The sequence below is a fragment of the Vibrio sp. Makdt genome (genome assembly GCF_027587015.1).
Classification (GTDB): domain Bacteria; phylum Pseudomonadota; class Gammaproteobacteria; order Enterobacterales; family Vibrionaceae; genus Vibrio; species Vibrio chagasii_B.
The window spans coordinates 1-57,671 of the sequence record NZ_JAPPTH010000004.1; the positions used below are offsets into that span (position 1 = coordinate 1).

Here is a 57,671-nt window from a genome sequence, read left to right on the forward strand (position 1 = left end):
GATTTTAGAGCCAGAAGCTAGACGCTCCATTGATGTTTGTTGTGCGCTGTTTGCGTTGTTTAGGTAACGTTGCGCAGTCATCGCTGAAACGTTGGTATTTACATTCACTGCCATGGTGATTTCTCCAATTGATTTTCCGGTATTGCGGTTTCCGACGTCTCGGAAAACCAAGTAGTTCTCTCAAAGTTACTTTTAATAACGGCGTAATTGACGAAACCTTTAGGAAAAAAACAATAAAATTAAAGAAATAGAGATAAAGGAGAAGAAAGCGTGACTGGTAATAAATTTATCAAAAAAAGATAAGAAAAACGCTAAAGTTGTCGAGAAGTCCGTCGAGCGAGGTTTTGTGTTTTTATTAACCGAAGAAGCCAAATAAACTGAAATGGTGTTATGAGATTTAAAGTAATTGATTAACCTAACAAGGTTAAGGCAAGGTTAGGTGCTTGCTTCGCTTGAGCCAGAATAGTGGTGCTAACTTGCTGAAGAACTTGCTGCTTTAGCATCTGTGTCGTTTCCTTGGCGTAATCGGTATCTTTGATTCGACTGTTTGAGGTCGCCAAGTTTTCATGAACATTTTCAAGGTTGTTAATGGCGTGGTCGAAGCGGTTTTGCATTGCGCCTAATTCAGAGCGATGGCTATCCACGTACTTCATCGCGGTATCTAAAATAGAAACAGCACGCTGCGCCCCCCCCACATCCGTCACATTGATGTCATTCACCGACTCATAGTAACCCGCTGACATCGACAGTTCACTCGCGAGTGAACCAGAGAAAGAGATAGTGCCAGAGGTATCTTCACCAGACATGTAGATTTGAAGCTGCCCATCATCATTAACCGAAGCTGAGACCAGATCCGTTTGACCATTGATGTAGGTCGCCAACTCTTCAATGTCATCGCCGACTTTCGCATTAATGATGATCTCTTGAGGCTGGCCAAAACGATCGGTAAACGACATCGTCATATCATTCTGGTTTGATTTCACTTCCCATGAATCACTGGCCATGCCATTAGCAACGTAGCTAAAGCCTCCCATGTTGATGTCATCGGTACGCATACTTTTCAAACCAATCTGCACGGCTTCGCCCGAACTGCCACCAATCTGAAATGACGTACTACCAAAATTACCATTGAGAAGTTTTTTGCCACCAAAAGAAGTGGTCTCTGCAATACGATTCAGCTCATCGTTTAAGGCGGTAATCTCTTCTTGAATCGCCGTTCTTTCGGACTGGCTATTTGAACCGTTGCTTGCTTGTAGAGACAAGTCGCGCATACGCTGCATGATATTGGTGGTTTCATTCATCGCGCCTTCAGCGGTTTGCATGATAGATATACCATCATTCGCATTACGCACAGCGACATCAATACCACTCATCTGCGCTTCCAAGCGGTTCGAAATTTGTAGCCCTGCAGCATCGTCTTTAGCGCTGTTAATACGACTCCCTGAAGCCAAGCGCTCCAAAGATTGGTTAAGCATGTTATTGGCATTAGAGAGGTTTCTCTGGGCCACCAGCGCTGAGACATTGGTATTAACAGTTATAGCCATAGACCTTCGCTTACAAAAAGAGGAATAAAACTCACGATTGCTCTTATATCGACCTATTCATATAAAGCTTTAATAAAAAAGGAGCCCTGAGGCTCCCTTTGTTTATTCTTTTTGAGACGACTTACTTAATCATTAATGCACTCAACATCTCAGTTGAAGGAGCAAAGTAATACGCGCCAGTCACCGCTTTAGTAAAGCGAAGCAGTTGGTCTGTTTTGCCATCAGTTACGCCGTACATGCTCTCTAGCATCGCGTCGAAGTTATGGCGCACGTTACAGTAAGCAATAAACAGTAGGCCGTGATCACCCGTTGCTGTGCCGTAAGGTAAGCTGTGACGAACGATCTTAAGGCCTTTGCCTTCTTCTTTGATATCTACACGGCCGACGTGAGAAGCTGCTGGAACATCATCTAACTCGATTGAATCAGGCTTAGTACGACCAACCACTTTTTCCTGCGCCGATACATTCAATCGGTTCCAAGCAGGTAGGTTATGCACAAAGCGCTGCACCATCACGTAGCTACCACCCGCGAATTCACCTTCAGGAACAATCGCAACTTCCGCGCGTTGCGCGTCTTTCGGGTTTTCAGTACCGTCGACGAAATCCGTCATATCACGAGAATCTAGGAAGCGGTAACCGTAAGTTTCATCAACCACTTCAACGTCTGCTGCTACTTCAGATAGCAATTTACGTAAGATGAAGAAGTGCAGATCGTGTCGGTTTGAATGGCAGTGAATCAACACATCAGCTGGCGTGCTAGGTGCTGTAACATCACCTTCACCAAGCGCAGGGAAATCAATTAGATCAGAGGGAGCTGCTTGCTCGAACTTATCCCAAAACGCTTTAGAGAATGCAACCGAAGCCGTTAGGTTTGCATCTGGCTGAGTCTGATTCAGCTCTTCGATTAGCGCTGGAATCTTTTGAATTTCAGCTAGTACATTAGCAGTGTTAGCATTCACTTTAAGTTGAACGTAAAGAGCGAAAGGCCCAGCTTCAGGCAAAATAGCACTTTGAACGTTAGGCTGCTCATTTGAGACATTAAGCATAGATTATTCCTTCCAGTTTTAGCTTCTAAGTATAATGGTGAATGGGACAAATGTTTTGATGAGAATCAGTCTTCGTGCTCAACCACTTTAAAGCAATCCCGTGCTGTATGGCTATTGGTTAGATAAAGCGCAAACCACAGCAGCAACAATAGGGTGAGACCATTTGACCAACGGAACCAACCGTTATCCAAATAGATTAAATAAATTGTATGGGAGCCCTGCCCCACAATAGCAGCCATGGTGGCCCAACGCCCCCAAGACACCACTTTATTGAGGCGCTTTCTATCTGGAGATCTTAGCCCAAATAACCACATCAGTAACAAGCTAGGGACACTCAAGGCGATCCCTACATAAAACATATGATGATCTGGGTAGATGATCTCGAGAATATCAGTTCCCGATTCTCTACTTGCACCTGCAACGATGAAAACGACGAGAGCTTTCGCAAGAAACAGCCAACCTAACCATAATAAGATTGGTGCTTTTAAGAAGCCGTGCTTGTCGTATTGTTCTATGGAGTACCGCACAAATCTCACTTTCACTTGTTTTCAAACCAACACTTTAACGCAAATCATTCATACTTAACTAGGTTTGCGTTATCTTATTAGCTAATCCGTTTTAATTATCGAACTCAGCATGAAAAAGAAAACTAATACACCCTCTGTTGAATCACAACAAGAAGCACTGAAGATAGCCAAAGCGACTCAAAAGCCAGCCCAAACTAAAGAACAAACCAAATTAATTGCCCAAGGTATTGAGAAAGGCATCGCGCTTTACAAGAAGCAGCAAAAGGAACGCAACCGTCAAGCTGATAAAGCCAAAAAACGCGTACAAAAAGAGAAGCAAACTCAACAAGCGGCTACAGAGCAAGAGCACGATGCAAAGCCTAGTGTTGAAACAACATCAAATCACTCAAGTAAGTTACCGTGGATACTATTGTTCGCGAGCTGGGTAGGTTTTGCGATTTATTTGATGCAATAACAGGATAGACGTATGAAAAAGGAATGGATGGCATTAGCCGTGAGCGGCATGTTGTTGGGGTGTACCACACCAACTTCAGTACCTCACAATGAAGCCAACAGTGTGAGAATGGATTTTCACGGCATGATTGATATTGAACAGTGTGAGTACAAAGGGGAAGTCACTGGTAGCGAAGGCCATTGGTACAGCTACCTCTTCTACCCGAATGACACCTTGATTCAGGGTGCGATGAACGAACTCAAAACCAATACCATTGAGCTTGGTGCAAACACAGTCATCTTTACCTTACCTCAAGATTTTGCCACTTCGGTTACCATGCTTGGCACCACTTATCTTTGCGAGTAACCAACAGCTCTACTTAGCAGCATACAAAAAAGAAAGCCAGCTTTCGCTGGCTTATGCACTAAATCCAAGGCTTGTTGCTATATCGCCTTTACGTTCTAGAACCCACTGACTGTCAAATGGTCCCCAATCGGATAACTGGTAATAACCATCATTATGACGTCGCCCATCTTGAACAAACATAAGTTCGATACCGATCCCCGGTAACGCCTTGAGTACATCTTGAATAGTACGACGAGGCCAACCCGTTTTTTCGATGAGTTTAGGCACATTTGGCCTATCAAGGCTTTCAACTAACAATGCTAAATATAGCCGCCTTGCAAAAACAGGACTCAACTCCATTGACACCTCCTATATATGTGCAACTCAATTATTTCTTTTTTCGCTGACAACATGTTGAGGCTGATCAATAAGTCTCCAATAGTGACATTTTCTTACTGTTTTTTTTCGCTCAATGAAATATTCCTCACTCTATTTTGTCTGAATTGCCGCTTCCTGATAGGATTCAACTCATAACAATGAAAGAAAATCACCCAGAGGAAGAATAATGACTATCACAATGTTTGGTATCCCAAATTGCGACACGATTAAAAAAGCAAAGAAATGGCTTGAAGCTGAAGGTATCGAGTTCGAATTTCACGATTATCGCAAACAAGGCATCACTGAAGAGTTAGTAACAAACTTCTGTTCAGAGCTTGGCTGGGAGCTTGTACTAAACAAACGTGGCACGACTTATCGTCAGCTTTCTCAAGAGCAAAAAGACACGTTAACAGAACAAACGGCAATCACTCTGCTTGTTGAACAACCAGCGATGATCAAGCGCCCTATTTTGAAAGTCGATGGCAAACTTCACATTGGCTTTAAAGCTGACCAGTACGCGGCTATTTTTGCGTAATCAGCAATTTGCTTAATCAATAACTTGCGTAAACAGCAACATTAGAACAGATAACAAGGCGTTGAACGTGCCCTGTTCAACGCCTGAGATTAATGACTCGACGTTTTATTTAAACAAGGAATTCAAGGATGACAGATAGCCCAACTTTGGCTCTGGCAAAAGACCTCATTAGCCGTCAATCGGTAACCCCTGAAGACGCAGGCTGCCAAGAGCTGATGATTAATCGATTAAAAGCACTCGGATTTGAAATCGAAGTGATGGTATTTGAAGATACGACGAACTTCTGGGCTCGTCGTGGTACCGAAGCACCTCTATTTGCTTTCGCAGGTCACACAGACGTGGTTCCAGCTGGCCCAATCGAACAATGGAACACCAAACCATTTGAACCAACGATCGTTGATGGCTACTTACACGGCCGTGGTGCGGCAGACATGAAAGGTTCTCTGGCTTCAATGATTGTTGCCGTAGAGCAATTTATTGAAAAGTACCCAGACCACTCTGGTTCAATCGGCTTCCTTATCACCTCTGATGAAGAAGGCCCTTTCATCAACGGTACAGTACGTGTTGTTGAAGCTCTGATGGCACGTGGTGAGAACATTGATATGTGTATTGTTGGTGAGCCATCAAGCACTGAGTTTGTGGGCGATGTGGTGAAAAACGGCCGTCGCGGCTCTATCACTGGTGATCTAACGATCAAAGGTACACAAGGTCATGTTGCTTACCCTCACCTAGCAAATAACCCGGTACATAGCTCTCTGCTGGCAATTCACGAGCTAGCGACGACGGAATGGGACCAAGGTAATGACTACTTCCCACCAACCAGCTTCCAGATCCCGAATGTGAGTGCCGGTACTGGCGCGTCTAACGTGATTCCAGGTGAGTTTAATGTTCAGTTTAACCTTCGTTTTAGCACAGAGTTAAGCAATGACGTTATCGTTGAGCGCGTGACAACAACGCTCGATAAATACGATTTCGAATACGATCTTAAGTGGACCTTCAATGGCGACCCGTTCCTAACAGACGCAGGCTCACTGCTTGATGCGATTGTTGATGCTGTTGGTCACGTCAATGATGTAAAACCGGCACTACTGACAACTGGCGGTACGTCTGATGGTCGCTTCATTGCACGTATGGGCGGACAAGTGGTTGAACTTGGCCCAGTAAACGCGACCATTCACAAGGTTAACGAGTGCGTGAAAGTAGCAGATTTAGAGAAGCTAACCGACATGTACGAAAGAACGTTAGTGAACTTGTTCGCTAAATAGATCTTTCCTAGCGAAGTATCACTTCAAAACATTGAGAGACTCGTTATGACACCAGAGCAGCTTACCGGACAATCAGATTCTCACCTGGCACCGAGCCTAATTGGTACTAAGACATTCTTGGTACACAGTGACGTTATCGATGACTTAAACAGGTTGATTGAAGCTGCTCAGCTCGCTGGTTTTAAAATGGAGATCGCCAGTGGCTTTCGAGACTATGAAAGGCAATCTCTGATTTGGAATCGCAAGTTTTCTGGTGAAGCCCCAATCTTGGATTCAGATAGCCAACCACTTGATGCTTCAACACTGACTGAACATCAAAAGCTGTCGGCGATTCTGAGATGGTCTGCGCTTCCTGGAGCGAGTCGCCACCATTGGGGTTGTGACTTCGATGTCTTTGCTCGTAATCACCTCCCTGAAGACACACAGCTACAACTAGAGCCTTGGGAATACCTTACTGGTCACCAGCAAGCGTTTTATCAATGGCTCTCTGCTAATGCTTCACAATTTGGGTTCTTTTTTCCCTATAGCCGAGATCTTGGCGGTGTGGCGATAGAACCTTGGCATATTAGCCATCGTAACGTTTCGGAGCTGTGTTTATCACAGTTATCCCCGACTTTACTTGGCAAGCAGCTCAAATCTAAGCCAGTATTAGGGTATGAGATTATTATGGAGCAGCTAGACGATATCTATGCGCGCTTCGTAACGAACATCAGCCATTAGGAGCGCTTATGTTAGAGTGGCTTACAAACCCTTGGGTTATCATCATCATCGTGGTTAGCGTTGTGGTAGGTAACATCGCAGCTCTAAAACAGACCGCTAATATGGATCTCGGAAAAACAAGCCGTGGGAAAAGGGAGAGTGACTTGGACAAGCTCAATCGGCTAGATAAGCAGAACCAGGAAAAAGCTCAATCAAAAGAAACCAAAGATAGCTGATCTTGCGGTCAAACGAACACAAAAAAGAGGACACAATGTGTCCTCTTTTTATTTGTTTACGCTGAAACATTGGCTGAACTAAAAGGGCCTATTTTCCGAGGCCCTATAGCCGATTAAGCTTGGCTTACTCAGCTTCCGCCGCTTTGTCATCTTTGGTTTGGTCCGCAACGTGTGCGAGAACAGGAACCAGTGACTTAAGCAACTCTTCCTCTACTGGCTTACCTGATGCATCCGTCACGTTAATTGACGTACGGTTACCAAGATCACCGAATAGGAAGTTGTATGTACCTGGTGCTAAATCAACAGGTTGCAAGCCAACTTCTTCCCAGAACTCATCATCTGGCGCTGCGTACTTAGCTTTAACCGTACCCTGAGATTGGTTACGTTCTTCAAGTTCAAAGCCCATCGACGGTAATAAGGTCGGTAGACGCTGCCAGAACACGTTATATGGTGTACGAGCAATAATCACAGGGAAACCACTGCGGTCAGAGCCCATTGAGATAGGAATTCGTTTCACCAACTCTTGTGCTTTCAGAGCCGCTTCAGCACGAAGGTTTTCATCGTACTTAGCCATCACTAAATTGGTTAGGAAAGCGTTGTAACGCTCTTTGTTGGTTGCCGTAACTGGTTTCTCTTTGTTGCCTTCACGCCAATCAATAAGATTAATCTTGAAGCCATGACGGTTGTTCGCTTGGAAACGAGAGATAGAATAGCGGCTGCCGATCTCTACGTCTTCGTCTTCAGAAACCCAAGTAACCCAATCGGTCTCAATCTCGTTCTCAGACTGTTCACGAATACCAATACCACGTTGAGCCAACATGTCGACAGCCGTTTGCCATACACGGTCTGCTTCTTCTGCACGAAGCAACCATAACGTTACTTCACCGTTTTGACGCTCTGCACGAGCACCAGGGATCAACTCAAGAACCTGTTGTGGTGGACGAATATCCACGGCAGGGCCTACACCACCAGTGAAGTCACCGCTCGGGATGTCAAAATTTGGGTAGAACTGAGGCTGAGCATCTTCAGGCAACTGCCATTGTGAAAACTCAGGTGTTTCTAAGTATTCGAAATCATCTTTGGCTTGACGACGTTGAGTCGGGCTGCCAGAACATGCTGTAAGAACGAAAACAGCCAGTGACCCAATCACTAGCTGGTGAGAATACTTCATTTATACTCCTAAATGCCGAAGGTTCGCTTCGGCATCACTTCATACGTTTTTAGTAAATACACGCTTCAGTCATTGCTTGAGCAACAACAGGTTGAGCTGGTTCCGACAGTTCAGTCAGAGGTAAGCGTAAGCCACCTTCAGCAATCAGACCCATTTTATGAACCGCCCATTTTACGGGAATAGGGTTAGACTCAACGAACAAATTCTTATGTAGAGGCATTAAGCGCTCATTGATCGCTTCTGCTTCTTCAAACTTACCTTCTTTCGCAAGTTTGAACATAGTAGCCATATCAGCCGCTGCAACGTTATTCGTTACAGAAATCACACCATCGCCACCACGCTTAACAAATTCTAGGCCTGTTAAGTCATCACCACTTAGTAAGATAAAATCTTCGCCACAAAGTTCACGGTGAATTGCAATTCTGTCGAGATCACCCGTCGCATCTTTAAGTGCAACGATGTTTTCGATTTCAGAAAGGCGAGCAACCGTCTCTGGTAATAGGTCTACCGCAGTACGACCCGGTACATTGTATAGGATCTGAGGAACGTCACTTACTTCAGCAATCGCTTTGTAGTGTTGGTACAAACCTTCTTGAGTCGGTTTGTTGTAGTAAGGCGTTACGCTCAGGCAACCCGCAATACCAGAACCGTTCAATAAACGACTGAATAGCACTGACTCGTGCGTGGCATTTGCGCCTGTACCTGCGATAACTGGGATACGACCATCAGCAAATTCAACGATCTTATTGACGACTTTGACATGCTCTTCAATTGTGAGTGTTGAAGACTCACCTGTTGTGCCAACCGCAACCAGACCATCACTACCTGCAGCAACATGGTGATCAACCAACTTTTTAAGGCTGTCGAAATCCACTTCGCCATCTGCGTTAAATGGCGTAACTAGCGCAACGATACTTCCTGAAAACATGTCTATCTCCCTTAATTTATTCTTTTTGCATGTTACTGTAAGCCAATCAATAAACACAAGACATTAAAGTGGCTTAGCGGCAACATCGGTATGAAATATTGTCGTATGTTTGAGGTAAAACGGCTTATCGCCACGTTCAACCTAAAATTTGGATAACCTGAGCTCAATCTAACGGATAGAACATGGATAGATGTCAGTAACAGGTAAGCTGTGCTGTCACCCGACAAACTTGTGCTACGACGTTTTAGATATTCTTATCATTGGTTGCCTGTCAGACGCAAGATGAGTCATAAAAAGCCCCACTCGCACGCTTATTCCTCTTGCTAACTGTGCTAACATGCATGAATCAATGGAATATATAGAGACGTGATTTTATGACTCAACATCTAGTAATCACAGCTGTGGGCACAGATCGCCCAGGTGTATGCAACCAAGTGGTTCATTTGGTCACCCAATCAGGCTGTAACATTATTGATAGCCGTATTGCCCTGTTTGGCGAAGAATTTACGCTTATCATGCTACTGTCTGGTAAAGCAAACAACATCACCCGTGTTGAAACCACCCTGCCCTTGCTTGGTCAAGAGCACGACTTGATTACGATTATGAAGCGAACCTCTCCGCACGATGTGGTAGAGAACTCCTACACGTTAGAAGTGTTCGTTGAGTCAGATGACAAACTCGGCCTGACCGAGCAGTTCACACAGTTCTTTGCAGACCGAGACATCGGCCTCGACTCGCTGAGCGCACAAACGATCAATAAATCTAAGGTCCAGCTCGACAACGACCAATTCCATATCTCTATTACCGCTTCTGTACAGTCAGAATGTAATTTGATGCAGCTACAAGAAGAATTCAACTCGCTGTGTCAGAGCCTATCAGTCCAAGGCTCGCTCAACTTTATTAAAAACAGTCTTTAAAAAGGAAATATCATGAATACGCTAACGGCTGGTGTTCCAGCACCTGCTTTTTCTCTTCCAGATCAAGATGGCAATATCGTATCTCTTGGTGACTTCAAAGGTAAAAAAGTACTTTTCTACTTCTACCCAAAAGCAATGACTCCTGGTTGTATTGTACAAGCGGAAGGCCTGCGTGATATCAAAGCACAGCTGGATGAACTAAACGTGGTTGTTCTGGGTGTCAGCATCGACCCAGTGAAACGCCTGCCTAACTTCATTGAGAAGAAATCTCTAAACTTCACTCTGCTATCTGACGAAGACCACAGCGTTGCTGAGCAATTCGGTGTTTGGGGCGAGAAGAAGTTCATGGGCAAAGTTTACGATGGCCTGCACCGCATTAGCTTCCTAATTGACGAAGAAGGTCAAATTGAGCATGTCTTCAATAAATTCAAGACAAAAACTCACCACGAAGTGGTTCTAGAGTACTTCAATCAAGAAGCTTAATGTCTGTTGAGGTGACCTAGACTCACTACCAACTAAGATAAATTAAAAAGGCGACTATCATTGATAGTCGCCTTTTTTATCATTCATTTTTCGTTACTGATGATGCACAGGGTCATCATCTAATGCATGGCTAGGTAAGGCATTCCAAACCGCCTTCACTAAGGTCGCCAGTGGAATCGCGAAGAACACGCCCCAGAACCCCCAAAGTCCACCAAACACTAATACCGCCACAATAATCGCAACAGGGTGCAGATTCACTGCTTCAGAGAACAAAACGGGTACTAACACGTTGCCATCTAGGGCTTGAATGATGCCGTAAGCCAATAATAGCCAGTAGAATTGAGGCTCAAGCCCCCACTGGAACAAACCAACAATGGCAACTGGTACGGTTACCGCCGCTGCACCAATGTATGGAATCAATACCGAGAAGCCTACAGCAACCGCTAATAGCACTGAGTAGCGAAGGTCTAAAATCGCGAAAGTTACGTAGCTGACGCCACCTACGATTAAAATTTCTAGCACCTTACCGCGGATGTAGTTCGAGATTTGTTCGTTCATCTCTTCCCATACTTTGGTCGCCAAGCGACGGTTTCGAGGAAGCACACCACTTGCCATTCTGATCATCTCTTCTTTGTCTTTCAGTAAGAAGAAAATAAGCAATGGTACTAAGATAAGATAAACACCTAGCGTCGCTAAGCTAACCAAAGACGCTAACGAGCCTTTCACCACACTCTCACCCATGCCCAACGCCTTGTTCTTCGCGTTAGACATGACAGACTCAACGATCTGTAAGTTAGCAAGCTCTGGGTAACGCTCTGGAATCGTTGCAATGAACTTCTGCAAGCTACCGTACATACTAGGAATATCATTGATTAGGTTACCCACTTGCTCCCAAATGGTTGGCACTAATCCGAATATCGCTAGTAGCATTAAGCTAAAGAACATCAAGATCACCAACATCACCGATGGCGTTCTTGGAACACCGAGTCGTTGAAGTTGAGTCACTGGCCACTCAAGCAAATAAGCCAACACAATCGCCACCAACAGCGGTGCGATCAGGTGGCCAAAGAAGTAGATAGTAATAAAGCCGAATAGAATGATGGCAACCAAACTGACAGCGTGTGGATCAGAGAAACGTCGTTTATACCAACGACTGACCATTTCAAGCATCTGACTGCGATTCCTTTTTAGTGACGAGGAGATGGTGGTAATTAGAACAAGCCTCTGTCATGACAACATAAGCTTGCTTAGACAAAAAAGTAACAATATCTTTCATCGAACTGTTATCTGATACATAAATTGACAAAGATTGCCCTACTTCTAACTTTACACTGTGACGCTTGGCTAATAATAACGCCATTGGGCAGCGCTCTTGGCGTAAATCTAGAATATTAGGTGTCATTCTTGGGCTCGATGCTTATTATAAGGGGCATATTGTAATCTGTTTTTGAAAACGTGCCATCATTGATTCATCTTCCTTCAGGATAGCGCACGCACTTAACAAAGGTTAAACCAGATAAAGAACCAATTTGCATTGCCCTTGTCTTACTGTCAGAAGAAACGGAGTATTACTGACTAATATGTTTAAACGCGCTCGTTCAATTGCTTGCTTATGCATCGCAGCCACATTAAGCACCCCAACGTTGGCTAACACCAACAGCTTGGATTTACCGGACATCGGCACGGCGGCTGGCGGCACGCTCACTATCGATCAAGAACTCATCTATGGTGATGCCTACATGCGCATCATCAGAAGCAGCCAGCCTGTTATCAACGATCCAGTTCTCAACCTTTATATCGACACACTAGGCCATCGCCTTGTCGCGAATGCCAATGACGTAAAGACACCTTTCCAGTTCTTTATGATCCGTGACCGCAACATCAACGCTTTTGCTTTCTTTGGTGGTTATGTTGCACTGCACTCAGGTCTATTCCTGCACGCACAATCGGAAAGTGAACTTGCGTCTGTATTAGCGCACGAAATCGCACACGTTACGCAGCGTCACTTAGCGCGTAGTATGGAAGATCAAGCACGCCGTTCTCCTGCGACTATCGCAGCGCTTGCAGCGTCTGTATTGCTGGCTATTGCCGCTCCTGAGGCGGGTATTGCAGCCTTAACCGCAACCACCGCGGGTAACATGCAGAGCCAAATTAACTACACCCGTAGTAATGAAAAAGAAGCCGACCGCTTTGGTATCAACACGCTAGCAAAAGCTGGATTTGACGTGAACGCAATGCCACGCTTCTTTGGCCGTTTAGCGGATGAATACCGCTACGCAAGCACACCACCTCCAATGTTGCTCACTCACCCGTTGCCAGAAGATCGTATTACCGATTCGCGCGCACGTGCTCGTAGCTACCCACCGCTGAAACTTGCGCCATCGCTGGATTACCACTTGGCAAGAGCTCGCATCGTGGCACGCTATGCCGGTATCAATAATGAGGCGTCGCTCGATTGGTTCTCACGCCAATTGAAAAAGGCACCAAAAGAGATTGTTCCATCGTTAGAGTATGGACAAGCACTGGTTTACCTCGATTCGAAAAAGTTAGATAAAGCAGAACCGATTCTAACCAAACTGATTACCAGCGACCCGACCAACCTGTTCTACTTAGATGCGATTTCCGATCTGCACATCGAGCAGAAAAAGCCTGAGCTTGCCATTAAAGAGCTGAAATCGGCATTAGTTCGTCAGCCAAACAACCCGGTACTCACAATCAACTACGCAAATGCCTTGATTGAAAAAGAAGACTTTGCAGAGGCTGTTCGCGTATTACAACGTTATACGCATGACAATCCGAATGACACCAATGGCTGGCACCTGCTTTCAAAAGCGAATACTAGCCTTGGCAATAGTGATGAAGACCTTGCCGCACGAGCTGAAATTTTGGCATTGCAAGCCAACTGGAACAAAGCGATTCAGTACTACACGCAAGCAAGTCAAATCGCAGAACTCGGTAGCTTGAAGCAAGCCCGCTACGATGCTCGAATTGATCAGCTGATGATTCAGCGCGAGCGCTTCTTAGCACTGCAATAAGGCGTTCAATACTCGGCTAGTCGCCAAAAGAAAAAAGCTCAACGTATACAGTGAAGAGGCCAATTAGCTGGCCTCTGCTGAAAATTAAATAAAAGATAATAATGAGGAAGAACCATGTCTGTCGTGATTTATCATAACCCACGCTGCTCAAAGAGCCGTCAAACGCTTGAATTACTTGAAACAAACGGTGTACAACCTGAAGTGATCAAGTACCTAGACACACCTCTAACTGTTGAACAGCTAAAAGTACTGTTCACTCAGCTAGGTTTTAGCAGCGTTCGCGAAATGATGCGCACCAAAGAGGCAGACTACAAAGAAGCAAACCTTGGCGATGCTTCTGTATCTGATGAAGACCTATTTTCTGCAATGGCTACTAATCCAAAATTATTTGAGCGCCCAGTGGTTGTTGCGAACAATAAAGCCAAGATTGGTCGTCCACCAGAGCAAGTACTAGAGATTCTGTAAGCGGCTATGAGCATCAACATCCTTGTTCTCTACTACAGTCGTCACGGCAACACACAAGCTCTAGCAAGGCAGATAGCACGAGGGGTGGAGTCCATTCCTGAGTGTGAAGCCATGCTAAGAACGGTTAACGATGTATATACAGTAGAAGAGCAGCCAGACTCTCGCTATCAACCCACGGATCCAATTGCCACGCTTCAAGATCTCCGTTCTTGCGATGGCTTGGCGCTTGGCAGCCCGGTTTGGTTCGGCAACATGGCTGGGCCGATGAAGCACTTTTGGGACAGCACTACATCATTGTGGATCAATGGCGATCTAATCGATAAGCCAGCTTGTGTATTTACCTCTTCTTCATCACTGCATGGTGGGCAAGAAACAACACAGCAAAGCATGATGTTGCCACTGCTTCACCATGGAATGTTAGTGGTCGGCATCCCCTACTCAGAGCCTGCACTGCATACCACTCAAACGGGTGGCACGCCCTATGGCGCAAGCAGCACAGGCGAGAGTGCTTCACTAAGCAAAGAAGAAATTGAGTTGGCGCAGAACCTAGGTAAACGCCTCGCGCGCATCGCGATAAATCAGAAGGGAATCTCTCAATGATGTACATGTCAGAGAAGGCGATGTCTCCTAAGACAAAGCTATTTCGCTATCTCGCATTAGCAGGCAACCTATTGCTGTTAGGTTGGGTTGTCGCTTGGCAGATGACGCTTTCACCGCATCCTCACCTAGATAATGTCACGCTCGCTATCGTTTGGGCTGTACCGCTACTGTTGCCATTACCTGGTATTTTAATCGGCAAGCCTTATACGCACGCTTGGGCGAACTTCATCTTAATGCTCTACTTCCTACACGCATTAACCATTCTATACGTAGATGGTGGTGAACGCTTATTGGCTGCTGTTGAGCTACTGCTGACCACGATGGGCTTCGCCGGAAATATCCTATTTACCCGTTTCCGCGCTAAAGAGTTAGGCATCAAGCTTAAACGTCTTTCTGAAGTAGAAAAGAACGAGAAAGCAAAGTTCGAGTAATAAGATTCAGTTCGATATTTCTGAGTAACTAGCTAACCAAGCAACACAAACAAAAAGCCCTGCCAGGTTTCTCTAGCAGGGCTTTCTTTTTATTTCTCTTCGCTACTTACATTTTCGTATTAGCGATAAGCACAAGCAATGGCTTAACTGCGACTCCACTCGTATACCAAGCTTGGCTTTGCATGCAGCGGTGCAGTTGCTTCTAACTCTTCGGCACCTGTATCTTCAGAGTTAGCCTCCGAGCCAGCCAATGAATCATCACTTGATACTTCATTGCCTTTAATTACTTGAACGTCAGTATCTGCGTCAGTTGCTGTCGCTTCAGTATCAAGAGCAGCTGTTGAATCATCGCCTACAGACATGGTGTTGTCTTGTGTTTCGAATTCAGGGCTTACTTCTGGTTCAATGTAAGACTCTTCAACCTTCGCAACTTGGCGAATACTTGCCACCTCTTGTTCAAACTCTTGTTGAGTCGACAACAAATGAATACGGAACGTCACTTCGTTGTTTTGAATCTTAAGAATATCTAGGCTAGCAACCGAGTTTAGACGCTTAAGTGCATTCTCTAACTGGAAGAAGTCTTGAGCATTATTCAGGCTAATAAACTGAGTTAAAATCGACTCTGATGATTCACTCGCCACCGTCACCGCGCTTTTACCTGCGTAGTAGTTACTGATTTGGTCAACGAGCTTCTTAGAAGCCGTCGCGCTGTTACCCGACACAGAACCTGTAATTGGTGCCGTTGGCGCGCTAGTCAATTGACTTGGTTTTTGGTCGTACAGCGTCCAACGCAATCCTGAAGATTGAGCTTTAATCACTAACACCGCATCTACTGGGTAGCGTTGACTTGCTCTGCTAATTGGTGAAACAAAGCTGCCCCACAAATCTGAGGTCGCGATACCAGTGATATCGTCGAAATCACCGACAGGCAAAGTCAGAGGTAAACCACGATCTTTTGCACTTGCTTGCATTTGAGCAGCAAGCTGTGAGTTCGAGTGCTCCCAAACAATGTTCTTATCGAAGCTGTCTTCCTCCACTAGCCAAACCAAGATGTTTGAGCGAGTTTCAGGCCAGTACGGCAGTTGTGCTTGAGTCAGTAGAGAACGGATTTGAGCGCCATTAAAACGCATACGCAATGTTGATTGGTCATTGCTCTCACCAAAACTCATTTGAGACATGTACTGCGCACTCTTACGCATCGCCTTTTGGATGGTCTCATTTGAAGCAACATCAGTTTGACCAGTCGCACGTATCAATACCTGCTCCATACCGGTATTTCGTGCCACTTGTTCTGGTTGTTTGTCTTCGGCGTTAATCGCAACTTCAGCACTAAAGATATCTACTTGAGTTAAGGCGTAACTCGGGAAGGCTAATAGTCCCATCAACAACAATGCTATGTAGCGCATATTGATCCTAATATTCAAAGCTTGTGCCTTGATGATAAGCAACTATGGATTGAGGGGCAAGGTCGTTAGCGCCCACTGTGTTTAATAACCACAAAATATCACCTGACCATGATAAAGCGCTAACTTATAAACTGCATTTTCGGACCATGTTCGATATAAAACATCACTATGATAAATAAATTTGATCTATTTTGTGTAGCAATCGATTGCTAAGTGATAGAATCGCGCGAATTTTATTTTTCACTTTTCATATAACGACCAATCTAAGGACATATCATGAAAAATGCATTGCAAGGTGCACAAATGCTGTTTGTGGCTTTTGGTGCGCTTGTACTCGTGCCGCTACTGACAGGACTTGATCCCAACGTTGCACTCTTTGGCGCAGGTATCGGTACCCTTTTATTCCAACTTATTACACGCCGTTCAGTGCCAATCTTCTTAGCGTCTTCTTTCGCATTCATCGCTCCTATCATGTTTGGTATCCAAACTTGGGGGATTGGTGCAACCATGGGTGGCCTAATGGCAGCAGGTGTTGTGTATGTTTTAATGGGCGCTCTGATCAAAGTGAGAGGCGTTGGCTTTATCCATAAGCTGCTTCCACCTGTGGTTGTTGGTCCTGTAATCATGGTGATTGGTTTAGGTCTAGCACCTGTTGCGGTAAACATGGCTTTAGGTAAGACCGGCGATGGCGCCGTTCAACTGGTTGATGCAGACGCAGCACTGTGGATTTCATCAATCTCACTGCTCGTAACCATCATCATCAGTGTATTTTCGAAAGGCTTCCTAAAGCTACTGCCTATCTTCGGCGGTATTATCGCAGGTTACATTACGAGCCTGGTTTATGGCGCAGTCGACTTCACACCAGTTGCTCAAGCATCGTGGTTGGCACTACCAAACTTCACCATGCCTGAATTCAACATCAACGCTATCTTCTTCATGGTGTTTGTTGCGATTGCACCTGCCGTTGAGCACGTAGGTGACATGCTGGCGATTTCCAACGTGACGGGTAAAGACTACCTTAAGAAACCTGGCCTGCACCGCACAATCACAGGTGACGGCGTGGCAACAATAGCTGCTTCTATGTTGGGCGCTCCACCAAACACAACTTACAGTGAAGTAACTGGCGCGGTGATGCTAACGAAAGCATTTAACCCGGTGATCATGACTTGGGCTGCAGTCACCGCTATCGTTCTTGCATTGGTTGGTAAGCTAGGCGCATTACTGCAAACCATTCCGGTTCCAGTGATGGGCGGTATCATGATTCTTCTGTTTGGCTCTATCGCAACCGTAGGTCTTAACACGTTAATCAAGAACAACGTTGACCTGCACAAATCACGTAACCTTGTCATTGTTGGCATTACCCTAGTATTCGGTATTGGCGGCATGGCTTTTGGTATCGGCGACTTCAGCCTACAGGGCGTAAGCTTATGCGGTATCGTGGCGATTCTACTTAACCTAGTACTTCCTGAAGAGCTAGGTGACAACACTGTGGTAGACAAGGCTCAAATCGACTAACAGTTGAGTCTGGTTAGATGCCGACAAACTGGAAGATCAAAAAAGGGAGAGCATCGAATGCTCTCCCTTTTTATTAATACGGGTAATTAAGTGAATTCAGTAAATTAAAACAACGGAACCCACTTAATCTAAAAACCGAATTACTTAGTACCGAAGATCTTATCACCAGCATCGCCAAGACCAGGAACAATGTAGCCCTTGTCGTTTAGCTTTTCATCGATTGCTGCAGTGTAAAGTTCAACATCTGGGTGCGCTTTTTCTAGAGCTGCAATACCTTCAGGAGCCGCTACAAGAACAAGAATCTTGAAGTGCTTACAACCTTTCTCTTTCATTAGGTCGATAGTTGCGATCATAGAACCACCCGTTGCAAGCATTGGGTCTACCACTAGAGCGATACGCTCATCGATGTTAGATGCAAGCTTGTTGAAGTATGGTACTGGCTCAAGCGTTTCTTCGTCACGGTAGATACCAACAACGCTGATACGTGCGCTTGGGATATGCTCAAGAACACCGTCCATCATGCCTAGACCAGCACGTAGGATTGGCACTACTGTTACTTTTTTACCTTTAATTTGGTCAACTTCAACTGGGCCGTCCCAACCATTAATAGTTACACGTTCAGTTTCAAAGTCTGATGTCGCTTCGTATGTTAGAAGGCTACCCACTTCTGTCGCTAGCTCACGAAAACGCTTAGTGCTAATCTCACCTTCACGCATCAGGCCAATTTTATGTTTTACTAGCGGGTGTTTCACTTCAACAACTTTCATTTCCAACTCCGGCAATATTTAAACAAACCTGTAGATTATACACGAACTCTAAGGTTATTTCAGAATCTTTATTCTAATAAAAAAAACCGCGCAAACGTTTGCTCTTCATATTCAAGCCCTGTTAGAATAGCGCCGTTTTCACATCCAACTTAAGTTCGAGGACTATCCCGTGAGTGGTAATACTTCTTCTCTAAGCTACAAAGACGCTGGTGTTGATATCGACGCAGGTAATGCACTAGTAGACCGTATTAAAGGTGCTGTTAAACGCACTCGTCGCCCTGAAGTAATGGGCGGTATTGGTGGCTTTGGCGCCCTATGTGAACTTCCAACGAAATACAAAGAGCCAGTACTTGTTTCAGGTACTGATGGTGTTGGTACTAAACTTCGCCTTGCTTTGGATCTGAAAAAACACGACACCATTGGTATCGACCTAGTGGCAATGTGTGTGAACGACCTAATCGTTCAAGGTGGTGAGCCTCTATTCTTCCTAGACTACTACGCAACAGGTAAGCTAGATGTAGACACAGCAGCAGACGTTGTTTCTGGCATCGCTGAAGGTTGTGTGCAAGCTGGTTGTGCACTTATCGGTGGTGAAACCGCTGAAATGCCGGGCATGTACGAAGGCGACGACTACGATGTTGCTGGCTTCTGTGTTGGCGTTGTAGAAAAAGCTGACATCATCGACGGCACTAAAGTAGCTGCAGGCGACGCACTTATCGCTGTTGGCTCAAGTGGTCCACACTCAAACGGTTATTCTCTAATTCGTAAAGTTCTAGAAGTTTCTGGTGCTGATAAGAGTGAAGAGCTAGAAGGTCGCACTATCGGTGAACACCTACTAGAACCAACTAAGATTTACATCAAATCAGCACTTAAGATGATCGCTGAGCATGACATTCATGCTATCTCGCACATCACTGGTGGTGGTTTCTGGGAAAACATCCCTCGCGTACTTCCTGAAGGTACTAAAGCTGTGATTGATGGTAAGAGCTGGGAATGGCCTGCTATCTTCAACTGGCTACAAGAGAAAGGTAACGTGGAAACATTTGAAATGTACCGCACTTTCAACTGTGGTGTTGGCCTAGTTGTAGCTCTACCTAAAGACCAAGCAGACGCTGCTGTTGAACTACTGAAAGCTGAAGGCGAAAACGCTTGGGTTATCGGTGAGATCGCAAACGCTGAAGCAGGCGAAGAGCAAGTTGAAATCAAATAAGTGATACGTTCACTTACTTAGTTAATCAATGAGGACCTAATGGTCCTCATTTTGCTATTTGGCCCGCAGAAAACCTTAGTTTATGTAGGTAATATAGATACCAATCGTAGTAAGTAACTGGTCATCCTAGCTTGTTAAAACGCTCGATCACGTCGTTAGAAATTTTGATTGTAGGATAACTACTTATCTAAAATCTCTGCCTTGTTCTCAAGCCTTTTTCCTGCGCTATTTATGAGCACTTACTTACTGTGATTGGTATAAACTCCAGTTAATCAATCGTATGACCCACTTTATGAAAAACAATCACTCTCAGAAAACCACTCACTCTCAGAAAAACATCGTTGTGTTAGTTTCAGGAAGCGGAAGCAACTTACAGGCGATCTTAGATGCCTGCGATAGCAATATGATTGATGCTTCAGTTAAAGCTGTCTTCTCAAATAAGGCAGAGGCCTTTGGCTTAGAGCGAGCGAAGACCGCTGGTGTCGATGCACACTCAGTAAATCCAAAAGATTTCGGCTCTCGTGAAGAGTTTGACCATGAACTAATGATACAAATCGATGCATACCAACCAGACTTGATCGTACTGGCAGGCTACATGCGCATTTTGAGTTCGGAATTTGTTCGACACTACGCAGGAAAAATGGTCAATATCCACCCTTCTCTATTACCGAAATACCCAGGTTTACATACCCACCAGCGAGCGATTGATGCTAAAGACAAAGAACATGGAACTAGTGTGCACTTTGTTACCGAAGAGCTAGACGGTGGTCCTGTGATCTTACAAGCCAAAGTGCCTGTGTTTGAGGACGATGATGCCGACCTGCTAGCGGGGCGAGTACTCACTCAAGAGCACGCAATCTATCCGATGGTTTGTAAGTGGTTTGCAGAAGGTCGTTTATCAATGGTAAATGGACAAGCGGTGCTAGACGGAAAAGTACTAGGTAAACACGGTTACGCAGAAGAGTAATTCCAAGAATACAAAAAGGCCATTAACTGACGAGTGCAGTTAACGGCCTTTTTTATCGAATCAAGTAACGAGACGTTTAGCTCAATGGTTCAGTAGGCGCTTGGCTCGCGACCTTTTTAGGCGCATAAGCAACATCTTCCAACTCTTTGTGATTGTTGCCAATCAGTTCACCGGAATGAAACAGCGCGTATTCACCAGGCTTCATTCTAAACCACTCTTCGTTGGCGGTAAGCGGTTGAGTCGCCACCACCGTCACCACATCATTCGGTGTGGTTTCTTCTTGGAAGTTAATCTCAACATCTTCGTCGATTAAGCTTGCATTACCAAAAGGCGCACGTCTCGTTATCCAATATAAATGGTTAGTACAGTATGTCATTACGTACTCACCATCGCTCAGCAACATATTGAAAACGCCTTTCTCTCTCAGCTTATCGCAACACTCAGCAACGAAGCGGAACATCCCTTCCATATCTTGTGGCGGCTCAGGAAAACGCTCTTCAAGTTGCTTCAGCAGCCAACAGAACGAAAGCTCGCTATCTGTTTCACCAACAGGTCTAAAGCGGCCGCTAACAAGATCATCGTAATCAGATAACTGGCCGTTATGAGCAAAGGTCCAATACCTTCCCCAGAGCTCACGAGTAAAAGGGTGTGTATTTTCTAGATTCACACCACCACGGTTGGCTTGACGAATATGGCTGACAACAGCTTGGCTTTTAATGGGGTAGTTTTGAACCAACTCTGCGATCTTAGATTCACAGCTAGGGTTAGGATCTTTAAAAGTACGAAAACCCTTACCCTCATAGAAGGTAATTCCCCAGCCATCGCGGTGTGGGCCAGTGTTGCCCCCACGCTGCATAAGACCAGTAAAACTAAAACAAATATCCGTTGGCACATTCGCGCTCATACCGAGCAATTCACACATGGTTTAATCTACTCCCTATTAAAACCAACAGAGCCAAAAACCTAGGCTCCAAATGTCTGTAAAACTGTTATTCCATCTCTTTTTCGACAAGCTGAATCACAATATGGATGATCTTAATGTGAATCTCTTGGATACGGTCTGCGTAACCAAAGTGTGGTACTCGGATTTCGATATCCGCACAGCCTGCCATTTTACCGCCGTCTTTACCGGTCAGTGCGATGGTTTTCATGCCTTTCGCTTGAGCTGCTTCAATGGCTTTTAGGATGTTGCCTGAGTTACCTGAAGTTGATAAACCAAACAACACATCGCCTTTACGGCCTACCGCTTCTACATAACGAGAAAATACGTGGTCGTAGCCGAAGTCATTACTTACACAAGATAAGTGGCTAGGGTCTGAAATCGCAATACCTGCGTAGCCTGGGCGGTTTTCACGGTATCGGCCTGTCAGCTCTTCTGCGAAGTGCATTGCATCACAGTGTGATCCACCGTTACCACAAGAAAGCACTTTACCTTCCTGTTTGAATGAGTCAGCAATCAATTTTGCCGCTGCTTCAATTTGAGCAATATTATGGTCGTCACTCAAGAACTTGTTAAGAACCTCAGCAGCTTCGTTCAATTCACTTTTGATTAGGTCTTGGTACATAAGGCTTATCTCTTATTTTTATGTCGCGACTTAGCGTGCGCGAAATGAGAATTGAGGGTTTCACCCTCTTTATAACTGAGTTTACCCACAAACATGAAATAGTGTCGACACTTAAGCCCAAAGATTGCCACCTTAATTAGTCAGTCATCGCCGATTCGTCCAAATAATCGCCACCAACCTCTCACAATTAGAACTTTAACTCTACTCAGATCACTTTTTACCCAACTTTGAGTTTTACAAATATTTAATATTTTGTTTACACTTGACTGGTTAGACCTCTTACCTAAAACTTAATAACAATAAGTGATCTCTGAAAAGGAAATCGATCATGAACATATTGCTCTCCCTACTCGGCATGACAGCTATCTTAGGTGTCTGTCTCTACCACAGAGTTAGCTTGGTACGCGCATTAATCGCATTAACTGGAACGATGGTGGCTTTAACGCTATTCGGCGACGTAGCGGTTACTGGCTGGCTTTGTTACCTATTAGCGGTTGCTATTTTTGCTGTGCCAGCCATTCGTCAAACTCTCATCAGCCAAAAAGCGCTTTCTGTATTTAAGAAAGTACTACCGGCAATGTCTCAGACAGAAAAAGAAGCACTGGAAGCCGGCACCGTTTGGTGGGAAGCAGAGTTATTTAAAGGCAAGCCTGAATGGAAAAAGCTACAAAACATCGCTGATCCAAAACTGTCTGAAGCAGAACAAGCGTTCCTAGACGGCCCGGTAAACACAGTGTGTGAAATGGTCAATGATTACCAAGTCACCCATGAGCTTGCAGATTTACCGCCCGAAGTGTGGCAATACCTGAAAGACCATAAGTTCTTCGCCATGATCATCAAGAAAAAATACGGCGGTTTAGAATTCTCAGCTTACGCTCAATCTCTCGTTCTACAGAAGCTAACGGGCGTTTCCAGCGTGCTGTCATCAACGGTTGGTGTACCTAACTCGTTAGGCCCAGGTGAGCTGTTGCAACACTACGGTACAGAAGAACAAAGAAACCACTACCTTCCACGCTTGGCAGAAGGTAAAGAGATCCCTTGTTTTGCCCTAACTAGCCCAGAGGCAGGCTCTGATGCTGGCTCTATCCCAGACTACGGTGTGGTATGTAAAGGCGAATGGCAAGGTGAAGAAGTTCTAGGGATGCGCCTAACTTGGAACAAGCGCTACATCACTCTCGCACCAGTTGCGACCGTACTTGGCTTAGCCTTTAAACTACGTGACCCAGACGGCTTACTGGGTGACCAACAAGACCTTGGCATCACATGTGCCCTTATCCCAACCGATTTGAAAGGTGTGGAGATTGGTAACCGCCACTTCCCGCTTAACGTTCCTTTCCAAAATGGTCCAACTCAAGGTAACGATATTTTCGTTCCTATTGATTTCATTATTGGTGGTCAGAAAATGGCAGGCCAAGGTTGGAGAATGCTGGTTGAATGTCTGTCAGTTGGCCGTGGTATCACCCTGCCATCAAACTCAACGGGTGGTATCAAAACAGCGGCACTTGCGACGGGCGCTTACGCTCGTATCCGTCGCCAATTCAAACAACCAATTGGTCGCATGGAAGGGGTTGAAGAGCCACTAGCACGACTAGGTGGTAATGCTTATGTCATGGATGCAGCAAGTAACCTGACCGTTGCTGGTATTGACCTTGGTGAAAAACCTTCGGTTATCTCTGCAATCGTTAAGTATCACTGTACGCACCGTGGTCAACGCAGCATCATCGATGCAATGGACATCGTAGGTGGTAAAGGTATTTGCTTAGGTCCATCGAACTTCCTAGCTCGTGGCTACCAAGGCTCTCCGATTGCGATTACCGTTGAGGGTGCAAATATTCTGACTCGTTCGATGATCATCTATGGTCAAGGTGCAATTCGTTGTCACCCTTACGTACTTAATGAAATGGAAGCGGCTTACTCTGAAAGCAGCGATGCTCTTGATAAGTTTGACTCAGCATTAGCGGGCCATGTTAGCTTTACGCTAAGTAACCTAGTTCGTAGTTTGTGGTTTGGTTTAACTGATGGCCGAGGTTCGGACACACCAACACCAGAAAATAGCACAGATAAGCAGACAAAACGCTATTACCAACAACTGAACCGTTACAGTGCTAACCTAGCGCTACTGTCTGACATCTCAATGGCAGTGCTAGGCGGCTCACTAAAACGCAGAGAGCGTCTATCTGCTCGTCTAGGTGATATCCTGAGTCAACTTTACCTTGGCTCTGCAACACTAAAACGCTTTGAAAGCGAAGGTAGCAACGTAGAAGATCTACCGCTAGTACACTGGGGTATGCAAGACTGCTTACGTCAAACTGAAGTGGCAATTGATGAGTTCTTAGCTAACTTCCCTAACCCTGTAGTTGGTCGCCTGCTGCGCGTTGTGTTGATGCCATTTGGCCGCATTCGCCGCGCACCAAACGACAAACTGGATAGCCAAGTAGCACACATTCTACAAACACCGAGTGAAACACGCTCACGTATCGGCCGTGGCCAATACTTAGCGGACACTCAATACAACGCGGTAGGTAAGATTGAAAAAGCACTGGAAGTCATTCTTCAAGCTGAGCCGCTGTTCGACAAAGTCTGCAAAGAGACGCATCAAAAACGTGCCTTCCTACGACTTGATTTGGTCGCTCAATTAGGCCTTGAGAAAGGCATTTTGACTGAGCAAGAAGCAGCATTGTTGGAAAGTGCAGAGCAACATCGACTGTACACCATCAACGTTGATGACTTCTCGCCAGAGGAACTAGCAGCAAAGCCCCAGTATCCAGGCCAATCGATTGATAACGTAGCCTAGATTTAGCTATAAAAACAAAACGGGACTCCTATGAGTCCCGTTTTTTAATTCTAGATATGATGAACTGTCACATGTTCCGAGTGCGAGATTGAATAGCTCTCTCAAAATAACTCAATCATGCAGATGGTTACTTAGGAGCCTTAAGTTGCATCTCTGGTTGAGCTCTCTTCTTGGCAGTCACTTTACGAACCACAAACCAAATCAGTAGCCCCAATAGAATAGCAACCACGTTACCTACCCCAATAATAATCATACTGCGTTGTCTGTCTTCTTCTCGCTTCTTGAGTATCATCATCTCAGTAGCGATACGCTTTTGCTCGGCTAACGCTTCTTCTTGCAGGCGGCGGGATTCGGCTAAATCAATATCTTGAACCACACTGTAAGAGTGCTCTGAAATAGGGAACGTCAATGGTCGCTGGCTAGAAGCATCGGTGGCATAAACCATTCCAGACCAGTTATAAATCCCAAGTTCACCATTATAAGGGATCTCCAAAGGCACCTTCATCGCATCGACATCCGCTTGCCCTTGCTTATACATCACGTATTCATCTGGTGCTTTATGCTCAACGTGCACCGCTAACGAACTCGGCTCTATCATTCCCTGCTCGCCAGAGACCACGATAGTATGAGGTAAGCCATCTTTGCGAGACTGGATAAAGGTGGTGGTGATAGGTGTCGGATAAACCAAAACTTCTTGTTCTTGCGCTCGTAAAAACACGCCATTGCCGGAAGTGATGCGCGCGCGGTATTTGCCCGGCTCTATATCGATAGGTAACGATACAGTGAAGACGCCGTCCCCTGCTTTTTCATCAAGATCAACACCATCGTCAGCAAATTCACCCATCACAACTGGGACTGGGCGCGCTTCTCTCACTAAAGATTCTTCGTTTTCGACAAATTTAGTAAACGTCACCTTGAGCTTCACACGATCAAGGAAATCACGCAGCACCAAGGGCTTACCATCAGAGGTGAGACGGGCAGTGAATTTAATACGCTCTGTCTGGTACAGCTTGTCTGGGAATTCATTCGCATCCAAAACAAGATGAGACAGTAGCTTAATATTGTTCTTAGGAGAGACCTTGCCAACCGCTTGCCATGGACCTGGCATCGGCTTATCAATAGAGACAATGTCCATTGAGGATTCTTCATACCAACGGACATTATCAGCGTTACGCCAAGAGTAGTATTTCTTGCCGTCAGGGCGAACTAAGACGACAGGTTTAGAGTTATCGGCTCGATAAATTATAAAGGTAATTTGTTCTATGCTGGGATCAACTCGGAATCGGTTGTCCAATAAACTCATTACGGATTCTGTTGCCGCGTGCAAGCTAAAGCTTAACAGCAGCAAACAACCGGTGGCCAATACCCTTAACATACTTTCTCCCTACTGACGCCAGAGGCAGCTTCCGCTTTTCTCGACGAGATCTAAACGACTTTGATGCGCTTCTACTTCATCGGCCGTTGCTCGTAAAACCTTTAGGGATTTTCGACCACTTTCTACTCTTCGGATACTTTCTATACCGCCTTCTTGCTGACCAGCATTAAATTGCAGTGACGTTTGTCCACCCGTCATCAATAAGTAGACGTCGGCTAGGATCTCCGCATCGAGCAAAGCGCCGTGAAGGGTACGGTGCGAGTTATCGATGCCATAACGTTCACATAAGATATCTAGGTTGTTTCTTTTACCCGGGAATATCTTTTTCGCCATGTCCAGGGTATCGGTAACTTTACAGTAATCGTCTGTCTTACCGATAGTAGGGTCCAGTTTCTCAAACTCGTAGTCCATGAAGCCGGTATCGAAGGGCGCGTTGTGAGCCACCAGCTCAGCGCCTTTGATGAAGTCGAGAAACTCTTTGTGGATGTCTTGATATTCCGGCTTATCAACCAAGAATTCATCAGTAATACCGTGAACGCCAATCGCCTCTTCTTGAATCGCACGATCTGGCTTGATGTAAACGTGGAAGTGGCGTCCAGTTAACTTACGGTTGATGATCTCTACGGCACCGATCTCAACGATGCGGTGACCCATGTAGTGAGGACCACCTTCGGTATTCATACCGGTTGTTTCGGTATCGAGTACGACGATACGCTTGTTTTCATTCGAACTGTTTTTTTCGTTCGCGGTTTGTTCTGGAGTGCTACTGGTATTCATAAGGATAACTGTGTCAGACTATGCCGATAATGTGCTTGAGGTAATAGTATCAAATCATGACGAAACAAGTTGAAATTTTCACTGATGGTTCTTGTTTAGGCAATCCAGGGCCTGGCGGCTACGGCATCGTACTTCGCTACAAGAAAGTAGAGAAGACGCTCGCGCAAGGCTACACCCTAACGACCAACAACCGCATGGAAATGCTCGCTGCTGTTGTTGCACTGCAAACCCTAAAAGAGCCGTGTTCTGTGATTCTCACTACCGACAGCCAATACGTTCGTCAAGGCATCACTCAGTGGATACATAACTGGAAAAAGCGTGACTGGAAAACCGCGGACAAAAAACCGGTAAAAAACGCTGATCTTTGGCAAAAACTCGATAAAGAGACAGCACGCCACACTGTCGATTGGCGCTGGGTGAAAGGACACGCAGGTCACCGAGAAAATGAAATGTGTGATGAGCTGGCGCGTACCGCTGCCGAAAACCCAACCCAAGAAGACACAGGCTATCAGCCAAGCTAATATTGGGAACGGATAAAGATATCCGATAGCAAAAAGCCGACTACGAGTCGGCTTTTTCTGTTTTTAGCGGGCGCAGCGCACGAATGGAATGCAACGTACAGCGAGTATCTGTTCTAAAGCTTGCACCGACTGGAGAGAAGCGTCGTTTAAGGTGCCAGTGTGGCTTAATCGGTTTCAATGGATAGGTGCGCTTGCGAGCGACAATAAAGTATTGGCTTCCAGCAAATGAGGCACAGCCGCCTAACGCGTTCTCAAGCCAGGTCCACATCGCTTGATACTTACTCATCGGGAACAATGCATAGGTATCACAATGAATCACTTCATAATTCAATACACCCAACCAGTCTTTTACACGACTTGGCGTATACATTCGCCCACTCCACGGTAAACTGTTCTTACGCCAAGGCATCAAACTGGCAAGCCCTGTGACACTGAATGGGTTAAAGCCGGTGATTATAATGTAGCCATCGTCCATCATCACTCGGTCGACTTCTCTTAATAACCGATGTGGGTCATTGCTATAATCTAATTGATGACTCAGTACCACAACATCAAAACTTTTCTCCAAAAAGGGTAAATTATAGCCATCCGCTATCACATTATGTAATGGGTTCTGGATATCTAGGTTTACTTGATGTTGAATGTTGCATGTGCAGCTAGAAATCTCACAGCTGAGACCGCCGAGCTTGAGCATATGGTAACCAAATAACTTTGGGCACCACTCATCTAGTCGAGTTTGAATTGATTCTCTCAACCAGTCCCCATTGTGCAATTGTGCCCAAGTGTAAGGACGCTCAAACTTCTTTCTGCTACGTGCTGGCTTCATCAATAATCTGTCTCACTTATTCTGTCGCACTGAAAGTGACTGGAGAACCAATAATGTTACATATCAAAAGCATACCTGCATTTAACGACAATTACATCTGGCTGATTGAAAATAGCGATCGCCGTTGTGCTGTCGTCGACCCCGGCGATGCAGCTCCAGTATTAGAGTACTTAGCACACCATGAGCTAACTTTAGATGCAATCTTGATTACGCACCACCACCACGATCACATTGGTGGCGTTCCAGAGTTAGTTAGACAATTTCCAGGTGTTGATGTTGTAGGCCCTAAGAATGAGCCTATCCCAACATTGACACACCCAGTGGATGATGGAGACCAACTGGAGCTATTCGGCGAAGTATTCTTAGTGCTTGGGCTTAGTGGGCACACGGCGGGCCATATCGGTTACGTTGGTGATGCAAAGCTATTCTGTGGCGATGTACTGTTCTCAGCGGGCTGTGGTCGCATCATGGAAGGCACTCCGCAACAGATGTTTGATGCATTAAATAAGATTACGGCGCTTCCTCAAGAAACCGAGGTCTATTGTGCACATGAGTACACAGCAGCCAATATCGCTTTCGCGCTTGCAGTTGAGCCAGATAACCAACATTTGCAGCAATATCGCGACCAAGTGAATCGACTTCGCGCACAAAATAAGTCGACCATCCCCACAAATTTGAGACAAGAGAAGTTTGTGAACCCTTTCTTGCGCTATACCGAGCCAAGTGTAGTGAAATCAGTATCTAATCGCACTGAACAGACCGATCCTTTGTCGGTATTTACCGCTTTACGTGCGTGGAAGAACGAATTTTAACAAATACAGACTTGTCACTTATAGGGGGTGGCAAGTATTATCATCGGCCGTTTATTAAAAAGGCTGTAACATGCGAGTTAAGTACAGCTGGGCTTTGGTATTACTACTATCTGGTTGCCAATTAACTCAGTCAGAGAATCCAGACCAAGCTTCCGAGCAAACCAACACATCTCCTACAGAAGTTTCTCAAGCGAACGTTTCACCTGAAGCGACCAAAGAAGAACAAAAAGTTGAAGCACCTGTCGTCACTCCACAAACACAAGAAGATGTTTGGAAACGTATTGCGATGCAACTTGAAATGGAAGTACCAGACCAAAAGAAGGTCGACTACTACCGAACTTGGTATCTAAAACACCCTAGTCATCTAAAAACCGTCTCCAAGCGAGCTGAACCTTTCCTCTACTTGATCACCACCAAAATTGAAGAAAGAGACCTACCTTTAGAACTGGCACTGCTGCCGGTTGTTGAAAGCTCATTCGACGCATTTGCCTACTCTCACGGCAGTGCTGCTGGCCTATGGCAATTCCTCGCTGGCACGGGTAAAGACTACGGGCTTGAGCAGAACTTCTGGTACGACGGCCGCCGAGATGTTGCCGCTTCAACCGATGCTGCGTTAGATTTTCTAACCGACCTAAACAGACGTTTTGATGGCGACTGGCAACACGCAATCGCTGCCTATAACAGTGGCGGTGGTCGTGTGAACAGCGCAATCCGTAAGAATAAGAAGCTTGGCAAACCAATCGACTTCTTCTCACTAGACCTGCCGAAAGAGACCAGTAGCTACGTACCTAAACTACTGGCACTGGCAGACGTAATTGCCAACCAAGAAAAGTACGGCATTGATATTCCTGCCATTCCAAACAAACCAGTACTGACTCTAGTTAACCCAGAAGAACAACTGGATTTAGCTATTGCTGCGAACTACGCAGGCATTCCAGTAAAAGAGCTGCAAAGCTACAACCCTGCCTACAACCAGTGGGCGACGGCACCAGAAAAACACCAACAATTACTGCTTCCCCTAGACTCAGTTGAAAAGTTCAACAAAGAAGTCACAGCCAACAAAGGCAAAGGCATGAAGCTAGTACGTTACAAGGTTCAGTCGGGTGACAGCATTAGCGTACTGGCAAGCAAATACAACACCACTAGCAAAGTGATTCGCTCTGCAAACGGTTTAACCAACAACAATATTCGTATTGGTCAACACCTACTGATCCCGACTTCGACTAAAGATGATAAGACTTACGCACTCAGCGCTTCAAACCGTCTAGCAAGCACGCAGTCGAAGAGTCGCGGTCAATATAAGCTAACCCACAAAGTAAAAAGTGGTGACAGCTTATGGACCATTGCGCGTGCTAATAAGGTATCTCACCAGTCACTAGCGAAGTGGAACGGTATGGGCCCACGCGACACGTTACGAGTTGGTCAAGAGTTGGTCATTTGGAAGAACGGTTCTGACGGTGCCATCATTCGCACTATCTTCTATAACGTAAGATCAGGTGACACAGTCAGCGGTATTGCATCAAAGTTCAAGGTAAAAAGTTCAGATGTTGTAAAATGGAACACTTTGCAGAACAAGAAATACTTACAGCCAGGACAAAAACTCAAGCTGTATGTTGATGTAACTAAGGTAAGTGTATGAACCCGTCAAGTAACCCACTCGTCATGCTGTTGGATATATTCCGTTCACCAACAGCTTGTTTCTTAGCGCTTTATCAGCGAAGTGCTTGGGGATGGCAACCCTACGTCGTATTAATGCTCAGCCCATTTTTATTTTGGGGTGCTTATTTTTCGAACGTGGATTTTGCTTGGTTAAGTGCAGAGCTATCTAAGCAGTTGGCTCAAACAAACCCAGACCAGTTGGCGTTACTTGATAGTAATACCCTACTCGCCAGTGAAATCATCAGCGATGTGTTTAGCCGCACGCTCACTATCGTTCTGTTGGCATTTTGGTTTAACCTTGCAACCAAACCTAGTCAACATCAGCATAGCTTTTGGCGATGGTTTGCAGCAGCATCGGTTATCATCTTCCCAGCAGTTTTAGGTGATATTGCGAGCTACGCAAGTCTAATCCTAAAGCACGGTCATGTGATGAACTACGCCGCCGACTTAAACAGCTTAAACGGCTTAATCAAGTTACCGCTTACTAGTGATTGGTCACAATTTGCTAGCTCATTACCACTGCTACTGCCTTGGTACATCGTACTTGGTTACGCTGCTGTATTAACGTGGACAGAGTTTGAGCGTGGGCAAGCACTAGTAATTTCAGGCTTGCCGTGGATTGGCTATTACCTAATCTGGGCTATCTACATTTTAGTTTCGTAGATAACCGTTACTGAGTCTTATCTTTACGCTATTTAGCCTTAAAAGTGACTAACATTGGATTATGATCAGAAGCGTCCGTTATGAGCGCTTTTGCTTTTTCTACCTCTAGCCCACGATAAAACACATGGTCTAGCACTAGCCCCGTAATGAACTGAGTACGATTATCAGGGTTAAAAGCGACCTCAGCCAAACCTACCTTTTCCAATGCTTCTTTTAATACGGTAAAGCGAGCCTCACTCCAGCTGTTAAAGTCTCCAGCAAAAATAACTGGTCCACGGTACTTTTGTAGGTTGTTAGTCAAACTCTTAAGCTGAGCTTCATAATCTTCCGTACCAAAGGTAAAGTTTACGGCGTGGATGTTGATCACCGCCAACTCTTCACCATTACTCAACTTGTAACGGGACCACAGAGCAGACTTAGGCAACTGCAGCCAAGGCTCTTCATGAGTATAAGCGCAAGCCTCGATAGGCAAATGAGTCGCGAGGTTGAGCACACCAGCACTTTTTTCAAATGCCTCAAACGCATTTACTCGAGTACTTCCCCATTGACCACTCGTTACCCACTGACGAAGTCCATCCGTCATGCTCGCTTCTTGTAGCAGTACTAAATCGCTTCCCGCTGTCAGCTTATTGAGTTCCGTCTGCCAATGACTACGGTTTTGCTTATAAACATTCCACACGGTGAGACTTAAGCCGTCAGACACATCCAGCGCTTTAGGTTCAGAGTTTTGGTAGCAACTGTAGATGTCATTGCTGGTATTTGGAGAAGACGTGATTAGATTTGGTTTATTCGGGATAACAAAAATAAAGTGAAAACTTACGACGGCAAGTGTTATCAACAGCGTGATAACTATGATGGTTTTCTTGAACATACAACACCCTACCAGAAATGAAAAAGGAGCGATAAACGCTCCTTTTAGGGTAATAGTTTTTTTATACGGCGTCTTCGTCTTCTTCGCCAGTACGAATACGTACCACACGTTCAACGTCAGTAATGAAGATCTTACCATCGCCAATTTTACCAGTTTGAGCCGTCTCAATAATGGTATCAACGCACTGGTCAGCGACGTCGTCAGTAACAACAATCTCTAACTTAACTTTAGGCAAAAAGTCGACCATGTACTCTGCGCCGCGGTATAGCTCAGTATGACCTTTTTGGCGTCCGAAACCTTTAACTTCAGATACTGTCATACCCGTAATGCCTACTTCTGCAAGCGCTTCACGTACATCATCAAGTTTGAATGGCTTAATAATGGCTTCAATCTTTTTCATGTTCATCCCTTAAACTGTGCGAATGGCTCATTATCGGATAGCTATAGTAAACATTCAATGAAAAAAGCCAGAGGTTTGAGGCTCTGGCTCGAAATTTATCATCTTGTTTAATCAGCGCTTTAAGAGGGTTTTACTTAAGGCTTGCGTAGTAAGCAGCTAGATTAGCAATATCTTCATCACTCAGCATTGAAGCTTGAGCTTGCATTACAGCAGCCAAACCGCCGGTGCGCTGGCCGTTCTTATATGCGTTAATTGATGAAGCAATGTATTGCTCGTTTTGACCTTTAAGGTTTGGGTAACCCGGAATCACTGCGATACCATCAGCGCCATGACATGCTGCACAGATTGCTGCTTTTGCTTGTCCTGCAGCAACATCACCTGCCAGAGCGTTACCACTCAATAGTCCAAGTCCAAGAACTAATCCTAGTGTAATTTTCTTCATTGCATATTCCATTAATTATTTTTATTAAAGTGACGGTGAATTGTGACACAAACTTTTTCTACTTGCTCCAAAGCGCTTCACAATCTTGACCTTCGTAGTTTTTATCTACGAATAAGCCTAAAACAGCGATCACTCGCTCGCCATCCATTAATATTGGCGTTCTGCGTCGTAACCAGCTAGGTACTTGGTACTCTTGAAAGAGTTTCTTTAGCTTTCTGCTATGCCCGCGCCCAACAGGGTGAGCTGACAACCCTTCAGGATTAAAAGTCACCCGTAATGTCTCGTTATTGTTCGGTAAGCTAAATGCTTGCGAGTAGCTGTTAGGTTTACACTCAGAGCTGCACGCAGTTAAGCTGACTTCTCCTAAGCCATCAGGCAAAGCCAAGGGTTCACCAATAGTAATATCACCTTGCCAGAGCGATACGTCTTTAGACTCTTGTACCAAGTAAAGCTTATGGTTAAAACGCCTCACTTCAACACCGTTTAACACCAATTTAGGGTTGGCATCCGCCTGAGCACACGCCACTTCATCCCAGATAAGCTGAAGTTGCTTTTGGCTCGGCATCGCTTGCTGGCAATAACCTGACCACATTCTCAACAAGCGTGCTCTTAGTAAAGCCGATTGTTGAGATAACGCCTCAATGCTTAAGCTCTGGCTATCTCCCAAAGCGTGCTGAAAGTGTGATTCAAGCAACTCATCGAGCAACATCTCTTGCTCGGCACAGAGCTGGGCGCTGCGACTGACCGACTCTCGAAAACTAGGCCAACGCTCAGTTAGCACCGGAGTCACTTGGTGGCGAATAAAGTTACGGTCGAAACGCACATCCTGATTACTTTCATCTTCGACCCAAGTTAACCCCATGCGGCGAGCGTGCGCTTCAATCTCTGTTCTGCTCACTGACAGCATAGGACGAACAATATAAGAATCTGAAAATGGCATCACTTTCGCCATAGAAGACAGCCCTTTAGGACCACTACCGCGCTTTAACGCTAATAGAAAAGTCTCGACTTGATCGTCGATGTGTTGACCAGTAACCAGTACATCCCCTTGCCTGATATGTTTTTCAAAAGCTTGGTAACGTGCATCTCGGGCGAGCTTTTCTATGCTTTCACCATTGTTAACATCCAACGTTACTCGCTCAATAGCTAATGGAATAGACAAAGCATCGCACCACGCTTGGCATTGCTCTGCCCAATGATCGGCATTCTCACTTAAGCCATGATGAACATGGATCGCCTGACAATCGATTTCATGAGTTTTAGTGTATTGCGCAGCCAACTCCAACAACACACGTGAATCAACCCCACCACTAAAGGCAACCACCAGCCGGTGAGGCTTAATTGCGCTTTGGTCAAATACAGAGGTAAACGTTTCGATTAAGTGAGTCATGAGGCTTAATGAACCAAGAAGGTGTTTGAAAGGTAATATTTAAATAATAAAAAAGGGTTGGCACTGAGTCCAACCCTTTCATCATCTTGTTACATAAAGTCCGCCTTCGAATAAGGCAGCTTATCAGCAGTAACCGTAGCTCATTAGACGCTGGTAACGACGCTCAAGAAGCGTTTCGTTATCAAACTGCTCTAGCTCTTCTAGCTGTTTCACTAGCATGTCTTTCATGTTCTGAGCGGTTTGCACTGGATCACGGTGTGCGCCACCTAGCGGCTCAGGGATGATCTCGTCGATAAGCTCAAGCTCTTTAAGACGAGGAGCAATTAGGCCCATCGCTTCAGCCGCTTGTGGTGCTTTATCTGAATCGCGCCATAGGATTGAAGCACAACCTTCTGGAGAGATTACTGAGTACGTAGAGTACTGAAGCATGTTCACGTAGTCACCAACACCAATCGCTAGTGCACCACCAGAACCGCCTTCACCCACAACGTTACAGATAACAGGAACAGAAAGACCTGCCATAACCTTAAGGTTTTTAGCGATAGCTTCAGATTGGCCACGTTCTTCAGCGCCTACACCTGGGTATGCACCAGCCGTATCGATGAAAGTAATGATAGGCATGTTGAAACGCTCAGCGGTTTCCATTAGGCGAAGTGCCTTACGGTAACCCTCTGGCTTTGGCATACCAAAGTTACGAATCACTTTCTCTTTAGTTTCGCGACCTTTCTGGTGACCAATAACCATAACAGGACGGCCATTTAGACGAGCCATACCACCCACAATTGCTTTGTCATCAGCGTAAGCGCGATCGCCCGCCATCTCTTCAAATTCTGTGAATGCATGCTCCAGGTAATCTTTTGTGTAAGGACGTTGTGGGTGACGAGCAAGTTGAGCTACCTGCCATGCACCTAAGTCGCTAAAGATTTTCTGTTTAAGCTCTAAGCTTTTTTTCTCTAGTTGTTCGATTTCTTTGTCTAGATCTACCGCTGTGTCACCACCGTGACGCGAAACGTCACGTAGCGCTTCGATTTTTGCTTCAAGTTCAGCGATAGGCTTTTCAAATTCTAGAAAGTTCAGGCTCATCTATGAATCCTTGTTGATTCAGCTCCGCATTTGCGAAGCTAAATTTTAGTTAAATTCGAGTTCTACTTGGCTATTTCCAAGCAGCTGTTTTAATTCGTCTAGTAATGTATCACTTGGCGTCACGCGCCATTCTGTGCCCAATGTTAACCGCGCTCTAGCGTCGGCACGCTGGTAGTATACATTGACTGGGACCGTTCCGGCTCTATAAGGTTCTAAGATTTGACTAAATCGTTCAAAAAATTGACCATTAATTTGGGATTCATCGATAGATATCGATACCCCACGAGCATATTTTTCACGGGCGCTTCCTAAGTCCATGACCTCGCGCGCGGACATTTTAAGCCCACCGTTGAAGTCATCAAAGCTGACCTGTCCAGAAACGACCACAATTTTGTCTTTTTCGAGCAATTCTGCGTAACGATCGAGCGCATCTGAGAACAACATCACTTCCATACGCCCAGATCGATCGTCAATGGTCATCAAACCAATTCGAGTACCGCGCTTGGTAGTCATAACCCGTGCCGCAATCACCAGACCGGCAATGGTTAATGATTGATCACGGCGTGTTGGCGTCGCGTCTTTCAAACGGCAGCTAGTGTATTTCGCTAACTCTTTGATGTAAGCGTTAACTGGGTGGCCCGTCAGGTATAAACCTAGCGTTTCACGTTCACCTTCGAGCCAAACCTTTTCAGGCCATCTCGGTACTTGGGTGTACTTGTGCTCGACTTCTTCCGGAGCATCCGTCAATACACCAAACATATCGGATTGCCCAAAGGACTCGGCATGGTGATATTGGCTTGCCGCTTTAACCGCATCAGCCAATGAAGCCATCATCGCTGCACGGTGAGGGCCTAATCTATCTAACGCACCCGATAGAATCAACTTTTCGATAACACGCTTGTTAACTTTCTTTAAATCAATACGCGCACAGAAATCGAATAAATCTTTAAAGTAACCGCCCTTGTTTCGCGCCTCAATGATCGCTTCAATCGGTCCTTCACCTACCCCTTTGATCGCACCGATGCCATAAACAATCGCACCATCGTCATCAACATTGAATCGGTAGAGGCCCGAGTTGATATCAGGCGGCAGCAGTTTGAGCTTCATGCGGAAACACTCATCAACAAGGCCGATAACCTTCTCGGTGTTATCCATATCCGCCGTCATTACCGCGGCCATAAACTCTGCTGGGTAGTGTGTTTTCAGCCAAAGTGTTTGGTAAGAAACCAGAGCGTAAGCGGCTGAGTGCGATTTGTTAAAACCGTAACCCGCAAACTTTTCTACCAAGTCAAAGATCTTCATGGCAAGTTCGCCATCAACACCGTTGGCTTCCGCACCTTCTTTGAAGGTACCACGCTGTTTAGCCATCTCTTCTGGCTTTTTCTTACCCATCGCACGACGCAGCATATCCGCGCCACCCAGCGTGTAACCCGCGAGTATCTGTGCGATCTGCATTACCTGTTCTTGGTACAGGATGATGCCGTAAGTCGGCTCTAGCGTATCTTTTAGCGATTCATGTTGCCATGTTTCATCTGGGTAAGAGACCGCTTCTCGACCGTGCTTACGGTCGATAAAGTTATCAACCATGCCTGATTGCAGCGGGCCAGGACGAAACAAGGCTACCAATGCGATGATATCTTCAAAACAGTCAGGCTGAAGACGTTTGATCAGGTCTTTCATACCACGTGATTCCAACTGGAATACCGCAGTGGTTTCAGAGTTTTGTAATAGGTTGAACGACGCTTGGTCATCCAGAGGGATCGATTCAATACGAACCGGCTCTTTGCCTTCCTTCTTTAAGCGTGGGTTTACTAGGCCCAACGCCCAGTCGATGATAGTCAGAGTACGTAGACCCAAGAAGTCAAACTTAACCAAACCAGCGGTTTCAACGTCATTCTTATCGAATTGCGTTACTGGGAAATTACCTTCAGCATCGGCATAGATAGGTGCGAAGTCCGTGATCGTAGTTGGTGAGATTACAACACCACCTGCGTGTTTACCGGCGTTTCGCGTACAACCTTCAAGGATGCGACACTTATCGATCAGTTCACGAACTTCCTCATCGCCATCGTAAAGCTCTGGTAATGCAGGTTCAGCAAGGAAGGCTTTCTCTAGTGTCATCCCCGGATCTGGCGGTACAAGCTTAGAAATACGGTCCACGAAGCCAAACGGGTGGCCAAGTACACGGCCTACGTCACGAATTACCGCTTTTGCTGCCATGGTACCAAAGGTGATGATCTGAGATACCGCATCACGACCATACATTTCAGCAACGTGATCAATTACTTGGTCACGCTTATCCATACAGAAGTCGATATCGAAATCGGGCATCGAGACACGTTCTGGGTTCAAGAAGCGTTCGAACAGTAGATCGTATTCAAGTGGATCAAGATCGGTGATATCCAACGCGTACGCCACCAATGAACCAGCACCCGAACCACGACCTGGGCCTACTGGCACATCGTTATCCTTAGACCACTGGATGAACTCCATTACGATCAAGAAGTAGCCGGGGAAACCCATGTTGTTAACAACTTCCAGTTCAACCTTTAGGCGCTCGTCATATTCTGGGCGGCGCTCCGCTCGCTCTTTTTCATCAGGGAAAAGGAATGCTAAACGACGCTCAAGGCCTTCTTCTGATTTTTTAATCAAGAAGTCTTCAATCGCTAAACCTTCGGTTGGGAAGTTCGGGAGGAAGTACTCACCAAGACGAACAGTGACGTTACAACGCTTAGCAATCTCAACGCTGTTTTCAAGCGCTTCTGGGATATCGGAGAACAGTTCACACATCTCTTCTTCGCTACGAAGATACTGTTGCGCGCTGTAGTTTTTTGGACGACGCGGATCGACCATGGTGTAACCATCATGGATCGCTACACGGATTTCATGGGCATCAAACAAGTCTTCAGTTAAGAACACTACTTCGTTGGTTGCTACAACCGGTAAGTCTTGTTGCTCAGCAAGTTCTAGTGCAAAGTGCAGGTAAGACTCTTCATCGGCACGTCCGGTACGAATCAACTCTAAATAAAAGCGATCGGGGAAGTGAGTCTTGTAAAACTCGACACTGCTCGCGACGAGATCACGGTTACCTTTCAGCAATGCCTTACCGATCTCACCTTCTTTAGCGCCGGATAAGATGATCAATCCTTCAGCGTTTTCGATTAACCACTCTTTGTCGATCACCGGCTGATGTTGCACGTGACCACGCAAGTAAGCTTTTGAAATCAGCAAGGTAAGGTTGTTATAACCTTTGTTATCAGACGCCAACACCGTCAGTTTCGTCAGTTCATCTCCAAATTCTGGAGATTGCATGAGGAAATCAGCACCAATAATTGGCTTAACCCCACACCCATGGGCAGTACCGTAAAACTTCACCAAACCACACAGGTTAGTGAAATCGGTAAGTGCTAGGGCGGGCATACCCATTTCAGCGACTTTCTTAACTAACGGTGGCACCTTAGACAGGCCATCCACCATAGAAAAGTCACTGTGTACGCGTAGGTGAACAAATTTTGGATCTGACATTATTTTTCCTGAGTTCTAGGCTAGGGCCTAGGATTACAACTGAGTGTATTCTATTTTTTTCTGCAGCAAGTAAGCAAATTTATTCGAAGATGAACGCTTATCTGTGTAGCACTTAATCAATGCCTAAAATACGTTTTACTGGCTTAAAGCTCTTACGGTAGTGCTCGGTAACACCGTGCTTTTCAATTGCCTCGAAATGCGCCTTAGTCGGGTAACCTTTGTGTTTAGCAAAACCAAACTCCGGATGAAGCTTATCAAGCTCTTCCATCTCTTGGTCACGAACTACTTTAGCGATAATAGATGCTGCACTAATTTCAGCGACGCGCAAGTCACCTTTAACCACTGCAATACCGGCCATTGGCAATTCAGGTACACGGTTGCCATCAATCAAAGCCATATCAGGCTGAACACTCAAACCTGCAATCGCGCGCTGCATCGCAACCATAGTCGCTTGTAGGATGTTCAACTCATCAATTTCTTGTGGTGAACAACGGCCCACAGACCATGCCAATGCTTTCTCTTTAATTTCAGGAAGCAGAGCAAGGCGCTTTTTCTCAGACAGTTTCTTTGAGTCGTTCAAGCCTTCAATGGGATTATTCGGGTCTAGGATAACTGCAGCTGTCACTACATCGCCAACCAATGGCCCACGCCCTACTTCATCGACGCCAGCAAATAGCTGGTAGCCTTGAGGGTATTCGAAAGGTGGAAGCTCTTTTTTCTCTTTTACTGCCATGACAATTCTCTTTGTAACTTTTAAGCTCGTGCCTTTGAAACTAGCACGTTATGATTCAACAAACTCTCGACCGATCAATTTCAGCACCGCGTTGGCGGCTTGTTTGTCAGCATCTTTACGGATCCAGTGATGCATTTCAGTAAAGCGTTCAAGCAGCGCACTGTTATCTGCAGCTAGCATCTTATCAACCGAAGGAAATAAGAAATCTGGATGACACTCTGCCAATATGTGCTCTTTAACGATTTCTTCGCCTGCCAAAATATTCGGCAGTGACACAAACTCGGTGATAGCCAGCTTCTTCACAATGTAGCCAGTCAACTTATTCACCTTGTAGCCTACAACCATTGGACGCTTAAGCAGCATGCACTCAAGAGCGACCGTGCCGGATGCCAATAGTACAGAGTCCGCTGCAGTGATCACGTTACGAGCTGTATCCTGCACAATGACAAAATCTAATTCTGGTGCTGTCGCCTTCCAAATCTCAGTAAACTGTTGCTTGCGAGTTTCATTAACAGCTGCCACCACGAAACCGATGTCTGGGTACTTTTGTTTGATACGTTTACAGGTTTCAATGAACGGTTGCGCGATAAGCTTCATTTCGCCACCACGACTGCCCGGTAGAACCGCTAACCACTGCTTGTCTTGCTCTAGGCCAAGCAGCTCTCGTGCTTCCGCTTGATTTGGCTCGAGTGGAATGGCATCTGCCAGTGTATGGCCCACAAACTCACAGGCAACGTTATATTTATCGTAGAACGCTTTTTCAAATGGTAGGAACGCCAGTACTAGGTCGGTTGCTTTATCGATCTTAAAAATACGTTTTGGACGCCATGCCCATACTGAAGGGCTAACGTAATGAACCGTTTTTATACCTGCGTTCTTAAGGTCTAGCTCTAATCTCAAATTAAAATCAGGGGCATCAATGCCTACGAACACATCTGGTGGATTCTGCGTGAAATATTTAACCAGCTCTGCTTTTACTTTTAGCAGACGAGGCAAGCGACCAAGTACTTCAACAAGGCCCATTACGGCAAGCTCTTCCATCTCAAACAAAGATTCACAGCCTAGCGCTTTCATTTTTGGCCCGCCAATACCAACAAATTCTGCATTCGGGTACTGAGCTTTTATCGCTTTAATAAAACCTTCGCCTAGCGTATCGCCAGAGAGCTCTCCGACAACAATGCCTACCCGCAGTGGCTCGTTGGAAACAAAGCCTGAGTTATTGGTTTGTGCTTCTTGCTGTGCCATAGTTTTCCAATTCCCTTCTCGCCTAAAACAAAAAAGATCGCCTTAAAAGTAGCGATCTTTTTTATATCAATCACACCTGGTATTAACGAATAATACCGCGCTCAGAGTTCTCTAGCATCTCTAGCATAGGCGCTACCGAAGCAAACTCTTCCGCCATTTCAACTAAAGCTGCTTTCGCTTCTTCAAGTGTTTTGCCAGAGCGGTAAAGCTCTTTGTACGCTTTTTGCAGTGCACGAATCTCTGGTTTCTCGAACCCGTTACGCTTCAGACCTACGAGGTTAAGGCCGAATGGTGCTGCATGGTTACCTTGTGCTAGTACATACGGAAGTACATCTTGAACAACGGCAGAGCAACCACCAATGTAGGCGTAAGCACCGATTGAACAGAACGGGTGAATCGCAGAAAGCGCCATAACACCAGCGTAATCGCCAACGGTTACGTGACCACCTAAGATCGCATTGTTACCAATGTGAGTGTGGTTACCAACAATAACGTCGTGCGCTACGTGAGCGTTAACACAAAGCAGGTTGTCATTACCGATCACTGTGGTTGCTTTATCTTGAACCGTACCACGGTGGATTTGAACCGCTTCACGAATCACGTTGCGATCACCGATCACAACCGTTGTGTCTTCACCACCGTACTTCTTGTCTTGGTTCTCTTCACCAATCACAGCGTGTGGGAAAATGCGGTTTTCTTTACCAATCGTGGTGTGACCTTTGATCACAACATGCGACATGATTTCTGTGTCGTCACCAATGGTTACATTACCAGCAATGTAAGTAAAAGGGCCAACTGTTACGTTTGCACCAATCGTTACATCACCTTCGATAACTGCAGCCGGGTGAATTTTTGCTGTTTCATGAATCATATTAAAACTCTCTACGAGCACATTTAAGTTCAGCTGAACATACTACTTCGCCGTCAACTTTCGCTACGCCGTTAAATGATGCGATACCACGACGCTCTTTTAGGAATTCAACTTCGATAACCAGCTGGTCACCAGGTACCACTGGCTTACGGAATTTCGCTTTATCAACACTTGCGAAGTAGTAAAGCTCGTTGCCAGAAGGTGCACCGAAAGATTTAAATGCAAGAAGGCCAGTTGCTTGCGCCATCGCTTCTAGGATCAACACACCTGGAAATACAGGAAGTTGAGGGAAGTGGCCAGTAAACTGAGGCTCGTTAACAGAAACATTCTTAATTGCAGTCAGTGTTTTTTCTTTTTCAAAGCTAGTCACACGATCAACCATTAAGAATGGGTAGCGATGAGGTAATAGTTCCTGAATTTCAGTAATGTTCATCGTTGTCTGTTCAGTAGTCAAAGTCGTATTCCTATATGTATTCTTTATTTAATTAGAAAGATTATAAACGAAAAAGACTCGCTGTACGCGAGCCTTTTATTAGAAATGCTGGAATTATGATTCCGCGCTCTTCTCGATAAGTTTTTCAACGGTTTTCAAACGCTTGTTCATTTCATCAATACGATGAACACGCGTTGCTGTTTTACGCCAATCTTTATTTGGCTGTAAAGGAATACCCGAGGAGTACATGCCTTTCTCAGTGATGCTGCGCATTACCATTCCCATACCGGTAATCGTAACGCCATCAGTGATCTCAATGTGACCATTGATTACACTGCCGCCACCAATAATACAGTACTTACCTATCGTCGTGCTGCCTGCGATGATAGTACCACCCGCAAGAGCAGAACCATATCCGATGTGAACGTTGTGTGCGATTTGCATTTGGTTATCAATGATAACGTTGTCTTCAATAACCGTATCATCTAACGCACCACGGTCGATCGTGGTACACGCACCGATCTCTACGCGATTACCAATGCGAACAGAACCAACTTGAGGGATCTTAACCCACTCGCCTTTCTCGTTCGCATAACCAAAGCCATCAGAACCAATCACAGTACTTGATTGAACTAAACAAGCTTCACCAATAACCACTTCATGATAAATGCTTACATTAGCCCACAGCTTAGTGCCAGCGCCAATCTTGGCGTTTTTACCGATAAAGCAACCCGCACCGATGATCACATCGTTACCAAGAACAACACCAGACTCAATCACAGCGTTCGCACCAATAGACACATTTTGCCCAAGTGTTGCATCGCTCGCAATCGAAGCTGAATCAGCAATATCCGCAGCCGGTGCTGGAGTAGTATCAAGCGCTTGAGCAACCTTAGCAAAAGCAACGTAAGGGTCACTGACCACAATCACGTTAGTCTTACACAGTTCGCGCTCACTCTCTTTAACCATAATCGCTGATGCTTTACAGTCACCTAGGTGCTTGCTGTACTTAACGTTAGAAAGGAACGTAATGTTACCTTCTTGCGCTTTATCCATAGGAGCAACAGCAGAAACGGTTACAGTACCGTCACCATGTAGCTCCCCCCCGGTAATGGTCGCCAATTCGGCTAAAGTCAGTGTATTCATAAAACTTATTTTAGTTCTTTAATTACTTTCTCAGAGATGTTGTATTCAGGCTTGCCGTATTGTAGCGCTTGAATATCAACGATCATGTCGTAGCCTTCTTTCTCTGCAACTTTCGTTACAGCATCTTGAATCACTTTGAATAGCTTCTGCTTCTCTTGCGCTTCGCGACGTTGGCTTGCTTTTTCTAGAGCTTGAGCTTTGATTTTGTACTTGCTATCTAGTTGACCAACTTCGATACGAAGCTTCTCAACTTCGTCTGGACCTAGTAGCTCGCCATCACGCTTGAGCTTTTCAATCTTAGTCTTAGCTTCCGCTTGAATGCTTTGCAGCTCAGCTGCTTTGTCTTTGAACTCTTCCTGCATTTTTTGAAGAACAACTTCACGCTGAGGTAGAGCCTGGAATACTTGTGCAGTGTTTACATAACCCACTTTTTGCGCAGCTTCAGCAGCTGTTGCAAAGAAAGAAGAGCTAAGAACTACAAGGCCTAAACCTGCTGCTTTAATCATATTTTTCAAAATATTGTCCTTTAAATATTAGAAAGTTCTACCAATGGTGAATGTGAAGAATTCCTCATCATCACCTTCGTAAATTTTAATTGGTTTCGCTAGAGAGAAAACCAGTGGGCCCATCGGTGACATCCATTGAAGAGCGGCACCATAAGATGAACGGTAATTCGTTGGATCAGAGTAATCGTAGTAGTACTGGCCGCCACTGTTAGGTGCGCCACGGTCTACGAACTCGGTATCCCATACACTTGCCATATCGAAGAAGACACTGGTACGAATTTGGCTACGTGCTTCATCAGAAGCAAACGGCGTAGGTACGATTAACTCTAAACTTGCCAAAGCAACCGCGTTACCACCTACTGAATCGTCAGTAGCGGTGTCGTAGGTTGGGTTGTTACCCGTGCTGCTGCCGTAAACGGCTTTTGGACCTGCCGAGTTAGAGCCAAAACCACGTAGGGTTGTAAAACCACCCGCATAGTAGTTCTCGTAGAATGGGAACAAGTTATCGTTACCATCCGTTTGACCATAACCATTACCATAGCCTAATCGGCCGCGCATCAATAGTGTGAACTCATGCTTTTTGGTCAGCGGGATGTAATGTTTTACATCGTACTGCATTTTGAAGTACTGAGCATCAGAGCCTGGTACCGTCATTTTAGCGAAAGCACGTTGGTGGTTACCCTCTGTTGGGAAGAAACCACGGTTCAAGTTGTTACGCGTCCAAGAGATATTGATATCGAAGTCATCAGTTAAGATGTGCTCGTCACCGTATTGGTCGATACTTCTCGCAAACTGTTCAACCTGGATATAGGTCGGTACGTTACCGATCTTGTTGTGCGTATAGCCAACACCGAACTCAATGCGGTTCAGCTCATCCATAGGGAAACCCCAGGTTAAGCTCGTACCATAACTTTGGTTGGTATAGTCGACGATACCCGCTTCAGACGCTTCAAACTCGTTGTAGAAGATCTTACCACCTAAGCTCACACCATCTAGGTTCCAGTATGGGTCACGGTAGTCTAAGCTCACGTTTTTTTGGTAATCGTTCATCATGGCACTTACGCCAACACGGTTACCTGAGCCCGCAAAGTTGTCTTGTTGAAGGCCAACTTGGAAACTCACACCAGATTCAGTACCGTAGCCGACACCAAAGTTGATGCTACCTGAGTTTGCTTCTTTAACGTTGTAAACCAAATCAACTTGGTCTTCGCTGCCTGGAACACGAACGGTTTGTACATCGACAGTTTCGAAGAAACCTAGACGGTTAAGACGGCTCTTACCAGTATCAATCGATTTAGAGTTAAGCCAGCTGCCTTCCATTTGACGCATTTCACGACGTAGCACTTCATCTTTTGTCGAGTTGTTACCTGTGAAACGAATATCACGCACGTAAATACGGCTACCCGCTTCTACGTTGATAACCAGTGAAACTTCTTTGGTCTCGTCATTGAACTCAGGAATCGTACGAACTTGTGGGTAAGCATAGCCTGATTCACCAAGAATACGTTTAACGCCTTCTTCTAGTGAAGTTACAGAAGAGCCGTTGTAAGTATCACCATCTTCAAATGGAACAAGTGCTTCAAAATCAGCTTCGCGGCCAATAAGCTCACCACGGAACGACACGTCTTTAACCGTGTAAGCTTCGCCTTCGTCTAAGCCAAGTGTGATGTAAACACCTTTCTTATCCGGAGAAATCGCTACCTGCGTAGAGTCAACCTTGAACTTCAAGTAACCACGGTCAAGGTAGTAAGATTTAAGCGCTTCGATATCACCAGCCAGTACTTGCTTCTGATATTTTTCATCAGCTAGGAAGTTCCACCAAGCCACATCTACATTGAGATTGAAGCGGCTAAGCAGTTCAGCATCAGTAAACACTTCGTTACCGATAAAGTTAATTTGCTGAATCTTAGCTGAAACGCCTTCAGTAAATACAAATTTAAGGTCAGAACGGTTACGTGGCAGAGGTGTTACAACCGCTTTTACTGTCGCGTTGTACTTACCAACACTGTAGTAAAAGTCCTCAAGACCTTTCTCAATATTACTTAGCGTAGTACGGTCAAGAGCTTCACCCTCACGAACACCTGATGCATCTAGGTTCTGCTGAAGTTGTTCTTCTTTAATCGCTTTATTGCCCGAGAAAGAGATACTTGCGATGGTTGGTCGTTCTTTCACTTGAACAATCAATACACCTTCATCGCGAAGGACTTTTACGTCTTCAAAGTTACCCGAAGCGTACAATGCACGGATGATCTCAGAAACATCGCTTTCATCTACTTCATCGCCAATACGTACTGGCATTTTCAGTAGAGCTGCACCAAGTGCAACACGCTGTAAACCTTCGATCTTGATATCTTGAACTACAAAGTTTTGTGCTCCGTTCGCCGCCACACTGGTGGCTAATAGACTTGCGAACAGAATTTGCTTAATCGCCATACTTATTCTAATTATTCCTTGCTACTACCAATGCCTGTGAGAAACCATTCACAGACGAGTAAAATCGTTAAATATTGCCAGAGCCATTAAAGAGAAGAGGATAGCCCCTCCCACTCTGTAACCCATCTCCTGAACTTTCTCAGGGACTGGTTTACGAGTAACGGCCTCAATAGCGAAAAAGAGCAAATGTCCGCCATCAAGCATAGGCAGCGGAACCAAATTAATAATACCCAAGTTAACACTTATCAAAGCCAAAAAGCCTAAGAAGTAAACCAAACCGTAGTCGGCGGTTGTACCTGCGCCTTTAGCAATTGAAATCGGGCCACTTAAGTTGTTTAAGCCAACATCACCCACGATGAGCTTCTTGAGCATAGTAAGCGTCAGACCAATGATTTGACCTGTTTTATCAAATGCTTTTCCTACAGACTCAATTACACCAAATTGTAACTCAAAGCGATAATCTTCTGGCCATTCTGCGACTTCCGGAGCAATACCCGCATAGCCGATTGTTGAACCATCAGAAAGCTCACGGCTTTTCGGTGTCATAACGAGTGATTGCTCACCGCCATTTCTTGATACGACAACATCTAATGGTGTCATTGGGTTTGAGCGAATTAACTCAACCACTGATTGCCACTGCTCAATTGGTTGACCATCAATTTCAACAATTTGGTCGCCCGCTTCTAGACCAGCAGAGTAAGCAGCACCATCATCAATCACTTGAGCCAGCACTGTCGAGATCTCTGGAGAGTATGGTCTAAAGCCAAGCGTTGTCATCGCAGATTCAGTTTCTGGGTTGAACGACCAGTCTGAAATATCCAACGTCAATTGCTGCTCAAAGCCGATATCGTCTTGCGAAGACACCGTTACTGTCATCGATTGATCACCAATATGCGATATCAAACCCATATTGACTGATTCCCAATCTGCGGTTTTGATTCCCGAAATAGATTTAAGTTCCATCCCAGTTTCAATTCCGGCTTGTGCAGCAATAGATTGTGGAGTTACCTCACCAATAACAGGCTTAACCGCCGGCACACCAATCAAAAATACTAACCAATATGCGAACACAGCAAAGATGAAGTTAAACGCTGGTCCAGCACCGACAATCGCGGTTCGCTTCCACAACGGCTTTTTATCAAACGCGTACTGCTGCTCGTCTTCTGATAGGTCATCGACACGACCATCGAGCATTTTTACGTAGCCGCCCAGTGGAATCACGGACAAGCTGTATTCTGTACCGTCACGGCCAACTTTGCTCCAGATTGATTTACCAAAACCAATCGAGAATTTTTCAACTTTTACACCACAACGACGAGCAACCCAGAAATGTCCAAACTCGTGAACCGCGACCAGAATGCCAAGCGCTATGATAAAAGATGCGAAGTTCCACAGAATTCCACTCATGCTAGCTGCTCTTTAATAAATTGAATGGCTATTTGACGAGACATATTATCTAGCTCAAGCAGGCTTTCCAAGCTATCTAAGCCTTCAGAGTTATGTTGTTCACATACTTTGCTCATAACATGCTCGTTAATGACAGCAATATCGGTAAATTTAACCTGATTGTTCAAGAAAGCATCGACCGCAATTTCGTTTGCTGCGTTAATCGCTGTCGTTGCATGCTGGCCTAAGTAACACGCTTCAATGGCTAATTTCAAACAAGGGTAGCGGTTGAAGTCAGGCTCTAAGAAAGTCAGTTCACCAACTTTGGTAAAATCCAACGGCTTAACACCCGCTTCAGTGCGCTGAGGGTACGACATCGTCAGTGCGATAGGTGTCGCCATATCTGGTTCACCCATTTGAGCAAGTACTGAACCATCCTTGTACTGAACCATAGAATGGATTACAGACTGAGGGTGGATAATCACCTTGAGCTGCTCTTGAGACGCATTAAATAGCCACTTCGCCTCAATGTACTCAAGACCTTTATTCATCATAGTCGCAGAATCGACAGAGATCTTAGGCCCCATAGACCAGTTAGGGTGTGCGATAGCGCGTTCAGGAGTCACGGATTCCAGTTCAGCGACATCGGTATAACGGAAAGGACCACCAGAGCCCGTTAGTAGGATATGGTTAATACCATTGGCTTCTAAATCACAGCGACCTAAATTAGTTTGCACGTTTTGTGGCAAGCATTGGAAGATAGCATTGTGTTCACTATCTACAGGAAGAAGTTCAGCACCGTACTTTTCCACTGCGTCGATAAACAGCTGTCCAGACATCACCAAGGCTTCTTTATTTGCTAGGAGAATACGCTTGCCCGCTTTGACTGCTGACATAGTAGGAAGCAGGCCTGCCGCACCAACAATCGCAGCCATCACCGTATCCACTTCATCCAAAGAAGCAACCTTGCACATGCCTTCTGAGCCTGAGAGTACTTGGACGTTAGGGTGATTGATAGATAAGGTGTCAGCAAGCTGAGATGCAGCATCAGGACAAGCCATAGCAACATAGCTTGGTTGCCACTTTTCTACTAACGCCAGCATCTTTTCAACATTCGAGCCAGCAGCCAGTGCAACGACTGAATAAAGGTCTGGGTTTTGCTCAACGACTTTTAGTGTACTTGCACCAATTGAGCCAGTTGCGCCTAGGATAGTTAGATTTCGCATCACATATGACCGTAGAAATGTAATAAAGGGCAGATTCACTGCCCTTTTAATTAGAATGCTAAGTAAAGCAGAGCAAAGACAGGGAATGCAGCCGTTAAGCTATCGATTCTATCGAGTATACCACCATGACCAGGAATCAGATTACTGCTGTCTTTAACCCCTGAAACACGCTTGAACATGCTTTCAACAAGGTCACCAAGAACAGAGATAACAACGGTCACAAGCGTAATCACAATCATGTGTAGCGGGCTTGAGAATTGGATATTGAACAAGTCAGCAAAAATCCAAGCCACAATCACCGCGGTGATGATACCGCCAATCAGGCCTTCAATTGTCTTGTTCGGGCTAACGGCCGGAGCCATTTTACGTTTACCAAAGCTCTTTCCTGCAAAATAAGCACCGCTGTCTGCAGCCCACACAAGCAAGCAAACAAACATCACCAATTTCGCACCGTGGTAAGGGTCTACATCAATACCATTAGCACGCAGGATAACCACACTCCAGAAAAATGGTAGCAGAGTCAGCACACCAAAGGCGTGACGAAGAAGAGAGGAATCTTTCCATGCAGGCATAGACTTAGGATAAGTCACAGCCATACCACTCGCGATTACCCACCAAATCGAGCCAATCGTTAGAATGGCGTAGTGAGCACTCGATAAATTATTGAGACTAAATGCATCAAAAGGGATAAAAGCAAAACTTGCAGCACTTACCACAACCGTAGGAATCAACGCTAGATAACGCGATTTGCTTTCAACAAATTGAGTCCACTCCCAGTATCCCAATAGCGAAATAACCGCTAATGAAAGAATAAACGTAGGAAGTGATAACTCGAAAATTCCCAGAATAACTAGAGGAGCCAAAATCAACGCCGTAATAATTCGTTGTTTCAAACCAAAAAATCCTTATTAACTGTCCATCAGAGCTTTAATTTGCTCACCGGTGCATCCAAAACGACGCTCACGGTTAACAAACCAAGTCACAGCTTCTACTAAGCTGTCTTCATTAAAGTCTGGCCAGAATTGTTCAGTGAAATACATTTCGGCGTAAGCCAACTGCCAAAGCATAAAATTACTAATGCGGCATTCGCCACTGGTACGGATAAGTAGATCAACCTCAGGAATATCTGCCATAGTCAGGTGCTGTGTAATCATAGCTTCATCAATGTCATCTACATTAATATCGCCAGACTTTACCTGTTGAGCAATAGAGGTCATTGCTTGTTGGATATCCCACTTACCGCCGTAGTTAGCTGCAATATTAATAACCATACCGGTATTGGTGCTAGTCAAAGCTTCCGCTTCTTCGATTTTCTTTTGTAGTCGATCATTAAAACGACTTTTATCACCAATAACACGAAGTTGTAGATTATTTTTATGGAGCTTTTTCACTTCACTTGAAAGCACGGAGATAAAGAGTTCCATCAAAATACCCACTTCTTCCTCTGGTCGGCGCCAGTTCTCACTACTGAATGCGAAAAGTGTAACGGCTTTGATGCCGAGTCTGGCAGCAGAAGAGATGGTTTTGCGAACGGCTTGAACACCGTTTTTATGACCAAAGACGCGAGGCTTGCCCTGAGCTTTTGCCCAGCGACCATTACCGTCCATAATGACAGCAATGTGTTTAGGAAGAGAGTCTGTGAACGCTTGAGAATTATGCATAAAAGAGTGAATCAAATTCTAATAGTCGAACAGAGTAGCATAAAAAAACGCTGAACAGTGAGTACAGCGTTTTTCCGGAAAGAAAAGAATATGGAAAATTAAACTTCCATCAACTCTTTTTCTTTAGTTGCTAGAACTTCGTCTACGTTCTTAACCGCAGCGTCAGTTAGCTTTTGAATTTCGTCTTGTGCTTTACGATCTTCATCTTCAGAGATTTCTTTATCTTTAAGAAGTGCTTTTAGATCGCCATTCGCGTCACGACGGATGTTACGGATAGCAACACGGCCACCTTCAGCTTCGCCACGAACGATTTTAACTAGGTCTTTACGACGCTCTTCTGTTAGCGGTGGAAGTGGAACACGGATAACCGTACCCGCAGACATAGGGTTTAGACCTAGGTCAGATGTCATGATCGCTTTTTCAACTAGAGGCGTTAGCGTTTTATCAAACACTGTGATTGCTAGAGTACGTGCGTCTTCAGCAATAACGTTAGCAACTTGAGTCAAAGGCGTTGGTGCACCGTAGTACTCTACTGTAAGGCCAGAAAGTAGGCTTGGGTGTGCACGACCTGTACGAATCTTTTGCAGGCTGTTTCTTAGTGCATCAACACTTTTTTCCATGCGCTCTTGAGCGTCTTTTTTGATTTCGTTAATCACAATTTCACCTTGATTATGTTCTTTCTTCAAGAAAGCTTTTTATTTGGAGTGATAAGGATAAAGCTTACCAGAGTATAGCCCCCAGTAAGCCCGAAAAATTAGTCAGCGTCGCTGATTAATGTACCTTCAGTTTCACCCATAACCACGCGACGTAGTGCGCCTGGCTTATTCATGTTAAATACACGGATTGGCATTTTGTGATCACGTGCTAGCGTAAATGCAGCCAAGTCCATTACTTTAAGCTCTTTCTCAAGAACTGTGTTGTAAGACAAAGTATCATACAGCTCTGCGTCTGGGTTTGCTACTGGGTCAGCAGTAAATACACCATCTACTTTTGTCGCTTTTAGAACTACGTCAGCTTCGATTTCGATACCACGTAGACATGCAGCAGAGTCAGTAGTGAAGAATGGGTTACCAGTACCAGCAGAGAAGATCACAACGCGACCTTGACGTAGTTGGCTGATTGCATCTGCCCAGTTGTAATCGTCACACACGCCTTTTAGAGGAATTGCAGACATTACACGTGCGTTTACGTAAGCACGGTGCAGCGCGTCACGCATAGCAAGGCCGTTCATTACTGTTGCAAGCATACCCATGTGGTCACCAACAACGCGGTTCATGCCGGCTTCAGCAAGACCAGCACCACGGAACAAGTTACCGCCACCGATAACAACACCAACTTGAACGCCTAGTTCAACCAATTCTTTTACTTCTTGAGCCATACGATCAAGGATCGTTGGGTCAATACCAAAACCTTCTTCGCCTTGTAGCGCTTCACCGCTAAGTTTTAACAGAATACGTTGATACGCTGGTTTAGGGTTCGTAGTCATGGAGTTTACCTTCCAAAGAGTTGATGATTAACAGTCATGGATAAAAACTGAGTAAGTCAGTTTGCATTCATAACCACTAACGTTGCCTTCAAAAATAGTTCACTATTCATAAAAAGACCGCAGCATTTGCCACGGTCTTTTTTCAAACAATACGCTAAGGATTAACCTTTTTGTACCGCTGCAACTTCGTCAGCGAAGCTCATTTCAGCAGCTTTCTCGATACCTTCACCAACTTCTAGACGTACGAAGTTAGATACTGCAGCGCCTTTTTCTTTAAGGATTTCGCCAACAGTTTTCTTAGGTTCCATGATGAAAGCTTGACCTGTTAGAGAGATTTCGCCCGTGAATTTCTTCATACGGCCGATAACCATTTTCTCAGCGATCTCTTGAGGCTTGCCTTCGTTCATAGCGATTTCAACTTGAACTTCTTTCTCTTTAGCAACTACGTCTGCTGGGACGTCTTCTGGGTTAACAAACTCAGGACGAGAAGCAGCAACGTGCATAGCAACGTGCTTAAGAGTTTCAGCTTCGCCTTCACCAGCTACAACAACACCGATTTTCTCACCGTGACGGTAAGAAGCTAGTGCAGCACCTTCAACGTAAGCTACGCGACGGATGTTGATGTTTTCGCCGATTTTAGCAACTAGAGCAACGCGAGTTTCTTCGAACTGTGCTTGTAGCTCTTCTACAGAAGCTTTAGAAGCTACTGCTGCAGCTGCAACTTCTTCTGCAAACGCAGTGAAGCTAGCATCTTTTGCTACGAAGTCAGTTTGGCAGTTAACTTCAAGAAGAACAGCTACACCGTTCTCTTCTTTGATGATGATTGCGCCTTCAGCAGCAACGTTACCAGCTTTCTTAGCTGCTTTCGCTGCGCCAGATTTACGCATGTTTTCAATTGCTAGTTCGATGTCAGCGTTTGCTTCTACAAGCGCTTTCTTACATTCCATCATGCCAGCGCCAGTGCGCTCGCGAAGTTCTTTAACTAGAGCAGCAGTTACAGTTGCCATTCTCTATTCCTCGGTTGATTCGAAAATAAGGTAAAAATCAGGGGCCAAAATGAGGCCCCCGATCTAACTATAACTTAGCTTACATTTAATAAAGATTTCAAAATCTATATTAGCTAAGCCAAGCGTGATTCAGAGCCGCTATTATTCAGCTTCTACAAAACCATCTTTTTCAGCAGCTACAGCAGCAACGTCTTTGTTACGACCTTCTTTAACCGCGTCTGCAGCAGCGTTTAGGTAAAGCTGTACTGCACGGATTGCATCGTCGTTACCTGGGATAACGAAGTCAACGCCGTCTGGGTTAGAGTTAGTATCAACTACAGCGTAAACTGGGATACCTAGGTTGTTTGCTTCTTTAACTGCGATGTGTTCGTGATCAGCATCGATTACGAATAGAGCGTCTGGTAGGCCGCCCATGTTCTTGATACCACCAAGAGACTTCTCTAGCTTCTCCATTTCACGAGTGCGCATTAGAGCTTCTTTCTTAGTTAGCTTGTCGAAAGTACCGTCTTGAGCTTGCGCTTCAAGTTCTTTCAGACGCTTGATAGACTGACGAACAGTTTTGTAGTTCGTTAGCATACCGCCTAACCAGCGGTTGTTAACGTAGAACTGGTTGCTGTTTACAGCAGCTTCTTTAACAGCTTCAGATGCAGCGCGCTTAGTACCAACGAAAAGAACTTTACCTTTCTTCTCACCAACTTTAGCGATTTCCGCTAGAGCTTCGTTGAACATTGGTACAGTTTTTTCTAGGTTGATGATATGTACTTTGTTACGAGCACCAAAGATGAATGGCTTCATTTTTGGGTTCCAGTAACGAGTTTGGTGACCGAAGTGAACACCAGCTTTAAGCATATCGCGCATTGATACAGTTGCCATTTTAAAATCCTCTATGGGGTTAGGCCTCCACATCCCCCATGAATCCGACCCCTAACAACTAACCACTTTTCAGCCGTTATCTGTGTTGTTGAAGCACCCCGGAACATGTGACGGAATGTGTGTGATTTAAAGATATAAGTTAGTGGATACCAAAGCCTGTTTCGCCAGTTGGAGAAAACAGTCCTGATGTCCGGCGCGCTTTATACCATATTTTGTCTATCTATGGCTAGAAAAAAATCGAAAAATGGCGACTGCTATACTGATCTCTAAAGGTAAATTTCCTCTATAAAATAGTGTCTATATCAAGCGGCTTCTGCATCTGTTAGCCGAACATTATTTAATCACGTTAACAGTATCCTCCAGTATTGTACGGACATGGTAATGTTGCGCTAAATTGCTGCACTGATAGAATAGCCCCAATATGCACACTTAGGTGCTACCAAATTAAGAGATATGCAATGGCTGTAAAAATTAAAACTGCTGAAGAAATTGAAAAAATGCGCGTCGCCGGCAAACTGGCTGCTGAAATTCTAGAGATGATCGAACCTCACATCCAAGTAGGTACGACGACAGAAGAGCTAAACCAAATCTGTCATGACTACGCTCTAGAAAGAGGCGCATACTCAGCACCACTTGATTACCACGGTTTCCCTAAGTCTATCTGTACGTCTATCAACCACATCGTGTGTCACGGTATTCCGGCATCACAAGACGAAACTGGTAGCACAGGTCAATTTAAGCCTGCTGTACTTAAAGATGGCGACATCCTTAACGTAGATATCACGGTAATCATCCCTGACGACGAAAATGCAGATCTAAGCACTCGTCCTCAAGGCTACCACGGTGACACGTCTAAGATGTTCCTTGTGGGTGAAGTTTCACCAGCAAACAAGCGTCTATGTATGGTTGCTCAAGAAGCACTTTACGAAGGTATGCGCCAAGTTAAGCCAGGCGTTCAACTTGGCCAAATCGGTACCGCTATCGAGAAGTACATCAAAACAAACAACAAGAACAACCCACGTGCGAAGTTCTCTATTGTTAAAGATTACTGTGGCCACGGTATCGGTTCTGAGTTCCACGAAGATCCACAAGTCGTACACTACAAAAACAACGATCGCACAGTACTGAAAGCGGGCATGTGTTTCACTATCGAGCCAATGATCAACGCAGGCAAGTTTGGCTGCCGTCTTGATGATCAAGATAGCTGGACAGTGTACACAGCAGACAGCAAGAACTCGGCTCAATGGGAGCACACTCTAGTCGTAACAGACACCGGTTGTGAAGTTCTAACACTGCGTAGCGATGATACTATCCCACGTATCATGAAAAACGCTTAGTTCACTCAGCTAAACGCATCAAACCTTTAAAATATCCTCGCATTGTCGAGGATATTTTTTTATCCGCTCAATTTCGATTTTCCACCAGCTTCTGGTAGATTGTTTAATATTCTCATTTGCTTGCACGGATAGCAGACTATGCCTTATCAATGCCCTCTTACGTTCAATGACGAACAAATTGAAATCTGCGAATTAAAAAATCAGCTCGAGATCTTCACGCAGTACCAAAAAAATGAATTTCTAAACCATCATCCTGTCACGGACTTGGTATTGCTCCGCTCTGAATACATGGACTTGTTGCTCAGACGATTATGGGAGCACTTTGGTTTTAGTAACCTGCCTCATATCTCGTTGGTTGCTGTGGGTGGCTATGGTCGTGGTGAATTACACCCGCTTTCGGACATTGATATCTTAATCGTATCTCAAAAAACACTACCACCAGCCCTCGGTGAAAAAGTCAGTCAGTTCATTACCTTACTATGGGATTTAAGGCTCGAAGTTGGCCACGCTGTGCGTACCATTGCAGAATGTATTGATATTGGTATCGATGATCTGACCGTAGCAACTAACCTTCAAGAATCACGCTTACTGTGTGGCAGTGAGGATACCTTTCAAGAACTTAAGCTGAAGATTCATTCCGATTCATTTTGGCCTAGTGAGACCTTCTACAAGGCAAAGATTCAAGAACAGAGAGAGCGTCATGCGCGCTATCACGATACCACTTACAACCTTGAACCCGACATCAAATCGACGCCAGGAGGCCTACGAGACATCCATACCCTGAGCTGGGTGGCACGCCGCCACTTCGGTGCGACCTCTTTACTTGAAATGAGCAAGTACGGCTTCCTTACTGATGCTGAGTATCGTGAGCTTGTGGAATGCCAAGACTTCTTGTGGCGCGTTCGCTTCGCACTGCATATTGAGCTGCGTCGCTACGACAATCGTCTGACGTTTGCCCATCAAGCACAAGTCGCTGAACACCTTGGCTACACAGGCGAAGGTAACCGTGGCGTCGAGATGATGATGAAGGAGTTTTATCGAACCCTTCGCCGCGTAGCAGAGCTCAACAAAATGCTGCTCAAGCTATTCGACCAAGCGATCATTAATGGTGGTGAGACAGAAGAAGCTGAAATTCTCGATAATGACTTCCAACGCCGAGGCTCATTGATAGAAGCGCGCAAGCCTGCCCTATTCCAGGCGAGGCCGGAAACCATTCTCGATATGTTTATCCATATCGCCAATGACTCATCCATCGAAGGCGTTAGCCCTCCAACATTACGACAACTGCGTACGGCACGTCGCAGGCTTAACCGCTTCCTGCATACTATCCCAGAAGCGCGTGAGAAGTTTATGACTCTGGTTCGCCACCCCAATGCATTGCACAAAGCGTTTAGCTTGATGCACAAATTGGGCGTGCTTTCAGCGTATCTACCGCAGTGGAGCCAGATCGTCGGCCAGATGCAATTCGACCTATTCCATGTTTACACCGTGGATGAGCACAGTATTCGACTGCTCAAGCACATCAATCGCTTTGGTCAAATTGAAAACCACGATAAGCACCCTATCTGTTGTGAAGTCTACCCACGAGTGCAAAAAAAAGAGCTGCTGATCCTAGCCGCTATCTTCCACGACATCGGTAAAGGCCGTGGCGGTGATCACTCAGAGATTGGTGCGGTCGAAGCGTACTCTTTCTGTATTGAGCATGGCTTATCAAAACCAGAAG

The 57,671-nt window shown here is 45.3% G+C and carries 58 protein-coding genes and 1 pseudogene (1 of these 59 running past the window's edge); 22 read left to right on the forward strand and 37 right to left on the reverse strand.

Annotation, left to right across the window (positions count from 1 at the left end; genetic code table 11):
* From OH460_RS05795 to OH460_RS05810, 4 genes and pseudogenes are all read right to left on the reverse strand, one after another.
* Positions 1–114: pseudogene (locus OH460_RS05795) on the reverse strand (flagellin); the annotation flags it as partial.
* A 296-nt stretch (positions 115–410) separates the two neighbouring features.
* Positions 411–1,544, reverse strand: coding sequence for a flagellin (locus tag OH460_RS05800; protein WP_269995916.1), 1,134 nt, complete (start codon positions 1,542–1,544; stop codon positions 411–413).
* A 121-nt stretch (positions 1,545–1,665) separates the two neighbouring features.
* Entirely contained in the window at positions 1,666–2,589 is a 924-nt protein-coding gene (locus tag OH460_RS05805; RefSeq protein WP_269995917.1) for a Dyp-type peroxidase, read from the reverse strand.
* Between the two features lie 65 nt (positions 2,590–2,654).
* Positions 2,655–3,116, reverse strand: a complete 462-nt coding sequence (locus OH460_RS05810; protein ID WP_102423684.1) for a DUF2919 domain-containing protein — start codon at positions 3,114–3,116, stop codon at positions 2,655–2,657.
* Between the two features lie 109 nt (positions 3,117–3,225).
* Between OH460_RS05810 and OH460_RS05815 the strand changes: the two genes are divergently transcribed.
* Both OH460_RS05815 and OH460_RS05820 read left to right on the forward strand, forming a co-directional pair.
* Positions 3,226–3,570, forward strand: coding sequence for a DUF2956 domain-containing protein (locus OH460_RS05815; protein WP_008222977.1), 345 nt, complete (start codon positions 3,226–3,228; stop codon positions 3,568–3,570).
* A gap of 12 nt (positions 3,571–3,582) precedes the next feature.
* Entirely contained in the window at positions 3,583–3,915 is a 333-nt protein-coding gene (locus OH460_RS05820; RefSeq protein WP_269995918.1) for a DUF4156 domain-containing protein, read from the forward strand.
* Positions 3,916–3,966: 51 nt separating this feature from the next.
* On the opposite strand, the gene OH460_RS05825 is transcribed toward OH460_RS05820, so the two are convergent.
* Positions 3,967–4,254, reverse strand: coding sequence for a winged helix-turn-helix domain-containing protein (locus OH460_RS05825; protein WP_004741665.1), 288 nt, complete (start codon positions 4,252–4,254; stop codon positions 3,967–3,969).
* A gap of 205 nt (positions 4,255–4,459) precedes the next feature.
* Between OH460_RS05825 and OH460_RS05830 the strand changes: the two genes are divergently transcribed.
* The 4 genes from OH460_RS05830 to OH460_RS05845 all read left to right on the forward strand — a co-directional run bounded on the left by OH460_RS05830 (position 4,460) and on the right by OH460_RS05845 (position 7,007).
* Positions 4,460–4,807: an ArsC family reductase gene (locus tag OH460_RS05830; protein WP_008222974.1), complete on the forward strand. Its 348-nt coding sequence runs from the start codon at positions 4,460–4,462 to the stop codon at positions 4,805–4,807.
* A 128-nt stretch (positions 4,808–4,935) separates the two neighbouring features.
* Positions 4,936–6,072 carry a succinyl-diaminopimelate desuccinylase gene (gene dapE, locus OH460_RS05835; protein WP_102423681.1) on the forward strand — a complete coding sequence of 379 codons (1,137 nt, stop codon included), beginning with the start codon at positions 4,936–4,938 and terminating at the stop codon, positions 6,070–6,072.
* 45 nt (positions 6,073–6,117) lie between these two features.
* Complete coding sequence (locus OH460_RS05840) at positions 6,118–6,792, forward strand: M15 family metallopeptidase (protein ID WP_269995919.1); 675 nt, start codon at positions 6,118–6,120, stop codon at positions 6,790–6,792.
* 8 nt (positions 6,793–6,800) lie between these two features.
* Positions 6,801–7,007, forward strand: a complete 207-nt coding sequence (locus OH460_RS05845; protein WP_008222969.1) for a DUF2897 family protein — start codon at positions 6,801–6,803, stop codon at positions 7,005–7,007.
* A 124-nt stretch (positions 7,008–7,131) separates the two neighbouring features.
* Here OH460_RS05845 and bamC read toward each other — a convergent pair whose 3' ends face one another.
* Complete coding sequence (gene bamC, locus OH460_RS05850) at positions 7,132–8,178, reverse strand: outer membrane protein assembly factor BamC (RefSeq protein ID WP_061034332.1); 1,047 nt, start codon at positions 8,176–8,178, stop codon at positions 7,132–7,134.
* A 49-nt stretch (positions 8,179–8,227) separates the two neighbouring features.
* Positions 8,228–9,106, reverse strand: a complete 879-nt coding sequence (gene dapA, locus OH460_RS05855; RefSeq protein ID WP_008222965.1) for a 4-hydroxy-tetrahydrodipicolinate synthase — start codon at positions 9,104–9,106, stop codon at positions 8,228–8,230.
* 374 nt (positions 9,107–9,480) lie between these two features.
* Here dapA and OH460_RS05860 point away from each other — a divergent pair, with 374 nt between their 5' ends.
* Together OH460_RS05860 and bcp are read left to right on the forward strand one after the other, a co-directional pair.
* Positions 9,481–10,023, forward strand: a complete 543-nt coding sequence (locus tag OH460_RS05860) for a glycine cleavage system protein R (RefSeq protein ID WP_004741657.1) — start codon at positions 9,481–9,483, stop codon at positions 10,021–10,023.
* Between the two features lie 12 nt (positions 10,024–10,035).
* Complete coding sequence (bcp, locus tag OH460_RS05865) at positions 10,036–10,506, forward strand: thioredoxin-dependent thiol peroxidase (protein ID WP_268664783.1); 471 nt, start codon at positions 10,036–10,038, stop codon at positions 10,504–10,506.
* Positions 10,507–10,599: 93 nt separating this feature from the next.
* Here bcp and OH460_RS05870 read toward each other — a convergent pair whose 3' ends face one another.
* On the reverse strand, positions 10,600–11,676 hold the full coding sequence (locus OH460_RS05870; protein ID WP_061032628.1) for an AI-2E family transporter: 1,077 nt from the start codon (positions 11,674–11,676) through the stop codon (positions 10,600–10,602).
* On the reverse strand, positions 11,669–11,908 hold the full coding sequence (locus OH460_RS05875; protein WP_116871752.1) for a sulfurtransferase TusA family protein: 240 nt from the start codon (positions 11,906–11,908) through the stop codon (positions 11,669–11,671). Before OH460_RS05875 ends, OH460_RS05870 begins: the two co-directional genes overlap by 8 nt.
* Positions 11,909–12,086: 178 nt before the next feature.
* Here OH460_RS05875 and OH460_RS05880 point away from each other — a divergent pair, with 178 nt between their 5' ends.
* The 4 genes from OH460_RS05880 (at position 12,087) to OH460_RS05895 (ending at position 15,037) form a co-directional block, all read left to right on the forward strand.
* Entirely contained in the window at positions 12,087–13,541 is a 1,455-nt protein-coding gene (locus OH460_RS05880) for a beta-barrel assembly-enhancing protease (RefSeq protein WP_061032627.1), read from the forward strand.
* A 114-nt stretch (positions 13,542–13,655) separates the two neighbouring features.
* Positions 13,656–14,006 carry an arsenate reductase (glutaredoxin) gene (gene arsC, locus OH460_RS05885; RefSeq protein WP_269995920.1) on the forward strand — a complete coding sequence of 117 codons (351 nt, stop codon included), beginning with the start codon at positions 13,656–13,658 and terminating at the stop codon, positions 14,004–14,006.
* 6 nt (positions 14,007–14,012) lie between these two features.
* Positions 14,013–14,606: an NAD(P)H:quinone oxidoreductase gene (wrbA, locus tag OH460_RS05890; RefSeq protein ID WP_061032625.1), complete on the forward strand. Its 594-nt coding sequence runs from the start codon at positions 14,013–14,015 to the stop codon at positions 14,604–14,606.
* On the forward strand, positions 14,603–15,037 hold the full coding sequence (locus OH460_RS05895) for a DUF2069 domain-containing protein (protein WP_008222952.1): 435 nt from the start codon (positions 14,603–14,605) through the stop codon (positions 15,035–15,037). The genes wrbA and OH460_RS05895 overlap by 4 nt, the downstream gene beginning before the upstream one ends.
* Before the next feature lie 143 nt (positions 15,038–15,180).
* Here OH460_RS05895 and OH460_RS05900 read toward each other — a convergent pair whose 3' ends face one another.
* Positions 15,181–16,443, reverse strand: a complete 1,263-nt coding sequence (locus OH460_RS05900) for a DUF2066 domain-containing protein (protein ID WP_269995921.1) — start codon at positions 16,441–16,443, stop codon at positions 15,181–15,183.
* A 276-nt stretch (positions 16,444–16,719) separates the two neighbouring features.
* On the opposite strand from OH460_RS05900, the gene OH460_RS05905 reads away from it, so the two are divergent.
* A complete protein-coding gene (locus tag OH460_RS05905) occupies positions 16,720–17,958 on the forward strand; it encodes a uracil-xanthine permease family protein (protein WP_061032623.1) in 1,239 nt (412 codons plus the stop codon).
* A gap of 140 nt (positions 17,959–18,098) precedes the next feature.
* On the opposite strand, the gene upp is transcribed toward OH460_RS05905, so the two are convergent.
* Positions 18,099–18,725, reverse strand: a complete 627-nt coding sequence (gene upp, locus OH460_RS05910) for a uracil phosphoribosyltransferase (protein WP_004738627.1) — start codon at positions 18,723–18,725, stop codon at positions 18,099–18,101.
* Between the two features lie 169 nt (positions 18,726–18,894).
* On the opposite strand from upp, the gene purM reads away from it, so the two are divergent.
* Entirely contained in the window at positions 18,895–19,935 is a 1,041-nt protein-coding gene (purM, locus tag OH460_RS05915; RefSeq protein ID WP_008222945.1) for a phosphoribosylformylglycinamidine cyclo-ligase, read from the forward strand.
* Positions 19,936–20,227: 292 nt separating this feature from the next.
* Positions 20,228–20,902: a phosphoribosylglycinamide formyltransferase gene (gene purN, locus OH460_RS05920; protein WP_008222943.1), complete on the forward strand. Its 675-nt coding sequence runs from the start codon at positions 20,228–20,230 to the stop codon at positions 20,900–20,902.
* A 76-nt stretch (positions 20,903–20,978) separates the two neighbouring features.
* Here the strand turns inward: purN and OH460_RS05925 are convergent, their stop codons facing one another.
* Together OH460_RS05925 and lpcA are read right to left on the reverse strand one after the other, a co-directional pair.
* Positions 20,979–21,824, reverse strand: coding sequence for a class II glutamine amidotransferase (locus tag OH460_RS05925; protein ID WP_008222942.1), 846 nt, complete (start codon positions 21,822–21,824; stop codon positions 20,979–20,981).
* 67 nt (positions 21,825–21,891) lie between these two features.
* Complete coding sequence (gene lpcA, locus OH460_RS05930; protein ID WP_171369439.1) at positions 21,892–22,467, reverse strand: D-sedoheptulose 7-phosphate isomerase; 576 nt, start codon at positions 22,465–22,467, stop codon at positions 21,892–21,894.
* A 328-nt stretch (positions 22,468–22,795) separates the two neighbouring features.
* Between lpcA and fadE the strand changes: the two genes are divergently transcribed.
* The gene (gene fadE / locus OH460_RS05935; RefSeq protein ID WP_269995922.1) at positions 22,796–25,261 is read left to right on the forward strand and encodes an acyl-CoA dehydrogenase FadE; all 2,466 of its coding nucleotides are present in this window, start codon (positions 22,796–22,798) and stop codon (positions 25,259–25,261) included.
* Between the two features lie 127 nt (positions 25,262–25,388).
* Here the strand turns inward: fadE and OH460_RS05940 are convergent, their stop codons facing one another.
* Positions 25,389–26,636: a TIGR03503 family protein gene (locus tag OH460_RS05940; protein ID WP_186171175.1), complete on the reverse strand. Its 1,248-nt coding sequence runs from the start codon at positions 26,634–26,636 to the stop codon at positions 25,389–25,391.
* A gap of 9 nt (positions 26,637–26,645) precedes the next feature.
* Positions 26,646–27,413, reverse strand: a complete 768-nt coding sequence (gene dnaQ, locus OH460_RS05945) for a DNA polymerase III subunit epsilon (RefSeq protein WP_269995923.1) — start codon at positions 27,411–27,413, stop codon at positions 26,646–26,648.
* 56 nt (positions 27,414–27,469) lie between these two features.
* Between dnaQ and rnhA the strand changes: the two genes are divergently transcribed.
* Positions 27,470–27,934 (forward strand): ribonuclease HI, encoded by a 465-nt coding sequence (rnhA, locus tag OH460_RS05950; RefSeq protein ID WP_008222935.1) that lies wholly within the window; start codon positions 27,470–27,472, stop codon positions 27,932–27,934.
* Between the two features lie 40 nt (positions 27,935–27,974).
* Here the strand turns inward: rnhA and OH460_RS05955 are convergent, their stop codons facing one another.
* Positions 27,975–28,760: a class I SAM-dependent methyltransferase gene (locus tag OH460_RS05955; protein WP_269995924.1), complete on the reverse strand. Its 786-nt coding sequence runs from the start codon at positions 28,758–28,760 to the stop codon at positions 27,975–27,977.
* Between the two features lie 53 nt (positions 28,761–28,813).
* On the opposite strand from OH460_RS05955, the gene gloB reads away from it, so the two are divergent.
* From gloB to OH460_RS05970, 3 genes are all read left to right on the forward strand, one after another.
* On the forward strand, positions 28,814–29,572 hold the full coding sequence (gloB, locus tag OH460_RS05960; RefSeq protein WP_061032617.1) for a hydroxyacylglutathione hydrolase: 759 nt from the start codon (positions 28,814–28,816) through the stop codon (positions 29,570–29,572).
* A gap of 70 nt (positions 29,573–29,642) precedes the next feature.
* Positions 29,643–31,211 (forward strand): LysM peptidoglycan-binding domain-containing protein, encoded by a 1,569-nt coding sequence (locus tag OH460_RS05965; RefSeq protein ID WP_269995925.1) that lies wholly within the window; start codon positions 29,643–29,645, stop codon positions 31,209–31,211.
* Positions 31,208–31,894, forward strand: a complete 687-nt coding sequence (locus OH460_RS05970; RefSeq protein WP_008224026.1) for a YIP1 family protein — start codon at positions 31,208–31,210, stop codon at positions 31,892–31,894. The genes OH460_RS05965 and OH460_RS05970 overlap by 4 nt, the downstream gene beginning before the upstream one ends.
* A gap of 28 nt (positions 31,895–31,922) precedes the next feature.
* Here OH460_RS05970 and OH460_RS05975 read toward each other — a convergent pair whose 3' ends face one another.
* The 21 genes from OH460_RS05975 to rpsB all read right to left on the reverse strand — a co-directional run bounded on the left by OH460_RS05975 (position 31,923) and on the right by rpsB (position 54,611).
* Positions 31,923–32,765 carry an endonuclease/exonuclease/phosphatase family protein gene (locus tag OH460_RS05975; protein ID WP_269995926.1) on the reverse strand — a complete coding sequence of 281 codons (843 nt, stop codon included), beginning with the start codon at positions 32,763–32,765 and terminating at the stop codon, positions 31,923–31,925.
* A gap of 61 nt (positions 32,766–32,826) precedes the next feature.
* Complete coding sequence (gene glnB / locus OH460_RS05980) at positions 32,827–33,165, reverse strand: nitrogen regulatory protein P-II (RefSeq protein ID WP_008224020.1); 339 nt, start codon at positions 33,163–33,165, stop codon at positions 32,827–32,829.
* 130 nt (positions 33,166–33,295) lie between these two features.
* Entirely contained in the window at positions 33,296–33,607 is a 312-nt protein-coding gene (locus OH460_RS05985; RefSeq protein ID WP_269995927.1) for a c-type cytochrome, read from the reverse strand.
* Positions 33,608–33,665: 58 nt separating this feature from the next.
* Positions 33,666–34,997: a tRNA lysidine(34) synthetase TilS gene (tilS, locus tag OH460_RS05990; RefSeq protein WP_269995928.1), complete on the reverse strand. Its 1,332-nt coding sequence runs from the start codon at positions 34,995–34,997 to the stop codon at positions 33,666–33,668.
* A gap of 123 nt (positions 34,998–35,120) precedes the next feature.
* Entirely contained in the window at positions 35,121–36,080 is a 960-nt protein-coding gene (gene accA, locus OH460_RS05995) for an acetyl-CoA carboxylase carboxyl transferase subunit alpha (protein WP_008224015.1), read from the reverse strand.
* Positions 36,081–36,125: 45 nt separating this feature from the next.
* The gene (dnaE, locus tag OH460_RS06000) at positions 36,126–39,605 is read right to left on the reverse strand and encodes a DNA polymerase III subunit alpha (protein WP_105057486.1); all 3,480 of its coding nucleotides are present in this window, start codon (positions 39,603–39,605) and stop codon (positions 36,126–36,128) included.
* Between the two features lie 112 nt (positions 39,606–39,717).
* On the reverse strand, positions 39,718–40,338 hold the full coding sequence (rnhB, locus tag OH460_RS06005; RefSeq protein ID WP_008224012.1) for a ribonuclease HII: 621 nt from the start codon (positions 40,336–40,338) through the stop codon (positions 39,718–39,720).
* A gap of 48 nt (positions 40,339–40,386) precedes the next feature.
* A complete protein-coding gene (gene lpxB / locus OH460_RS06010; protein WP_269995932.1) occupies positions 40,387–41,583 on the reverse strand; it encodes a lipid-A-disaccharide synthase in 1,197 nt (398 codons plus the stop codon).
* Between the two features lie 82 nt (positions 41,584–41,665).
* Positions 41,666–42,454, reverse strand: a complete 789-nt coding sequence (gene lpxA / locus OH460_RS06015; RefSeq protein WP_269995935.1) for an acyl-ACP--UDP-N-acetylglucosamine O-acyltransferase — start codon at positions 42,452–42,454, stop codon at positions 41,666–41,668.
* Between the two features lies 1 nt (position 42,455).
* Positions 42,456–42,908, reverse strand: a complete 453-nt coding sequence (fabZ, locus tag OH460_RS06020; protein ID WP_004738598.1) for a 3-hydroxyacyl-ACP dehydratase FabZ — start codon at positions 42,906–42,908, stop codon at positions 42,456–42,458.
* A 93-nt stretch (positions 42,909–43,001) separates the two neighbouring features.
* The gene (gene lpxD / locus OH460_RS06025) at positions 43,002–44,033 is read right to left on the reverse strand and encodes a UDP-3-O-(3-hydroxymyristoyl)glucosamine N-acyltransferase (RefSeq protein WP_269995938.1); all 1,032 of its coding nucleotides are present in this window, start codon (positions 44,031–44,033) and stop codon (positions 43,002–43,004) included.
* A gap of 5 nt (positions 44,034–44,038) precedes the next feature.
* Positions 44,039–44,539 carry an OmpH family outer membrane protein gene (locus OH460_RS06030; protein WP_008224002.1) on the reverse strand — a complete coding sequence of 167 codons (501 nt, stop codon included), beginning with the start codon at positions 44,537–44,539 and terminating at the stop codon, positions 44,039–44,041.
* A 27-nt stretch (positions 44,540–44,566) separates the two neighbouring features.
* Positions 44,567–46,972 (reverse strand): outer membrane protein assembly factor BamA, encoded by a 2,406-nt coding sequence (bamA, locus tag OH460_RS06035; protein ID WP_061032607.1) that lies wholly within the window; start codon positions 46,970–46,972, stop codon positions 44,567–44,569.
* A 48-nt stretch (positions 46,973–47,020) separates the two neighbouring features.
* Positions 47,021–48,379: a sigma E protease regulator RseP gene (gene rseP, locus OH460_RS06040; protein WP_008223998.1), complete on the reverse strand. Its 1,359-nt coding sequence runs from the start codon at positions 48,377–48,379 to the stop codon at positions 47,021–47,023.
* On the reverse strand, positions 48,376–49,584 hold the full coding sequence (gene ispC, locus OH460_RS06045) for a 1-deoxy-D-xylulose-5-phosphate reductoisomerase (RefSeq protein ID WP_269995943.1): 1,209 nt from the start codon (positions 49,582–49,584) through the stop codon (positions 48,376–48,378). Before ispC ends, rseP begins: the two co-directional genes overlap by 4 nt.
* Before the next feature lie 50 nt (positions 49,585–49,634).
* Positions 49,635–50,477, reverse strand: a complete 843-nt coding sequence (locus OH460_RS06050) for a phosphatidate cytidylyltransferase (RefSeq protein ID WP_269995945.1) — start codon at positions 50,475–50,477, stop codon at positions 49,635–49,637.
* 15 nt (positions 50,478–50,492) lie between these two features.
* The gene (locus OH460_RS06055) at positions 50,493–51,245 is read right to left on the reverse strand and encodes an isoprenyl transferase (protein ID WP_269995947.1); all 753 of its coding nucleotides are present in this window, start codon (positions 51,243–51,245) and stop codon (positions 50,493–50,495) included.
* Positions 51,246–51,343: 98 nt separating this feature from the next.
* The gene (gene frr, locus OH460_RS06060; RefSeq protein WP_004738588.1) at positions 51,344–51,901 is read right to left on the reverse strand and encodes a ribosome recycling factor; all 558 of its coding nucleotides are present in this window, start codon (positions 51,899–51,901) and stop codon (positions 51,344–51,346) included.
* A gap of 98 nt (positions 51,902–51,999) precedes the next feature.
* Entirely contained in the window at positions 52,000–52,731 is a 732-nt protein-coding gene (gene pyrH, locus OH460_RS06065) for a UMP kinase (protein ID WP_004738586.1), read from the reverse strand.
* Positions 52,732–52,892: 161 nt separating this feature from the next.
* Complete coding sequence (gene tsf, locus OH460_RS06070) at positions 52,893–53,738, reverse strand: translation elongation factor Ts (protein ID WP_017063361.1); 846 nt, start codon at positions 53,736–53,738, stop codon at positions 52,893–52,895.
* A gap of 141 nt (positions 53,739–53,879) precedes the next feature.
* A complete protein-coding gene (gene rpsB / locus OH460_RS06075) occupies positions 53,880–54,611 on the reverse strand; it encodes a 30S ribosomal protein S2 (protein ID WP_032546326.1) in 732 nt (243 codons plus the stop codon).
* A 458-nt stretch (positions 54,612–55,069) separates the two neighbouring features.
* On the opposite strand from rpsB, the gene map reads away from it, so the two are divergent.
* Complete coding sequence (map, locus tag OH460_RS06080) at positions 55,070–55,948, forward strand: type I methionyl aminopeptidase (RefSeq protein WP_008224626.1); 879 nt, start codon at positions 55,070–55,072, stop codon at positions 55,946–55,948.
* A 138-nt stretch (positions 55,949–56,086) separates the two neighbouring features.
* Positions 56,087–57,671: the 5' portion of a bifunctional uridylyltransferase/uridylyl-removing protein GlnD gene (glnD, locus tag OH460_RS06085; RefSeq protein ID WP_186171182.1), read on the forward strand. It continues 1,037 nt past the right edge of the window; the window shows 1,585 of its 2,622 coding nt (coding positions 1–1,585); it begins with the start codon at positions 56,087–56,089; its stop codon lies beyond the right edge, outside the window.

Excerpts from the sequence above, each read along its gene's own strand:
- dnaQ (WP_269995923.1), bottom strand. The coding sequence starts at position 27,413 with ATGAATACCAGTAGCACTCCAGAACAAACCGCGAACGAAAAAAACAGT.
- OH460_RS05825 (WP_004741665.1), bottom strand. The coding sequence starts at position 4,254 with ATGGAGTTGAGTCCTGTTTTTGCAAGGCGGCTATATTTAGCATTGTTA.
- OH460_RS05975 (WP_269995926.1), bottom strand. The coding sequence starts at position 32,765 with ATGTTCAAGAAAACCATCATAGTTATCACGCTGTTGATAACACTTGCC.
- accA (WP_008224015.1), bottom strand. The coding sequence starts at position 36,080 with ATGAGCCTGAACTTTCTAGAATTTGAAAAGCCTATCGCTGAACTTGAA.
- lpxB (WP_269995932.1), bottom strand. The coding sequence starts at position 41,583 with ATGGCACAGCAAGAAGCACAAACCAATAACTCAGGCTTTGTTTCCAAC.
- bcp (WP_268664783.1), top strand. The coding sequence starts at position 10,036 with ATGAATACGCTAACGGCTGGTGTTCCAGCACCTGCTTTTTCTCTTCCA.
- OH460_RS05965 (WP_269995925.1), top strand. The coding sequence starts at position 29,643 with ATGCGAGTTAAGTACAGCTGGGCTTTGGTATTACTACTATCTGGTTGC.
- OH460_RS05870 (WP_061032628.1), bottom strand. The coding sequence starts at position 11,676 with ATGCTTGAAATGGTCAGTCGTTGGTATAAACGACGTTTCTCTGATCCA.
- lpxD (WP_269995938.1), bottom strand. The coding sequence starts at position 44,033 with ATGAATACACTGACTTTAGCCGAATTGGCGACCATTACCGGGGGGGAG.
- purN (WP_008222943.1), top strand. The coding sequence starts at position 20,228 with ATGAAAAACAATCACTCTCAGAAAACCACTCACTCTCAGAAAAACATC.
- OH460_RS05985 (WP_269995927.1), bottom strand. The coding sequence starts at position 33,607 with ATGAAGAAAATTACACTAGGATTAGTTCTTGGACTTGGACTATTGAGT.
- OH460_RS05800 (WP_269995916.1), bottom strand. The coding sequence starts at position 1,544 with ATGGCTATAACTGTTAATACCAATGTCTCAGCGCTGGTGGCCCAGAGA.
- wrbA (WP_061032625.1), top strand. The coding sequence starts at position 14,013 with ATGAGCATCAACATCCTTGTTCTCTACTACAGTCGTCACGGCAACACA.
- lpxA (WP_269995935.1), bottom strand. The coding sequence starts at position 42,454 with ATGATTCATGAAACAGCAAAAATTCACCCGGCTGCAGTTATCGAAGGT.
- OH460_RS05895 (WP_008222952.1), top strand. The coding sequence starts at position 14,603 with ATGATGTACATGTCAGAGAAGGCGATGTCTCCTAAGACAAAGCTATTT.
- tsf (WP_017063361.1), bottom strand. The coding sequence starts at position 53,738 with ATGGCAACTGTAACTGCTGCTCTAGTTAAAGAACTTCGCGAGCGCACT.
- OH460_RS05845 (WP_008222969.1), top strand. The coding sequence starts at position 6,801 with ATGTTAGAGTGGCTTACAAACCCTTGGGTTATCATCATCATCGTGGTT.
- fadE (WP_269995922.1), top strand. The coding sequence starts at position 22,796 with ATGAACATATTGCTCTCCCTACTCGGCATGACAGCTATCTTAGGTGTC.
- upp (WP_004738627.1), bottom strand. The coding sequence starts at position 18,725 with ATGAAAGTTGTTGAAGTGAAACACCCGCTAGTAAAACATAAAATTGGC.
- OH460_RS05905 (WP_061032623.1), top strand. The coding sequence starts at position 16,720 with ATGAAAAATGCATTGCAAGGTGCACAAATGCTGTTTGTGGCTTTTGGT.
- dnaE (WP_105057486.1), bottom strand. The coding sequence starts at position 39,605 with ATGTCAGATCCAAAATTTGTTCACCTACGCGTACACAGTGACTTTTCT.
- OH460_RS05880 (WP_061032627.1), top strand. The coding sequence starts at position 12,087 with ATGTTTAAACGCGCTCGTTCAATTGCTTGCTTATGCATCGCAGCCACA.
- rseP (WP_008223998.1), bottom strand. The coding sequence starts at position 48,379 with ATGAGTGGAATTCTGTGGAACTTCGCATCTTTTATCATAGCGCTTGGC.
- OH460_RS05860 (WP_004741657.1), top strand. The coding sequence starts at position 9,481 with ATGACTCAACATCTAGTAATCACAGCTGTGGGCACAGATCGCCCAGGT.
- rnhB (WP_008224012.1), bottom strand. The coding sequence starts at position 40,338 with ATGGCAGTAAAAGAGAAAAAAGAGCTTCCACCTTTCGAATACCCTCAA.
- OH460_RS05970 (WP_008224026.1), top strand. The coding sequence starts at position 31,208 with ATGAACCCGTCAAGTAACCCACTCGTCATGCTGTTGGATATATTCCGT.
- lpcA (WP_171369439.1), bottom strand. The coding sequence starts at position 22,467 with ATGTACCAAGACCTAATCAAAAGTGAATTGAACGAAGCTGCTGAGGTT.
- bamC (WP_061034332.1), bottom strand. The coding sequence starts at position 8,178 with ATGAAGTATTCTCACCAGCTAGTGATTGGGTCACTGGCTGTTTTCGTT.
- dapA (WP_008222965.1), bottom strand. The coding sequence starts at position 9,106 with ATGTTTTCAGGAAGTATCGTTGCGCTAGTTACGCCATTTAACGCAGAT.
- OH460_RS05805 (WP_269995917.1), bottom strand. The coding sequence starts at position 2,589 with ATGCTTAATGTCTCAAATGAGCAGCCTAACGTTCAAAGTGCTATTTTG.
- OH460_RS05955 (WP_269995924.1), bottom strand. The coding sequence starts at position 28,760 with ATGAAGCCAGCACGTAGCAGAAAGAAGTTTGAGCGTCCTTACACTTGG.
- rnhA (WP_008222935.1), top strand. The coding sequence starts at position 27,470 with ATGACGAAACAAGTTGAAATTTTCACTGATGGTTCTTGTTTAGGCAAT.
- OH460_RS05925 (WP_008222942.1), bottom strand. The coding sequence starts at position 21,824 with ATGTGTGAATTGCTCGGTATGAGCGCGAATGTGCCAACGGATATTTGT.
- OH460_RS05875 (WP_116871752.1), bottom strand. The coding sequence starts at position 11,908 with ATGACACCTAATATTCTAGATTTACGCCAAGAGCGCTGCCCAATGGCG.
- arsC (WP_269995920.1), top strand. The coding sequence starts at position 13,656 with ATGTCTGTCGTGATTTATCATAACCCACGCTGCTCAAAGAGCCGTCAA.
- ispC (WP_269995943.1), bottom strand. The coding sequence starts at position 49,584 with ATGCGAAATCTAACTATCCTAGGCGCAACTGGCTCAATTGGTGCAAGT.
- gloB (WP_061032617.1), top strand. The coding sequence starts at position 28,814 with ATGTTACATATCAAAAGCATACCTGCATTTAACGACAATTACATCTGG.
- map (WP_008224626.1), top strand. The coding sequence starts at position 55,070 with ATGGCTGTAAAAATTAAAACTGCTGAAGAAATTGAAAAAATGCGCGTC.
- OH460_RS05840 (WP_269995919.1), top strand. The coding sequence starts at position 6,118 with ATGACACCAGAGCAGCTTACCGGACAATCAGATTCTCACCTGGCACCG.
- tilS (WP_269995928.1), bottom strand. The coding sequence starts at position 34,997 with ATGACTCACTTAATCGAAACGTTTACCTCTGTATTTGACCAAAGCGCA.
- OH460_RS05940 (WP_186171175.1), bottom strand. The coding sequence starts at position 26,636 with ATGTTAAGGGTATTGGCCACCGGTTGTTTGCTGCTGTTAAGCTTTAGC.
- rpsB (WP_032546326.1), bottom strand. The coding sequence starts at position 54,611 with ATGGCAACTGTATCAATGCGCGATATGCTTAAAGCTGGTGTTCACTTC.
- OH460_RS06030 (WP_008224002.1), bottom strand. The coding sequence starts at position 44,539 with ATGATTAAAGCAGCAGGTTTAGGCCTTGTAGTTCTTAGCTCTTCTTTC.
- OH460_RS06055 (WP_269995947.1), bottom strand. The coding sequence starts at position 51,245 with ATGCATAATTCTCAAGCGTTCACAGACTCTCTTCCTAAACACATTGCT.
- OH460_RS05820 (WP_269995918.1), top strand. The coding sequence starts at position 3,583 with ATGAAAAAGGAATGGATGGCATTAGCCGTGAGCGGCATGTTGTTGGGG.
- bamA (WP_061032607.1), bottom strand. The coding sequence starts at position 46,972 with ATGGCGATTAAGCAAATTCTGTTCGCAAGTCTATTAGCCACCAGTGTG.
- OH460_RS05815 (WP_008222977.1), top strand. The coding sequence starts at position 3,226 with ATGAAAAAGAAAACTAATACACCCTCTGTTGAATCACAACAAGAAGCA.
- OH460_RS05900 (WP_269995921.1), bottom strand. The coding sequence starts at position 16,443 with ATGCGCTACATAGCATTGTTGTTGATGGGACTATTAGCCTTCCCGAGT.
- OH460_RS05830 (WP_008222974.1), top strand. The coding sequence starts at position 4,460 with ATGACTATCACAATGTTTGGTATCCCAAATTGCGACACGATTAAAAAA.
- pyrH (WP_004738586.1), bottom strand. The coding sequence starts at position 52,731 with ATGACTACGAACCCTAAACCAGCGTATCAACGTATTCTGTTAAAACTT.
- dapE (WP_102423681.1), top strand. The coding sequence starts at position 4,936 with ATGACAGATAGCCCAACTTTGGCTCTGGCAAAAGACCTCATTAGCCGT.
- glnB (WP_008224020.1), bottom strand. The coding sequence starts at position 33,165 with ATGAAAAAGATTGAAGCCATTATTAAGCCATTCAAACTTGATGATGTA.